The 56,474-nt window shown below is 64.1% G+C and carries 53 protein-coding genes and 1 tRNA gene (2 of these 54 only partly in view); 37 read left to right on the forward strand and 17 right to left on the reverse strand.

Annotation, left to right across the window (positions count from 1 at the left end; genetic code table 11):
* A protein-coding gene (locus ACSFC5_RS03140) for a universal stress protein (RefSeq protein ID WP_440763806.1) crosses the window boundary here: on the reverse strand, window positions 1-315 show its start. 501 nt of this gene lie to the left of the window's left edge; the window shows 315 of its 816 coding nt (coding positions 1-315); the start codon lies at window positions 313-315; the stop codon falls past the left edge of the window.
* 142 nt (window positions 316-457) lie between these two features.
* Between ACSFC5_RS03140 and mutS the strand changes: the two genes are divergently transcribed.
* From mutS to mutL, 8 genes are all read left to right on the forward strand, one after another.
* The gene (gene mutS, locus ACSFC5_RS03145) at window positions 458-3,112 is read left to right on the forward strand and encodes a DNA mismatch repair protein MutS (RefSeq protein WP_440763807.1); all 2,655 of its coding nucleotides are present in this window, start codon (window positions 458-460) and stop codon (window positions 3,110-3,112) included.
* Between the two features lie 181 nt (window positions 3,113-3,293).
* Window positions 3,294-4,091, forward strand: a complete 798-nt coding sequence (locus ACSFC5_RS03150) for an SDR family NAD(P)-dependent oxidoreductase (RefSeq protein ID WP_440763808.1) — start codon at window positions 3,294-3,296, stop codon at window positions 4,089-4,091.
* A 276-nt stretch (window positions 4,092-4,367) separates the two neighbouring features.
* Window positions 4,368-4,760 (forward strand): cupin domain-containing protein, encoded by a 393-nt coding sequence (locus tag ACSFC5_RS03155; RefSeq protein ID WP_440763809.1) that lies wholly within the window; start codon window positions 4,368-4,370, stop codon window positions 4,758-4,760.
* Window positions 4,753-4,950 carry a hypothetical protein gene (locus ACSFC5_RS03160; protein WP_440763810.1) on the forward strand — a complete coding sequence of 66 codons (198 nt, stop codon included), beginning with the start codon at window positions 4,753-4,755 and terminating at the stop codon, window positions 4,948-4,950. The genes ACSFC5_RS03155 and ACSFC5_RS03160 overlap by 8 nt, the downstream gene beginning before the upstream one ends.
* A gap of 73 nt (window positions 4,951-5,023) precedes the next feature.
* Entirely contained in the window at window positions 5,024-5,866 is an 843-nt protein-coding gene (locus ACSFC5_RS03165) for a helix-turn-helix transcriptional regulator (protein ID WP_440763811.1), read from the forward strand.
* 115 nt (window positions 5,867-5,981) lie between these two features.
* Window positions 5,982-6,878, forward strand: a complete 897-nt coding sequence (locus tag ACSFC5_RS03170; RefSeq protein ID WP_440763812.1) for a dihydrodipicolinate synthase family protein — start codon at window positions 5,982-5,984, stop codon at window positions 6,876-6,878.
* 27 nt (window positions 6,879-6,905) lie between these two features.
* Complete coding sequence (locus tag ACSFC5_RS03175; protein WP_440763813.1) at window positions 6,906-7,883, forward strand: hypothetical protein; 978 nt, start codon at window positions 6,906-6,908, stop codon at window positions 7,881-7,883.
* A gap of 111 nt (window positions 7,884-7,994) precedes the next feature.
* Complete coding sequence (gene mutL, locus ACSFC5_RS03180) at window positions 7,995-10,250, forward strand: DNA mismatch repair endonuclease MutL (protein WP_440763814.1); 2,256 nt, start codon at window positions 7,995-7,997, stop codon at window positions 10,248-10,250.
* A 55-nt stretch (window positions 10,251-10,305) separates the two neighbouring features.
* On the opposite strand, the gene ACSFC5_RS03185 is transcribed toward mutL, so the two are convergent.
* Window positions 10,306-10,536, reverse strand: coding sequence for a hypothetical protein (locus ACSFC5_RS03185; protein WP_440763815.1), 231 nt, complete (start codon window positions 10,534-10,536; stop codon window positions 10,306-10,308).
* A 238-nt stretch (window positions 10,537-10,774) separates the two neighbouring features.
* Between ACSFC5_RS03185 and rtcA the strand changes: the two genes are divergently transcribed.
* The 7 genes from rtcA to ACSFC5_RS03220 all read left to right on the forward strand — a co-directional run bounded on the left by rtcA (window position 10,775) and on the right by ACSFC5_RS03220 (window position 16,055).
* A complete protein-coding gene (gene rtcA, locus ACSFC5_RS03190; protein ID WP_440763816.1) occupies window positions 10,775-11,893 on the forward strand; it encodes an RNA 3'-terminal phosphate cyclase in 1,119 nt (372 codons plus the stop codon).
* A 129-nt stretch (window positions 11,894-12,022) separates the two neighbouring features.
* Window positions 12,023-12,976, forward strand: coding sequence for a bifunctional 2-dehydro-3-deoxygluconokinase/2-dehydro-3-deoxygalactonokinase (gene kdgK1, locus ACSFC5_RS03195; RefSeq protein ID WP_440763817.1), 954 nt, complete (start codon window positions 12,023-12,025; stop codon window positions 12,974-12,976).
* A gap of 266 nt (window positions 12,977-13,242) precedes the next feature.
* Entirely contained in the window at window positions 13,243-13,752 is a 510-nt protein-coding gene (locus ACSFC5_RS03200; RefSeq protein WP_440763818.1) for an Hsp20/alpha crystallin family protein, read from the forward strand.
* A gap of 308 nt (window positions 13,753-14,060) precedes the next feature.
* Window positions 14,061-14,606 carry a GNAT family N-acetyltransferase gene (locus tag ACSFC5_RS03205; protein ID WP_440763819.1) on the forward strand — a complete coding sequence of 182 codons (546 nt, stop codon included), beginning with the start codon at window positions 14,061-14,063 and terminating at the stop codon, window positions 14,604-14,606.
* A 58-nt stretch (window positions 14,607-14,664) separates the two neighbouring features.
* Window positions 14,665-14,943 carry a hypothetical protein gene (locus tag ACSFC5_RS03210; RefSeq protein WP_440763820.1) on the forward strand — a complete coding sequence of 93 codons (279 nt, stop codon included), beginning with the start codon at window positions 14,665-14,667 and terminating at the stop codon, window positions 14,941-14,943.
* Between the two features lie 61 nt (window positions 14,944-15,004).
* Entirely contained in the window at window positions 15,005-15,208 is a 204-nt protein-coding gene (locus ACSFC5_RS03215; RefSeq protein WP_440763821.1) for a GNAT family N-acetyltransferase, read from the forward strand.
* A gap of 67 nt (window positions 15,209-15,275) precedes the next feature.
* Window positions 15,276-16,055, forward strand: a complete 780-nt coding sequence (locus ACSFC5_RS03220) for an alpha/beta fold hydrolase (protein WP_440763822.1) — start codon at window positions 15,276-15,278, stop codon at window positions 16,053-16,055.
* 33 nt (window positions 16,056-16,088) lie between these two features.
* On the opposite strand, the gene ACSFC5_RS03225 is transcribed toward ACSFC5_RS03220, so the two are convergent.
* Both ACSFC5_RS03225 and ACSFC5_RS03230 read right to left on the reverse strand, forming a co-directional pair.
* The gene (locus tag ACSFC5_RS03225; RefSeq protein ID WP_440763823.1) at window positions 16,089-17,072 is read right to left on the reverse strand and encodes a S1C family serine protease; all 984 of its coding nucleotides are present in this window, start codon (window positions 17,070-17,072) and stop codon (window positions 16,089-16,091) included.
* 288 nt (window positions 17,073-17,360) lie between these two features.
* Window positions 17,361-18,659: an RNB domain-containing ribonuclease gene (locus ACSFC5_RS03230; protein ID WP_440763824.1), complete on the reverse strand. Its 1,299-nt coding sequence runs from the start codon at window positions 18,657-18,659 to the stop codon at window positions 17,361-17,363.
* A gap of 179 nt (window positions 18,660-18,838) precedes the next feature.
* On the opposite strand from ACSFC5_RS03230, the gene ACSFC5_RS03235 reads away from it, so the two are divergent.
* Window positions 18,839-21,058: a histidine kinase N-terminal 7TM domain-containing protein gene (locus tag ACSFC5_RS03235; RefSeq protein ID WP_440763825.1), complete on the forward strand. Its 2,220-nt coding sequence runs from the start codon at window positions 18,839-18,841 to the stop codon at window positions 21,056-21,058.
* An 87-nt stretch (window positions 21,059-21,145) separates the two neighbouring features.
* Here ACSFC5_RS03235 and ACSFC5_RS03240 read toward each other — a convergent pair whose 3' ends face one another.
* The 3 genes from ACSFC5_RS03240 to ACSFC5_RS03250 form a co-directional block, all read right to left on the reverse strand.
* A complete protein-coding gene (locus ACSFC5_RS03240) occupies window positions 21,146-21,439 on the reverse strand; it encodes a DUF7562 family protein (RefSeq protein ID WP_440763826.1) in 294 nt (97 codons plus the stop codon).
* Between the two features lie 170 nt (window positions 21,440-21,609).
* Window positions 21,610-23,055: a metallophosphoesterase gene (locus ACSFC5_RS03245; protein ID WP_440763827.1), complete on the reverse strand. Its 1,446-nt coding sequence runs from the start codon at window positions 23,053-23,055 to the stop codon at window positions 21,610-21,612.
* A gap of 108 nt (window positions 23,056-23,163) precedes the next feature.
* Window positions 23,164-23,784 carry a TMEM175 family protein gene (locus tag ACSFC5_RS03250; protein WP_440763828.1) on the reverse strand — a complete coding sequence of 207 codons (621 nt, stop codon included), beginning with the start codon at window positions 23,782-23,784 and terminating at the stop codon, window positions 23,164-23,166.
* Between the two features lie 216 nt (window positions 23,785-24,000).
* Here ACSFC5_RS03250 and ACSFC5_RS03255 point away from each other — a divergent pair, with 216 nt between their 5' ends.
* Window positions 24,001-24,480: an RNA-binding protein gene (locus tag ACSFC5_RS03255; protein WP_440763829.1), complete on the forward strand. Its 480-nt coding sequence runs from the start codon at window positions 24,001-24,003 to the stop codon at window positions 24,478-24,480.
* 555 nt (window positions 24,481-25,035) lie between these two features.
* Here the strand turns inward: ACSFC5_RS03255 and ACSFC5_RS03260 are convergent.
* Entirely contained in the window at window positions 25,036-25,800 is a 765-nt protein-coding gene (locus ACSFC5_RS03260) for a DUF1028 domain-containing protein (protein WP_440763830.1), read from the reverse strand.
* 175 nt (window positions 25,801-25,975) lie between these two features.
* Between ACSFC5_RS03260 and ACSFC5_RS03265 the strand changes: the two genes are divergently transcribed.
* Window positions 25,976-26,338: a cell division protein SepF gene (locus tag ACSFC5_RS03265; RefSeq protein WP_440763831.1), complete on the forward strand. Its 363-nt coding sequence runs from the start codon at window positions 25,976-25,978 to the stop codon at window positions 26,336-26,338.
* Window positions 26,339-26,540: 202 nt separating this feature from the next.
* Window positions 26,541-27,194, forward strand: a complete 654-nt coding sequence (locus ACSFC5_RS03270) for a helix-turn-helix domain-containing protein (RefSeq protein ID WP_440763832.1) — start codon at window positions 26,541-26,543, stop codon at window positions 27,192-27,194.
* A gap of 262 nt (window positions 27,195-27,456) precedes the next feature.
* Here ACSFC5_RS03270 and ACSFC5_RS03275 read toward each other — a convergent pair whose 3' ends face one another.
* Both ACSFC5_RS03275 and ACSFC5_RS03280 read right to left on the reverse strand, forming a co-directional pair.
* A complete protein-coding gene (locus tag ACSFC5_RS03275) occupies window positions 27,457-27,894 on the reverse strand; it encodes a universal stress protein (protein ID WP_440763833.1) in 438 nt (145 codons plus the stop codon).
* Window positions 27,895-27,990: 96 nt separating this feature from the next.
* A complete protein-coding gene (locus ACSFC5_RS03280; RefSeq protein WP_440763834.1) occupies window positions 27,991-29,247 on the reverse strand; it encodes an MFS transporter in 1,257 nt (418 codons plus the stop codon).
* 137 nt (window positions 29,248-29,384) lie between these two features.
* Here ACSFC5_RS03280 and ACSFC5_RS03285 point away from each other — a divergent pair, with 137 nt between their 5' ends.
* On the forward strand, window positions 29,385-29,759 hold the full coding sequence (locus ACSFC5_RS03285; protein ID WP_440763835.1) for a VOC family protein: 375 nt from the start codon (window positions 29,385-29,387) through the stop codon (window positions 29,757-29,759).
* A gap of 65 nt (window positions 29,760-29,824) precedes the next feature.
* Here the strand turns inward: ACSFC5_RS03285 and ACSFC5_RS03290 are convergent, their stop codons facing one another.
* On the reverse strand, window positions 29,825-31,024 hold the full coding sequence (locus ACSFC5_RS03290; RefSeq protein WP_440763836.1) for an MFS transporter: 1,200 nt from the start codon (window positions 31,022-31,024) through the stop codon (window positions 29,825-29,827).
* A 308-nt stretch (window positions 31,025-31,332) separates the two neighbouring features.
* On the opposite strand from ACSFC5_RS03290, the gene ACSFC5_RS03295 reads away from it, so the two are divergent.
* From ACSFC5_RS03295 to citZ, 3 genes are all read left to right on the forward strand, one after another.
* The gene (locus tag ACSFC5_RS03295) at window positions 31,333-32,343 is read left to right on the forward strand and encodes a TAXI family TRAP transporter solute-binding subunit (protein WP_440765010.1); all 1,011 of its coding nucleotides are present in this window, start codon (window positions 31,333-31,335) and stop codon (window positions 32,341-32,343) included.
* A gap of 45 nt (window positions 32,344-32,388) precedes the next feature.
* Window positions 32,389-34,458, forward strand: a complete 2,070-nt coding sequence (locus tag ACSFC5_RS03300; protein ID WP_440763837.1) for a TRAP transporter permease — start codon at window positions 32,389-32,391, stop codon at window positions 34,456-34,458.
* Between the two features lie 279 nt (window positions 34,459-34,737).
* Window positions 34,738-35,886, forward strand: a complete 1,149-nt coding sequence (gene citZ, locus ACSFC5_RS03305) for a citrate synthase (protein ID WP_440763838.1) — start codon at window positions 34,738-34,740, stop codon at window positions 35,884-35,886.
* Window positions 35,887-35,972: 86 nt separating this feature from the next.
* Here citZ and ACSFC5_RS03310 read toward each other — a convergent pair whose 3' ends face one another.
* Together ACSFC5_RS03310 and ACSFC5_RS03315 are read right to left on the reverse strand one after the other, a co-directional pair.
* On the reverse strand, window positions 35,973-36,335 hold the full coding sequence (locus ACSFC5_RS03310; protein ID WP_440763839.1) for a DUF8060 family membrane protein: 363 nt from the start codon (window positions 36,333-36,335) through the stop codon (window positions 35,973-35,975).
* A complete protein-coding gene (locus ACSFC5_RS03315) occupies window positions 36,332-37,405 on the reverse strand; it encodes a DUF7490 domain-containing protein (RefSeq protein WP_440763840.1) in 1,074 nt (357 codons plus the stop codon). The genes ACSFC5_RS03310 and ACSFC5_RS03315 overlap by 4 nt, the downstream gene beginning before the upstream one ends.
* A gap of 174 nt (window positions 37,406-37,579) precedes the next feature.
* On the opposite strand from ACSFC5_RS03315, the gene ACSFC5_RS03320 reads away from it, so the two are divergent.
* A complete protein-coding gene (locus tag ACSFC5_RS03320; protein ID WP_440763841.1) occupies window positions 37,580-37,987 on the forward strand; it encodes a gamma-glutamylcyclotransferase family protein in 408 nt (135 codons plus the stop codon).
* 252 nt (window positions 37,988-38,239) lie between these two features.
* Window positions 38,240-39,451 (forward strand): threonine ammonia-lyase, encoded by a 1,212-nt coding sequence (gene ilvA, locus ACSFC5_RS03325; RefSeq protein WP_440763842.1) that lies wholly within the window; start codon window positions 38,240-38,242, stop codon window positions 39,449-39,451.
* Window positions 39,452-39,500: 49 nt separating this feature from the next.
* On the opposite strand, the gene ACSFC5_RS03330 is transcribed toward ilvA, so the two are convergent.
* Entirely contained in the window at window positions 39,501-42,518 is a 3,018-nt protein-coding gene (locus tag ACSFC5_RS03330) for a PAS domain-containing sensor histidine kinase (RefSeq protein ID WP_440763843.1), read from the reverse strand.
* Between the two features lie 236 nt (window positions 42,519-42,754).
* On the opposite strand from ACSFC5_RS03330, the gene ACSFC5_RS03335 reads away from it, so the two are divergent.
* The 9 genes from ACSFC5_RS03335 (at window position 42,755) to ACSFC5_RS03375 (ending at window position 51,616) form a co-directional block, all read left to right on the forward strand.
* Complete coding sequence (locus tag ACSFC5_RS03335) at window positions 42,755-43,135, forward strand: Rid family detoxifying hydrolase (protein WP_090303053.1); 381 nt, start codon at window positions 42,755-42,757, stop codon at window positions 43,133-43,135.
* Between the two features lie 13 nt (window positions 43,136-43,148).
* Complete coding sequence (locus ACSFC5_RS03340; protein WP_502261824.1) at window positions 43,149-43,412, forward strand: DUF7981 family protein; 264 nt, start codon at window positions 43,149-43,151, stop codon at window positions 43,410-43,412.
* Between the two features lie 27 nt (window positions 43,413-43,439).
* A tRNA-Ser gene (locus ACSFC5_RS03345) sits at window positions 43,440-43,520 on the forward strand.
* 397 nt (window positions 43,521-43,917) lie between these two features.
* Window positions 43,918-44,847, forward strand: a complete 930-nt coding sequence (locus ACSFC5_RS03350; RefSeq protein WP_440765012.1) for an RNA-guided endonuclease InsQ/TnpB family protein — start codon at window positions 43,918-43,920, stop codon at window positions 44,845-44,847.
* 466 nt (window positions 44,848-45,313) lie between these two features.
* On the forward strand, window positions 45,314-46,027 hold the full coding sequence (locus ACSFC5_RS03355) for an SOS response-associated peptidase (RefSeq protein ID WP_440763844.1): 714 nt from the start codon (window positions 45,314-45,316) through the stop codon (window positions 46,025-46,027).
* 257 nt (window positions 46,028-46,284) lie between these two features.
* A complete protein-coding gene (gene thsB / locus ACSFC5_RS03360; protein ID WP_440765013.1) occupies window positions 46,285-47,949 on the forward strand; it encodes a thermosome subunit beta in 1,665 nt (554 codons plus the stop codon).
* A gap of 307 nt (window positions 47,950-48,256) precedes the next feature.
* A complete protein-coding gene (locus tag ACSFC5_RS03365) occupies window positions 48,257-48,397 on the forward strand; it encodes a hypothetical protein (RefSeq protein ID WP_440763845.1) in 141 nt (46 codons plus the stop codon).
* 111 nt (window positions 48,398-48,508) lie between these two features.
* Window positions 48,509-49,561, forward strand: coding sequence for a CARDB domain-containing protein (locus tag ACSFC5_RS03370; protein WP_440763846.1), 1,053 nt, complete (start codon window positions 48,509-48,511; stop codon window positions 49,559-49,561).
* 126 nt (window positions 49,562-49,687) lie between these two features.
* Window positions 49,688-51,616 (forward strand): ABC transporter ATP-binding protein, encoded by a 1,929-nt coding sequence (locus ACSFC5_RS03375; protein WP_440763847.1) that lies wholly within the window; start codon window positions 49,688-49,690, stop codon window positions 51,614-51,616.
* 99 nt (window positions 51,617-51,715) lie between these two features.
* Here ACSFC5_RS03375 and lrp read toward each other — a convergent pair whose 3' ends face one another.
* On the reverse strand, window positions 51,716-52,177 hold the full coding sequence (lrp, locus tag ACSFC5_RS03380) for an HTH-type transcriptional regulator Lrp (protein WP_440763848.1): 462 nt from the start codon (window positions 52,175-52,177) through the stop codon (window positions 51,716-51,718).
* A gap of 125 nt (window positions 52,178-52,302) precedes the next feature.
* Between lrp and glnA the strand changes: the two genes are divergently transcribed.
* A complete protein-coding gene (glnA, locus tag ACSFC5_RS03385; RefSeq protein ID WP_440763849.1) occupies window positions 52,303-53,658 on the forward strand; it encodes a type I glutamate--ammonia ligase in 1,356 nt (451 codons plus the stop codon).
* Between the two features lie 166 nt (window positions 53,659-53,824).
* Here the strand turns inward: glnA and ACSFC5_RS03390 are convergent, their stop codons facing one another.
* On the reverse strand, window positions 53,825-54,733 hold the full coding sequence (locus ACSFC5_RS03390; protein WP_440763850.1) for a phosphatase PAP2 family protein: 909 nt from the start codon (window positions 54,731-54,733) through the stop codon (window positions 53,825-53,827).
* A 152-nt stretch (window positions 54,734-54,885) separates the two neighbouring features.
* Between ACSFC5_RS03390 and ACSFC5_RS03395 the strand changes: the two genes are divergently transcribed.
* Window positions 54,886-55,041: a hypothetical protein gene (locus ACSFC5_RS03395; RefSeq protein ID WP_440763851.1), complete on the forward strand. Its 156-nt coding sequence runs from the start codon at window positions 54,886-54,888 to the stop codon at window positions 55,039-55,041.
* Between the two features lie 6 nt (window positions 55,042-55,047).
* Here the strand turns inward: ACSFC5_RS03395 and ACSFC5_RS03400 are convergent, their stop codons facing one another.
* Entirely contained in the window at window positions 55,048-55,863 is an 816-nt protein-coding gene (locus ACSFC5_RS03400; protein ID WP_440765014.1) for a helix-hairpin-helix domain-containing protein, read from the reverse strand.
* Between the two features lie 225 nt (window positions 55,864-56,088).
* Between ACSFC5_RS03400 and ACSFC5_RS03405 the strand changes: the two genes are divergently transcribed.
* Window positions 56,089-56,474 carry the 5' portion of a gamma carbonic anhydrase family protein gene (locus ACSFC5_RS03405; RefSeq protein ID WP_440763852.1) on the forward strand. Its footprint extends 133 nt past the window's final position, so only the first 386 of its 519 coding nucleotides appear in the window; its start codon is at window positions 56,089-56,091; the stop codon falls past the right edge of the window.

Raw genomic sequence — 56,474 nt, forward strand, 5'->3', positions numbered from 1 at the left:
CAACAGGACGGCGTCACACGATTCCTCCACGGTGACGCGTTCGAACGTCTTCAGGCGGTCGTGGGTGAACGCGAGTCGCGTCGAGACGTCGCAGCCGACGTCCTCGAACACCGTTCGGAGTTCCTCGAGTTCGGCACGTACGCGGTCGCCGTACTGGTCACGCGCCTGTTCGGGTGCGGTCTGGTCGGGGATCTCGCGGTAGCCGAGCAGGACGACCGGGATCGACGCGAAGGCGTCGACGACCGTCGACGGAACGGACTCGCCCTCGAGGACGTCGACCGGAACTAGCACGCGATGATCGGGGGGTGAAGACATGACTGGCAGGTGGGTCGTGCTACCACGGTGGGCCACATATAGCCCCACCAGCGGAACGGGTACCGCTCGAGGAAGTCGGGTCGCCGACCGCGTCCACCGCGGAACCCGCAGGATTTTAGCGGTGGCCGAACAGTCACCCACCATGACCGAGGCGACGGGTATCGTCGGGGAGTTCTTCTCGCTTAAGGAGAACACCGACGCCGACGTGCTGGCGATGCAGTGTGGCGACTTCTACGAGTTTTTCGGCGACGACGCCGAACTCGTCAGCGACGAACTCGATCTGAAGGTCTCGCAGAAATCCTCTCACGGCTCGTCGTACCCCATGGCCGGCGTCCCGCTGAAGGATCTCACGCCCTATCTCAAGGCGCTCGTCGAGCGCGGCTACCGGGTCGCCGTCGCCGACCAGTACGAGACCGAGTCGGGCCACGCCCGCGAAGTCGTCCGCGTCGTGACGCCGGGGACGCTGCTCGAGACCAGCGACGCCGACGCCCAGTATCTCGCGGCCATCGTCGACGGCTCGAGTGCAGGCGGCACGGGTGCCGGCTACGGCCTCGCGTTCGCCGACGTGACGACGGGTCGATTCCTCGTGGCCGACGCCGAGGACGCCGACGACGCGCTGACGGAACTGTACCGGTTCGATCCCGTCGAGGTGTTGCCCGGGCCCGACGTACGGTCGGACGACGAGGTGCTGAGCACGGTCCGCGAACGGGTCGACGCCGCGCTGACGCTCCACGACACGGAGTCGTTCGCGCCCAAGCGAGCGGCCCACACCGTTCGCGAACAGTTCGGCCAGGAGACCGTCGACCGCCTGTCCGTCGGCGAGTCGACCCTCGCGGCCGCCGGCGCGATCCTCGCGTACGTCGAGGAGACCGGCACGGGCGTGCTCGCCTCGATGACCCGTATTCAGGCTCACCACGGCGACGATCACGTCACGCTGGACGCGACCACCCAGCGAAACCTCGAGCTAACCGAAACGATGCAAGGCGACCGGGACGGCTCGCTGTTCGACACGATCGACCACACCGAGACCAGCGCCGGCGGTCGGCTGTTAAAGGAGTGGCTCCAGCGGCCGCGGCGGTCCCTCGAGACGCTCGAACGCCGTCAGGAGAGCGTGGCAGCGCTGTCGTCGGCCGCGCTGGCGCGCGACGAGTTACAGGATGCACTCGGCGACGCCTACGACCTGGCGCGGCTGGCCTCGAAGGCGAGCCACGGCAGCGCCGACGCCCGGGATTTGCTCGCCGTCGGGGAGACGCTGGCCGTCCTCCCCGCGTTGGCCGAGACCATCGATTCCGCTCCGGATCTCGCCGACTCGCCGCTTTCCGGGATCGTCAACCGGCCGGACCGGGAGTCGGCCGCAGAACTACGGGAGACGCTCGAGGAGACCATCGCCGACGATCCGCCGTCGACGGTCACCCAGGGCGGACTCCTCCAGCGGGGGTACGACGACGAACTCGACGAGGTGATCGACCGTCACGAGAAGGTCGAGCGGTGGCTCGACGGCCTCGCCGACCGCGAGAAGCGCCAGCACGGACTGAGCCACGTTACCGTCGACCGGAACAAGACCGACGGCTACTACATTCAGGTCGGGAAGTCGGCGGCCGACGGCGTTCCCGACCACTACGAGGAGATCAAGACGCTGAAGAACTCGAAACGGTTCACGACCGACGAGTTGGAGGAAAAAGAGCGGGAAATCCTGCGCTTAGAGGAACGGCGCGGCGACCTCGAGTACGACCTCTTCGAGGAACTACGCGAAGACGTGGCCGGCCACGCGGAGCTGTTGCAGGACGTCGGTCGAACGCTGGCGACCGTCGACGCGCTCTCGAGTCTGGCAACCCACGCCGCCGAAAACCGGTGGGTACAGCCCGACTTACACCGCGAGGATCGCCTCGAAATCGAGCAGGGCCGTCACCCCGTCGTCGAGCAGACGACCGAGTTCGTTCCCAACGACGTCCGACTGGACGAAGATCGCGGATTTCTCGTCGTCACCGGGCCAAACATGTCCGGAAAATCGACCTACATGCGACAGGTCGCCTGCATCGTCCTGCTCGCACAGGTGGGAAGTTTCGTCCCCGCCAAGAACGCGGAGATCGGACTCGTAGACGGCATCTTCACCCGCGTCGGCGCGCTCGACGAACTCGCACAGGGTCGGTCGACGTTCATGGTCGAGATGAGCGAACTTTCGAACATCCTCCACACGGCGACCGAGGAGTCGCTGGTCATCCTGGACGAAGTGGGGCGGGGAACCGCAACCTACGACGGGATCTCGATCGCGTGGGCCGCGACGGAGTATTTACACAACGAGGTCAAGGCGAAGACGCTCTTCGCCACCCACTATCACGAACTGACCGGACTGGCCGAGAACCTTCCTCGGGTCGCCAACGTTCACGTCGCGGCGGACGAACGCGACGGCGACGTCACCTTCCTCCGGACGGTGCGCGACGGTCCCACCAACCGCTCCTACGGGATTCACGTCGCCGACCTCGCGGGCGTTCCGGATCCCGTTGTCGACCGGTCGCGTGACGTGTTAGATCGGCTTCGCGAGGAGAAGGCGATCGAAGCGAAGGGTGGCAGCTCGAGCGATCCCGTCCAGACGGTGTTCGACCTCGGCGACGGCGAGTTCCGCGGGCCGGCCAACGCCGACGGTGGGGAACCGGACTCGGTGCCCGAGGCGGGCGAATCGATCGACCCCGAGGCGAAGGCCGTCCTCGAGGACCTCGAGTGCCTCGACGTCAACACGACGCCGCCGATCGAACTGGTCACGGAGATTCAACAACTTCAGGAGCGACTCGAGGACTGATACCGTCTGCTGTCCCTGTTTTCCGGAGCAATCGGAACGGGTGTGGGCGCTCCGTCACTAACGGACAGCAGTCCGCACGGGTAGTCGTTACCGCTCGCGGTGGCTATTTCGACCCGGGATCACCCGACTGCGGGTCCACATATCGGTACAACTATGCCTCGATGGGTTACGAGTTAACACGATGCACGAACCGGATTTCGACGTCACGGGGAAGACCGCGATCGTCACGGGAGCGAGTCAGGGAATCGGCCAGGCAATCGCGGAGACGCTCGCTGCGAGCGGCGCGAACGTGGCGATCTGTTCGCGATCGATGGACCGCGTCGGCCCCGTCGCCGAGGGGATCAACGAGGCCGAGGACGCAGGTGATGCGCTCGCCGTCGAGTGTAACGTCCGCGAGCGCGACCAGGTCCAGAATCTGGTCGACGAAACCGTCGACGAGTTCGGCGATATCGACGTGCTGGTCAACAACGCCGGCGGCGAGTTCGTCGCGAACTTCGAGGATATCTCGGCCAACGGCTGGGAGACCATCATCGACCTCAACCTCAACAGTACCGTCCACTGCACGCAACTCGCCGGCGAGGTCATGCGCGAGGGGTCGGGTGGGGTCATCATCAACCTCTCGAGCGTGAACGGCCAGCACTCGGCGCCCGGAGAGAGCCACTACGGCGCGTCGAAGGCGGCGATCATCCGCCTGACGGAGACGCTGGCGACGGAGTGGGCCGACGACGGCATCCGCGTCAACTGTATCGCCCCCGGCCTGATCCAGACGCCCGGCGTCGCCGAGACGCTCGGTATCGACAGCGAGGCGATGCCGCCCCGCGAGAAGACCGACCGACGCATCGGCCACCCCGAGGAGATCGCCGACGTCGCCCAGTTCCTCTCGAGTCCCGCCGCCTCGTTCATGAACGGCGAGACGGTGACCGTGAAGGGCGTCCCGCGGGCCGGCAACTCGATGTCGCAGGATCTGGGCCTCGAGTAACGCAATCCGTCGGTCGACGGAAGTACGCGGGGATTCACGGTATTTCGAGTTGTTCGTAAGGATCACGAACGGGAAACCAGATTTCACGCGCTGAAATATACCACCGGGTAACTACTCCTTCGACGGGCGCGTCCGTTCCAGTACTGATCGACGGGGACTGCGGCGACGAACGGTCGGGCGGATGCGGTTACCCGAATCGACCGGCGTCTGGAATCGGTCGTGGTTCCGGACCACTCGGGTTGTCGGGCCGTCTCCCGATCAGATCGGGTGAACGCAATGCAGCAAGCAAAAGAAGACATCCCAACCAAAATCGACACGCCGGATGCGATCGCACGCCAGCAGATGGGCTTCGGTACGGCCCGGGGGTACGGCGAAATCAGCGGCGAGTACTTCACGCTGGCCGCCGGGACGGACATCACGCCGCTCCTCGAGGGCCTCGAAGACGACACCTGCCAGTGTCCCCACTGGGGGTACGTCCTCGAGGGCCGACTCACCGTCCGGTACGCGGACGAGTCAGAAGAGACCGATACGGCCGGCGATCTCTTCTACTGGCCGCCCGGACACACCGTTAGCGCGGAGGCGGATTCGGAGATTATCCTCTTCAGCCCGCAGGACGAACACGCGGCGGTCCTCGACCACATGCTGGAGAAGATGAGCGACGATGCGTAACGAGATCGCATCCTCGACGGATCAGTCCCGAGACGTCGAGATCGCCTGCCCGCACTGTGATCGACCGACGCGGGTCTCGCTTTCGGATACTGAAGCCGAGTACCGCGTACGGCCGTACATTGCGGCCTTCGGCGAGTACAGCACGGCCCGCTGTCCGGACGATCACGAGTTCTGGATCTACTACTGTTGAGGGCAGTCATTCGGTTTGGTTTGTCACCGATTTTCTCGCGAACTGTATTGATCTTCTATGCGTACTAGTACCAATGGACAATGCACTACTCGACATCGAATTCTTGGCCCGGTCGGAGCACCGAGTCGCGGTGCTCGATGCGCTGTCCGAGGACGCCTTCGACCGCCGTGATCTGTGCGACGTGACCGGCGCGTCGAATCCCACGGTCGGACGAATCATCCGCGACCTCGAGGACCGCGGCTGGATCGTTCGCGACGACGGACGCTACGAACCGACGCCGTTGGGCGAGTTCGTCACCGAGCGTTTCGTGGAGTTGTGGTCGGGGATGGCGACGGCTCGAACGCTGCGTGACGTCTGGCGGTGGCTTCCGCGGGAGATGGAGGGGTTTACCGTCGACCTGTTCGCGGACGCGGAGGTCGCGTCCCCCGGACCGGGCTACCCCTACCAACCGATCGAGCGCGTCACGCAGTTGCTCGAATCCACCGACGCGATCCGCGGCTTCGGAACGACGCTGTACAAGTCCGGGAATCTCGAGGTGTTCTGTCGCCGCGTCATCGACGGGATGGACGTCGAGTACATCTACGCGCCCCGGATTCTCCGAACGATCGTCGCGTGGAACCCGGAGCTGACCGCCGAGGCACTCGCATGCGAGAACTGCACGATTCTGCTCCACGACGCGTTACCGGACGACGACCGGTGCGGTCTCAACATTATGGACGACTGCATCGGTATCTGCGGGCACGATCGCGAGTCGGCACAACTCGAGGCGGTGATCGATACGTCCGCGCCAGAGGCGCGCGAGTGGGCGAACGAGGTCTACGAGAAGCAACGGCGAGAAGCGCGCCCGTTCGATCCGGACGACTTCTTCCGGACGGATCGCAGTCGCGACCGCGAATTGAGCGTGGAGCCGCGGTAAGGACCGGATGGCGGTGCACCGACACTCGGTCGGCTAGCGCTACGGTGCACTGCGCTGGCGCCAATCACCGTCGAGAGGAGGTACGTTTTTGCGCTCAGCGAGAAATACTCTCGATATGGATCTCACCGAGGCACTCTCCGGTATCACCACACCCCTCGTGACGCCGTTCGAAGACGACTCGAGCGACGTCGACGAAGCCGCGTTCGCCGACCTGATCGACCACCTCCTCGAGGCCGGCATCGACGGCGTCTTCCCCTGCGGAACGACGGGCGAGTTCGCCAGTCTCGCACGCGAGGAGCGCAACCGCGTCCACGAACTCGCGGTCGAACGCGTCGACGGCGAGGTGCCGGTGCTCGCGGGTGCAGCAGCGACGAGCGTCCACGACGCGGTCGCTCACGCGGAAACGGCAGCCGAACTCGGCGCCGACGCCGCGGTTATCACGCCGCCGTACTTCCACACGGCAAACGCTCCCGAAGGCAACCAGCAGTTCGTAGAGCAGGTCGCCGATCGCGCCCCGCTCCCCATACTGCTCTACAACATCCCGGTCTGTACCGGCCAACGGATGGAGCCAGAGACGCTTGCGGCCGTCGCGACCCACGAGAACGTGATCGGGCTGAAGGACTCGAGCGGTGACCTCGAGTACTTCCTCTCGGTCCTTCGAAACACCCCCGACGAGTTCCTCATGCTGCAGGGGTACGACGCCCTGCTCGTGCCCGCGCTGCGGATGGGGGCCGACGGCGGCGTGAACGCGCTCTCGAACGTCGCTCCCGAGGAGTACACCGAGTTGCACGCGACGTTCGACGACCCGCGCGGCGAGGAACTGCAGGACGCCATCGTCCCGCTGTTCGACGCGTGTGCGAGCTACGGCTTCGGGCCGGCGACGAAGACCGCACTCGAGTACCGCGACGTGATCCCTTCGGACGCGGTTCGGCCGCCGTTAGTCGAAGTACCCGACGAGGGCCGAGAGTCGATCGGCGAGGCTGTCGACGGGCTGCTCGAGTCAGGAGACTAATAGGTCTTCGGATCGAACGATGGGGTGATGACCGTCATCGAAGGCGATGCGGACGGCGGGATAACCCGCGATTCCGATCCCGCTCGTGCTCCCGATCCCGCCTCCGTCGACAGTCCCGAGCCCGAAACTGGCGTCGACTGGCCCGCCGCACTCGCCCTCTACGCTGCGGCCGTCGCGGCTGCGATCGTCGGCGTGATCGGGGTGGCAGCCGGTGGCTCGAGTGACGTGATCCTCGGACTCGTTCCGACGGCGTTCACGGGCGGCGTCCTCTGCGGAGCGATCGTCGCTCGAGCCAACCCCGAACTCGCGCTTCGACTCGGCGCCTGGCGCTGGCGCACCGTCGCGCTCTGTCTTCCGGCGGTGGCCGTCGCAGGCAGCGTCGTCGCCCTCGCGGCGTTCGGTCTCCTCCCTGGGAACTGGCACCTCCCGTTCGCTGCCGCCGCGCTGCTCGGGATCGGACTGTCGGGACGACTCCTCGTACTGGTCGCCCGCGATGCGTATATCGGCGCGGCCATCGACCGCAAGCGAGCGGCGGCCGCAGGCTGGACGTGGCACCACTCGGGGACCCACGTCGGTATGCTCGGACTCGGACTGGGACTGCTGGCGGTCGCGGCGTTTGTCACCGTCAACCGAGGACAGCCTCCGATCCGAATGCTCTTCGCCGCATCCCTTTGCGTCGCGTTCGGCTGGAAGCCGACCGTCTCGATCCCGAAACCCGGCGGTGACGCGGTAATGCTCTCCCCGCTTCCGGGTATGGCATACGAGCGCGGCGAACTCCGCGCCTACGAGGCGGGTCTGGTCTTCGAACCGAAGCTGATCCCGTCCTACCGGCGGTTCGTCCGCTGGGACCGAATCACCGGCGTGGGGCTTACCGAGCAGAAGCTGGTCCTCGAGCGCCGCTTTCGACCCGATATCCGCTGTGACCGGTCGAAAATCAACGATCCCGAGAGCGTTCTGCGGGCGCTCGAGACGTGGGACTGCGCTCCTCGCCAACCCACAGTTTAACCACGCTCGAGCGAGAGCGAACGCCATGAACCGAGCGCGCGGAATCGGTCTCGACCGAGGATGTCGACTGAGACCGGCCACGGACGCCGCCGCTCACTCAGCGCTCGAGCCATGACCGAGACACCACCACAGGACACCGAGATCCGCCAGTTAGACGAGAACACCGTCGCCCGCATCGCCGCCGGCGAGGTCGTCGAACGCCCCGCCAGCGCGGTGAAGGAGCTCCTCGAGAACAGCTTAGATGCCGACGCAGACACCGTCGACGTCACCGTCGCGGAGGGCGGCACCGAACTGATCCGCGTCGCCGACGACGGCCGCGGAATGCGCGAGGCCGACGTTCGCGCGGCCGTCCGCGAGCACACGACGAGCAAGATCGACGGCCTCGAGGATCTCGAGTCGGGTGTCGCCACCCTCGGCTTCCGGGGCGAGGCGCTGCACACGATCGGTTCGGTCTCGCGAGTGACGATCAAATCACGCCCGCGAGACGGAGACGCGGCCGGCGGCGCCGGCACGAAACTCGTCTACGAGGGTGGCGAGGTGAGGACAGTCGAACCGACCGGTTGCCCGGCAGGAACGATCGTCGAGGTCGACGACCTCTTCTACAACACGCCCGCCCGTCGGAAGTTCCTCAAGACGACGGCGACGGAGTTCGCCCACGTCAACCGTATCGTTACGCGCTACGCCCTTGCCAACCCGGACGTTGCGGTCTCCCTGACCCACGACGGCCGCGAGGTGTTCGCGACGACGGGCCAGGGCGACCTGCAGGCCGCCGTGATGTCCGTCTACGGCCGCGAAGTCGCGAGCGCGATGATCGCCCTCGAGGCCGACGCCGACGACCACCCGCCCGGCCCGCTCGAGTCCGTTTCCGGCCTCGTCTCCCACCCCGAAACCAACCGCTCGAGTCGGGAGTACCTCGCCACCTACGTCAACGGGCGCGCGGTCACCGCCGACGCCATCCGCGAGGGGATTATGGGGGCCTACGGCACCCAACTCGGCGGCGACCGCTACCCGTTCGTCACGCTCTTCCTCGAGGTCCCCGGCGACGCCGTCGACGTCAACGTCCACCCGCGAAAACGGGAGGTCCGCTTCGACGACGACGACGCGGTCCGCCGACAGGTCGATGCCGCCGTGGAGTCGGCGCTGCTCGAGCACGGACTGCTCCGATCGCACGCCCCGCGCGGACGGTCGGCGCCGGCGGAGGCTCGAGTCGAGCCCGGCTCGGCGGATGCAACCCAGCGGACGGCGAGCGAGACCGGGGCCACTCCGGGGACCGATGGCGAGTCCGGGTCGTCCGCCGACGACGTGGCCGGTACTGGTGTGTCGAACACCGCGTCGTCCGCCGACGGTGCGGCTGCCGACGATGGGATGAACGTCGAACCGTCCGAACCGACGGCCGCTGGCGCAGGATCCTCCGCCTCATCTTCCGCTGGGGATTCTGCAGGCGCGGGTTCGACGCCCTCCTCGAGTCCGTCGGGTTCCGCTGGCGACTTGAGTGCCGAACCGACGTCCCCCTCCTCGACGTCCGACGTGAACAGCGCACCGTCGGAACCCGACTCGGCGGAGAGCGGGTCGGGTGCAACGGAGAGCGGGTCCGACGTGACGGCCGATTCGTCTAACGTCGCGGCCGCCGAGACCACCGAGCCGTCTACGACAACCCGTACCTCGAGTCCGGACCCCGATCCGGAACGCAAGTTCGCCGCCGCGACCGAACAGCGCACGCTCACCGGCGAGCCGGCGACCGGCGGCGAAACCGAGTTCGACTCGCTGCCCGCGCTGCGCGTCCTCGGCCAGCTCGACGACACCTACCTCGTCTGCGAGACGGGAAACGGGCTCGCCCTGATCGATCAGCACGCCGCCGACGAGCGGGTGAACTACGAACGTCTGCAGCGGGCGTTCGCGGACGACCCCGCCGCACAGGCGCTCGCGTCGCCCGTCGAACTCGAGTTGACCGCCGTCGAGGCCGAGGCGTTCGAGAGCTATCGCGAGGCACTCTCGCGGCTGGGATTCTACGCCGATCGGACCGACGACCGGACGGTGGCCGTGACGACCGTTCCGGCGGTGTTAGAGGAGACGCTCGAGCCCGAGCGCATCCGGGACGTGCTCGCGTCGTTCCTCGAGGGCGACCGCGAGTCGGGCGCGGAGACGGTCGACGCGCTGGCCGACGAGTTCCTCGGCGACCTGGCCTGCTATCCGTCGATCACGGGGAGCACGTCGCTCACTGAGGGCTCAGTAGTCGACCTGCTCGCGGCGTTAGACGACTGCGAGAACCCCTACGCCTGCCCGCACGGACGGCCCGTAATCGTGCAGTTCGACGCACGCGAAATCGAGGACCGGTTCGAGCGCGATTATCCGGGTCATCAGGGCTGAGACGCGTTCGAGCGGCCGTCGGCGTCGGTTTCGAGTGACCGACAGCGCGGTTCGATCAGTCCGGTCGGTCCTGATTCTGCTCTCGATCGCGGTCGATCAGACTGAACTCCATCCAGAACCCGATCAGGACGAGTATCAACAGGAGGAAGAGCCCGCCCATCAGGGCGAACTCCCATCCGATCGGTGCTTCCGCTTCGACGAGGCCACCAGCCCAGCCGGCGATGAGCACGGCGAACCCGGTGGCGGCGATGAGGAGGATGACGAGTCGGTCGCCGAGTTGGCTCATACACGCTCGTTGGCTCCCACTCAGCCTAACGTGCCAGCCTGCAACAGACGACAACGACTCCCGGTAGCGGTTTTACGGTCATCTTCGGAGTGGTTCGAGTCCGATGTACGTCCCTCAGGGTCGGTAGGGACGGTTCGTAAGCGCTCTGCAGGACCGTACCGACGGCGCTACGAACGCCCCCGAACAGCGCACGATCGGCATCGCCACTGGTAGGGCACTCGGGGCCGTTCCGTCGACCATGCCTCCCGGACACGAACTCGACGGATCGGACGCGGGCGGACAGTTCGTCCGAACCGCGCTCACGCTCTCGGTGCTGAAAAACGAGCCCGTTCGCATCGACAACGTTCGCGGCGACCGATCGACGCCCGGACTCCGACACCAGCACCTGGCCGTCCTCGAGACGCTGGCTGCGATCTGCGACGCCGACGTTTCCGGGGTCGAACTCGGCGCGGAGACGGTTGCGTTCGATCCAGGGCTCGAGTCGATCGACGGAGCCACCGACTGGCACGGTCGGGGACCGGGCCGGCTCACGGGAGGCGAGTACGAGGTCGATATCGGTACGGCGGGGAGCGCAACGCTGCTGTTCGACAGTTTGCTACCGCTCGCGACGGTGCTCGACTCCCGGCTCTCGGTGACGGTCACGGGCGGCACCGACGTACCGTTCTCGCCGCCGATCGATTACTCCCGATACGTCAAGCTCCCGCTCTTGGGACAATTCGGACTCACCGCGGCTTACGAGGTCGACCGCCGCGGGTTTTATCCCGACGGCGGCGGGCGGGTAACGCTACAGCTCGCCCCTTCGAGCCTCGAGCCGATCGATCTCGCCGAACGGGGGCCGCTCGAGGGCGTTCGGCTCTACTCCACCGAGTCGGCGTCGCTCGCGGATCGCGACGTGGCGTTCCGGCAGGCCGAAGGCGCCCTCGAGCGACTGACACTCGACGAGTTCGGACTCGAGGTCCTCGAACGCCGGGAGACGACGGTCGCGAGTCCGTCTCCCGGCACGGCGATCGTCCTCCGGATCGATCACGGGAACGGCGTCGCCGGCTTTGCCGCCCTCGGCGAACGAGGGAAGCCGGCCGAACGCGTCGGCGAGGACGCTGCAGATAGCCTGAATCGGTTCCTCGAGGAATCAGGCTCTCGGACGGCTCCCGTCGACCGCCACCTGGCCGACCAGCTGCTCGTCTATCTTGCACTCGAGGGCGGCCGCGTTCGGGTTCCTGCAGTGACCGATCACGTCGTCTCGAGTTGTGAGTTGCTCACCGCGTTCGGCGCGACGGTCGATATCGCGCGCACCGACGAGCGTGCAGATACCGACGGGCCGGCACTTGTCTCCGTCGCGTCTCCCGTCGATCGATAGCATTTGGCGACGGTTCTCGCCCTCGGCGTAACAGGCGTCCAACAGAACGCCACAACTTATGACAGCGCCGTTCGTTGGTCCCCGCATGGTCGACGAACACAGACGTGGTCCGGTCTGGGGGGCCGAGCCGTGAGCGATATCGTTACCTTCGGCGAGACGATGCTCCGGCTGTCGCCGCCTGACAGCCAGCGACTCGAGAGTGCGAACGAGTTCGAGGTTCACGCGGGCGGTGCGGAGAGCAACGTCGCCATCGCGGCGGACCGACTGGGCGCAACGGCGACCTGGCTATCGAAGGTCCCGGAGACGCCGCTGGGCCGGCGCGTCGTGGGAGAGATCCGGCGACACGGGATCGAGACCGACGTCGTCTGGAGCCACCGCGGCCGGCAGGGGACGTACTACCTCGAACAGGCCGGCGAGCCCCGCGGAACGAACGTGATCTACGACCGCGAGAACACCGCCATCTCGACGGCGGAGGCTCGAGAGTTCGATATCGAGCAGATTCAGAATGCTCGCGTCTTCTTTACGACGGGGATCACGCCCGCGCTCTCCTCGACGCTGCGCGAGACGACGGCGAACATGCTCAAGGCGGCCCGACAGGGCGGGACGACGACGGCCTTCGATTTCAACTACCGGAACAAGCTCTGGTCGCCCGACGAGGCTCGCGAGACGCTGACGCGATTGTTCCCGGGCATCGACGTTCTCGTTATCGCCGCTCGCGACGCCCGGACCGTCCTCGGCTTCGAGGGCGATCCGCGCCAACTCGCGCACAAACTCGGCTCGCAGTACGAGTTCACAACCGTCATCGTCACCCGCGGCTCGGAGGGGGCGATCGGCTGGCACGACAGCGTGGTCCACGATCAGGAAGCCTACGCGACCGACACCGTCTCCCCGATCGGCACCGGCGACGCGTTCACCGGCGCGTTCATCGCCCGCCGCCTCCACGGCGAGGACGTTCCCACGGCCCTCGAGTACGCCGCGGCGACGGCAGCGATCAAGCGGACGATCCCCGGCGACGTGGCGCTGCTCTCTAAGGACGAGGTCGACGCCGTCGTCAAGGACGGCGGGACGGCACTGTCGCGATAACGGCCGACTCGATCGGCCGTCGTCGACGCGTCGCTCGTCGCCGCGTTCACGGCTTTCGCGGCTCGGGTCGAACGTTACCTGGGTCCTCGATGTGCCGTTTCACGCCGCCCGCACGCCGGTTGAAGCGTGGTTTGAAAACAGTGCCGTGTTACAGTTCGGTCTCTGGAAACGATACTTTTGTCGGTCGGTATCGGGGCAGAGACACGTGCTATCTACTGTCCAGCAATCTTTATTATTAAACGTGACCTATACCGTGTCGATCATTTATGAGATCCTTCGACGATATGAACCGCCTGTTCCGCGAGATGGACCGCAGCTTCGACCAACTTCGTTCGACCTGGATGCGCGAGTTCCAGACACCCGGGTTCGGTCCCGAACTCGACACCGCCGAGCGGCCCGCACTCGAGTCCGCCGACGAACCCGTAGTCGGCGGCGAGTGGGGCGTCGAATCGACCTTCGGGACCGACCCCGCGGCGACGCTCGAGGAGACGGACGACGGCTACGTCTACGTGATGGACCTCCCGGGCTTCGAGAAGGACGACATCGACCTGACCTTCGACGACGGTCTGCTGTCGATCCAGGCCCACACCGACGTCGAAGCGGGCTCCGACGCCTACCGGTCCGTTCGCTCTCGCCGCGTCGGCCGACGGGCCCCCATACCCAAGGAGATCATCGCCGACGAGATTACCGCGAGCTACCACAACGGCGTCCTCGAAGTGTCTCTCCCTGCCGAGGACGACCACGAAGACGAGGGACACCACATCGAGATCGAGTGATTCGCGAGGGGGATTCCGATACTCATCCGACCGAATCGTCCCGCTCTGGGCCTCTGTCATGCTTTGCGGCCCGTATTCCGTTTCCGAGTGCGAGTAGTCAGCTATCGCTCACCACGATTTTCGTTCGATGCCTCACCGAACGTTTCAGCGTACGGACCTACGTTATCGAAAACTACGTTCGCCTTTGATACGGTCCTCGTCGCTTCAGCGTCACGACTCCGAGAAAGACTCGAAATACGTGTCAGAACCCGTACAACCAATCACCGGCTGGCCGCGTACTTTTCCCCTTCGGCGTGGTAGCAGTACGCGTGACTCGAGTCGTTCGGCAGGCGACCACTGACGACGTCTGGGCCGTCCACGAGACGGCCCGCGAGAGCTGGCACGCCGCCTACGACGAGATCATCGGTTCGGAGACGGTCGACGACGTCGTCGACGACTGGTACGCGATCGGCGACCTCGAGTCGTCGATCACCGATGCGACCGACCGCGACGACGCCGCCTTCATCGTCGTCGAACCGACGCCGGCCGACTGCGAGTCGAAGACCGACTCCGATTTCGAGCGCGACTGCCTGGGCTTTGCCCACGTTGTCCCGTGGCCGGAGGACGCCGATGTCGGCTATCTGGCCCGGCTCTACGTCCGTCCCGAGCGCTGGGGCTCCGGCGCGGGAACCCGACTTCTCGAGCGCCTCGAGGCCGACCTCGAGTCGTCGTTCGACCGAATTCGTCTCTCCGTGCTCGTGGACAACGATATCGGCGTCTCCTTCTACGAGTCGTCGGGATTCGAACGCATCGGGACGCGCGAGACCGACCTGGCGGCGGGGTTAGAGGAGTACGTCTACGAAAAATCGTTGTAACGCGTTCAGGAATGGTTGGGATATGAACGTTTTTGACCGGGTTCGCCGAGCGTGGCGTATGGACTGGGCTGTTCGTGACGCGACGCCGGGAGACGCCGCTTCCGTCCGGGAGGTCGCTCGTGAGAGCTGGCACGCCGCCTACGACGAGTTTCTCGGTGCCGACCGCGTCGAACGGATCACCGACGAGTGGTACGCGGTCGCCGATCTCGAGGGGACGATTACCGACGCGGCCGAGCGGAACGACGTGAGGTTTCTGGTCGCCGCTCCGGAGCCATCCACCGGCGCGACTGACACCGAAATCGGCGGCCTTCGCTCACGCGGGCGTGCGCCCCAATGACTCGACTCCGGCGTCGCCCGCTTGATTCGATTGTACGTCCGTCCGGAGTGGTGGAACGGCCATGCTCGAGCGCCTCGAGACCGATCTGCGATCGACGGCTGACCGATTGCAGCTGTCCGTGTTCGCGGACAACGACGTCGGGATCTCGTTCTACGAGTCCAACGGGTTCGAACTCGTCCGGACGTGTGAGAGCGATCTGGACGACGGACTTGCGGAGGTCGTCTACGAGAAACGGCTGGGGAGGACCGACAGTGTCCGTACCTAAGCTGCTCGCCCTCGCCGAACGGTGTCGGATCCCGAACCATTAGGAGGAGACGAGTGGAGTACAGCGTATGTCGAACGGCCACTCCGTCGACGGCGTCCGAATCGCGTACGACGACCGCATTCCCGAGGGTGAGTCGGCTATCGAGTCACCACCGATCGTTCTCGTCCACGGCTTCGCCTCGAGTCGCACCGACAACTGGCGCGACCGGGACTGGTACGAGACGCTGCTCGAGGCCGATCGCCGCGTCGTCGCGCTCGACTGTCGGGGCCACGGCGAGAGCGGGACGCCGCACGATCCCGCAGCCTACGAAACGGCGACGATGGCGAAAGACGTCGTCGCCGTGCTCGACCACCTCGGGATCGAGACGGCCGATCTGCTCGGCTACTCGATGGGCGGGAGGCTATCGCTTGAGTTGCTTTACACCTATCCCGACCGGTTCAACGCGGGCGTGCTCGCCGGCATCGGTTCGGCAACGCTGTCCGAAAGCGGTGTCGGAGACGTAATCGCCGACGGGCTCACGGCGGACGACCCGTCCGATGTCTCGAACCCGGTCGGGAGGCGATTTCGGACTTTCGCGGAGACGACGGACAACGACCTCGACGCGCTTGCGGCGTGTGCCCGGGCACGAACGCCGCCCGCCGACTGGGAGCAGGTCGGCGAGATCGCCCACTCAGTGATGGTGGTCGCGGGCGAGGACGACGACCTCGTCGGCGACCCCGAGGACCTCGCCGACTGCTTTCCCAACGGCGAGGCAATCGTCGTTCCCGGTGCGGATCATCTAACGACGGTTCCGGACGATCGATTCAGCGAGGGTGCGGTGGACTTTCTCGAGCGCGAAGGGCTGTAACGCCGGAAAACAGTCGTCCGGTCGTATCGGCGGTCACTCGATCCGGACGCGCGTCTCGGCTGGGTCGGTAGCCCGATCCGGACGCTCGGCGAGTACGACCTCCTCCGTCGTTCGCCGCCCCTCCCGGAGCAGCCCGATCTCGATCGTCTCGCCGGGACGCGTCTCGAGCAGCAGGTGACGCAGGAGTTCTTCGTGGGAATCGATCGCCTCGCCGTCGACCCCGACGATCACGTCGCCACCGACGGGAACCTCGCGCGCTCGCAGCCGTCGAATCCTCCGAGACCCTCGCAGTGCGGCGCTCGCGGGACCGAGCGGCGCGTCGACGACGAGGACGCCGCGGGGCTTCTCGAGGTCGTTCGCGTCGGCGACCGTGGGAGAGACGTCCACCGTCCGGACCCGCAGGTACGGGTGACGGAACTGGCCGAACTCGACGAGATCCGGGACGACGCGAGAGACGACAGCGGCGGAGATGGCGAACCCGATGTTGTCGCCGGCCTTCGCTCGATTGACGCCGACCACCTCGCCGGCGAGCGTGACGAGCGGGCCGCCGCTGTTGCCGGGATTGATCGCCGCGTCGGTCTGGACGGTGTCCGGGACGACGAACCCGCCGCCCGTAGGCGACGACCGGTTCACGCCGCTGACGATCCCTGTCGTGATCGTTCCGTCCAGTCCCATCGGGTTCCCCAGCGCCGCGACCGGTTCTCCCGGTGCCGGCGTTCGCTCGGCGATCGAGAGCGGTTCCGCGGCCGCCGGCAGGTCATCGGTCCGGACCACGGCGAGGTCTGTGTGGGCGTCGGTTCCGATAACGCGACCCGTTCCCCAGGAGTCGTCGTCGAATCGGAAGTCGACCTCGTCGGCGTCGCCGACGACGTGCTGGTTCGTAATCGCGTACTCGTCGTCGTAGACGAATCCGGATCCCGTTCCGCCGGACCGCCGGTAGTCCGGATCGACGTAGAGTGACGCGACCGACGGTATCGTCTCGCGGTACAGCTGTTCGAACGTAGATTGCGTGCTCATTCGTTCCCTCCGCGACGAGACGGTTGCAGCTCGGCTCCGTCGACGGATTTACCGCAGGGTAGGGGCCATGATAGCATAAGTCAGTCGCCGTCGCGGAACGGCCGTCTCGAGGGAAAGATGGTGTGGGGAATCCGTCGGCAGTCGAGGGTGCGACTCGAGGCGAGTCTGGGGGTTGTTGCAGCGTCTTCTCGTCCTCGCACTGCCCGCGAGGTTCTGCTTGCCTCACGGGTCACTTCGTTCCCCGTTCGACGTATCGAGGTCTCGTTCTCGTTGGTCACTCGACCTCGCTCACAGCGTCTTCTCGGCCTCGCTCTCGTCGACGACTTCGATCCCGCGGTTGTTGACCGCCGTCGGATCGAGGCCGACCTCCTGGAGGAAGGTCTTGTACTCGCGTTCGGCCTGCTCGGCGTCTTTCTGCTTGTTGCTGGCGCGGTCGCAGAGTTCGATCAGGTTCACCGGCACGTCGTTCTGGTAGACGATCCAGTGGTTGATCAGGTCCGAGAGGCGGCGGATCGGGCTGGTGAAGTGGCCGTATATCTCGAAGTTCAGGGCGTGGTGGCCGCCGAATGGATCGTTCATGTACTTCGCGCGGGGCATGACCTTCATCACGGCCCACTGGATCTTGTCGAGTTGGCGACCCGGAGCGTCCTCGAGCGTCGCGTTGACGGCCTTCCGTGGATCGTCCCAGGTGCTGCCGGGGATCGAGACGCCGTCTAAGTCCTGGATCTCCTGGAGCGCTTTCGACCACTCGTCGGGACTCGGCTGGGGGTGGACGCGGTACATCGCCTCGACGCCGCGATTCCACATCAGTTCGTGCGTGACGGCCTTGTTGGCCTTCAGCATGCACTCCTCGATGATGGTGTGGGCGCGGTCGCGGGCCGGATTCAGGACGAGCGAGCCGTCTTCCTTACGGATCTCGTGCATTCGATCGGCGACCTCGTGGACCAGTTTGTTCTCCTCGTGGAGGGGAGCGTCGGGATCCTCGAGTCGGTTCTCGGCTTGGGAGTAGGTCAGCCGTTCGTCGGACTCGATGACGGACTTGTAGATCTCGATATTGTCGTAGCTCAGGGTCTCCTTGTCGAGGTGCATCTCGACGGTGTGGGCGAGTCGGTCCTCGTTGGGAACCAGCGAGCAGACGGTCTCGGCGAGGACGGGCGGCAGCATGTGGATGGTGTAGCCCGGCAGGTAGACCGTGTTCCCGCGCTCGACGGCCTCCTCCCACATCGCCGTCTCGGGGTTGACGTAGTGGGTCACGTCGGCGATGTGGACCCAGAGGACGTACTCGTCGTCTCGCTCCTCGATCGAGATGGCGTCGTCGAAGTCCTGGGCGTCGATGGGGTCCGTCGTCCACGTCGTCAGATCCCGGAGGTCTTTTCGCTCATCGACCTCGTCGGCGATTTCGGCGTGGACGTCGACGGTTCGCTCTTCGGCTTCCTCGAGGACGGCCGAGGGAAACTCGTCGCGGATCTCGAGTTTCTCGAAGAGTTCCTCGCGCTTGTTCTCCAGATGGCGTGCCAAGTCGTCGCTGATCTCGATGGGGCCCTGCCCTTCGGCCGTGCCGGCTTCGGCCTGTGCGTCGTCACTCATACGGTAGGGTACGGACGAAAGGGTGAAAGTCGTGTCGGGATGGGAACGGCCTCGCGCGACCGACTCGACCGGCGACCGCGGCCGAGAAACGCCCGAAGAGGCGATCGTCCGGTCGCCCTGACGAACGATTGTCGACCTGCCGAACGACTCCGACCGGCCGCGAGTCAGCCAGAACGGGTATGGGGATCCGGGCGAAAGACGGGGACGAATCCGACGACATGTCCTGGCAGTATCCTCCCCATCTCCTCCCGTATCTCGGCGTGCTGTTTCTGGCGATGGCCATCTCCGGTGCGTTGGCCGTCTATACCGTGGTGGCTCGGTCGGACGCGATGGACGACCCGAGCGTCCGTGCGTTCGTCGGTCTGAACGCCGGCTGTGCGCTCTGGTCCGGAGCGTACGCGCTGCAGTTGCTGAGCGTCGAGCTGCCGGCGAAACGGTTCTGGTTGAGCGTCGCCTACGTCAGCTCTATTCTCGTGGTGGTCTCGCTGTTCGCCTTCGCCGTCGCGTACTCGGATCACGAACGGTGGCTCACCCGGCGGACGCTCCTCGCCGTAACGTTCGTCCCCGCAGCTGGGTTCGTTCTGCACGCGACCCAGTACCGAAACCTGTACGAACGTCCCATCGACACCGCGGTCGTCGACGGCTTTGTCGTTCTGGATCGAACGCTGGGATCGGCGGCGATCGTCACCCTTCTGTTCATGTACGGACTCGTCGTCGTCGCCGCGGGACTCTTGCTCAAGACGGTGTACGAATCACAACGCGTCTACCGCCTGCAGTCCGTTGCCGTCCTGATCGCGGTTCTCGTTCCGTTCGGTCCCAATATCGCGTGGGCGCTCGGTCTGGGTCCGGCGGGGAACCTCGATCTGACGCCCGTCGCGTTCACCGTCTCCGGGGTCGTGTTCGCCGTCGCGATCTATCGCCATCACCTGCTGGATATCGCTCCCGTCGCCCGAACCGCCGTCGTCGAAGACATGCGCGACGGCTTCCTCGTGATCGACGAGGCGAATCGCGTTCGGGACAGCAATGCGGCCGCTCGGCGGAGCGTTGCCGGCGACGCACCCTCCTCCATCGTCGGCCGGGACGTGACCACGATCTTCCCCGAGATCGCTCCGGTCGTCCGCGACGAGGCGCCGACGAACCAGATCGAAATCGTCGTCGACGGCGACGACGGCCGCCGATTCTTTGACGTTCAGGTTCAGCGGCTCTTGAGCGCGGACGAGATTCGGCTGCTCCTCCTTCGCGACGTTACCGAGCAACACGCCGTCGAACAGCGGTATCAGTCGTTCATCGAGAACGCGTCCGACCTCATCACGATGGTCGACGACCGCGGAATCATCCGCTACCAGAGTCCCTCTTGTACGACCGTGCTGGGATTCGAACCCGCGGAACTAGTCGGGCGATCGGCGCTCGAGTTGGTGCATCCGGACGATCGAGCGGAACTCGTCGAGCGATTTCGGAGCGGACTCGATTCGAATATCGCCGTCGATCGGGCGGAGTACCGCCTCCGAACCGCCGACGGCGACTGGCGAGACGTCGAGACGATCGGGAGCAACCTGCTCGAGGATCCGTTCGTCGAGGGCGTCGTCTTGAACACGCGGGATATCACCGACCGCAAGCAACGCGAACGCGAGATCAGTCGCTCGAACGAGCAACTCGAGCGGTTCGCGGACGTTGTCAGCCACGACCTGCGTAATCCGCTGAACGTCGCCCAAGGCTACCTCGAGGCGGCCGGCGACGACGTCGACTGTGCGCATCACGACGATATCGAACTCGCTCACGACCGAATGGCGGCGATCATCGAGGACGTGTTACGCCTGGCTCGAGAGGGGCAACCGATCGAGGACACCGAGCCGGTGGATCTCGCTCACGTCGTCGATCGAGCGTGGGCGAACGTCGACACCGGTGGGGCGACGCGGTCGGTCGAGAGCGATCGGCCGACCGTCGCCGACGAGGACCGATTGGTGCGCCTGCTCGAGAACCTGTTTCGGAACAGCGTGGAGCATTGCTCCACGAGTCCTGGCTCGCAGGTTCGCCAGAACAGCGTGGAACACGGTTTCACCGACCGTTCAGCAGCTGGTGGAGCCGAAGCGGCGGGCGATCGCAGCGACGTTTCCGTTCACGTACGAATCGGTACCACCCCCGAGGGATTCTTTGTCGAAGACGACGGGCCGGGAATTCCGGCCGACGAGCGCGAGCGCGTCCTCGAGTACGGTGAGACGTCGTCGCCGTCCGGAACCGGGTTCGGGCTCGCGATCGTCGACGAAATCGCCGACGGCCACGGTTGGACGCTTCGGATTACGGAGAGCGCTGGCGGAGGCGCTCGATTCGAGTTCGACACTGCGGACACGTCCCGAGCACCTGCGGCGACTCGGGACTCGACCGCCGTCGACGACGCGTAATCAGGGTCCCCTCGAGAGCCGTCGGTCTGCGTGACCGCGGGCGGGACAGCGGCGTCGCTCCGCTGGCGGTGTCCGTCGAGGAGCGATTCAATACTCCTCTTCGAGCGCCCCGTATCGATCCTCGACGGTCTCGAGATAGCTCGAGAGAAAGCGCTCCCGTGTCGCTTCGCCCGCTTCGAGTTCGACCAGTAACCCCTCGAGTTCGTCCCGCGGGTAGTGACAGAGATCGTTGTGACAGGATTTACAGAGGTGTTCGAACGACTTCTCGTCACGGTCCCAGCGATCGCCGTGTTTGTCGTATTCGCGTGCCTTCGACCGGGAGACTTGTTCACCACAGGCGAGACACGTCACCGTCTCAGTGTGGGTCCGGGAGGGCCACATATCTCTCTTAATATCGTGCTATTACTTAGCAATCCACATACGATCTCGGTGGGCGGACTGTCCGGGAGATCTATCAATCTTCGAAGCGGACGTTCTCCAGCGGATCGGGTCTCGATCGGTTTGGCGAGTCGCTTTCGTGGTACGTTCTCCCGTCGGTTACGGGCAGTTGGCTACAGTAAATCACGGTTGCCGCCCGTCCCGTCCGGTCGATCGCTGTCGACCATACCCGAATCGCTGTCGCCACCGTCGGACACCGGTTTCCGCTCGGCCTCATCCTCGAGGTCTGTGTCAGCGTCGGGCGCCTCGAGCGCCCCGTCCGGATCGATCACCGTTCGCGCGGGAATCGGTTCTTTCGCCGGCGGACGACGCGCGATCAGTCGCTGGAAGCGGGTAAGGTCCCGCGGTTGGTCGGTCTCGATCTCCTCGTACTCGACGACGACTCGATCCCCTTCGGCGAAGATTCGGACGTAGTTCAGCCTGAACGAGGGCACGTAGACGCCCGGTAGTCGCGAGAACCGCGTCTCGACGTGCTGGAGCTTTTTCAGCCAGGTGCCCGTGTTGACGACGACCCGATCGCCCCACTGCGTGAGTGACGCGCGGTGGGTGTGACCGTAGACGTAGACGCAGACGTCGCGGTTTGTCTCGAGCGTTTCCCGGGCCGCGTGCATGAACGGCTCGTCGCCCTGTCCGACGCGAATCCCCGAGAGCGCGACGCCGAAGCGCTCGAGTGTGTGCTCGAGATCGCGTCTGAAAAACCACAGCGGGACCGCGAGCAACAGGAGGACGGCGATGATCACGAGGTTGATCGTGACGATGATCTCGAGGACGATGTCGGCGATGCCGAGCGCGTGGACGACGGGATTATCGGTGAACAGCCGTGCCGGGAGGATCCCCGCGACCTCGAGAACGGTCCCGAAGAGGTAGACGAGCGTGATGTTGAAGAACAACAACAGCGGGACGACGATCGCCCGCAGGTACGGACTCATCTCCCGGTAGAAGTAGTTCGAGAGGAGCCAACGCGGGATCTCCTCCATCGGGGCCACCGACTGGATGTCGCGCAGCCAGTCGCCGCTGGCCCGTTCCGAGTAGCGGCCGGCCGTATCGACGATTTGCTGGACGACGAAGTAGCCGACCGGGAGCGCGTCGGGGTTGCCCCAGTCGGGCATCCGGTTGTTCGTGTCGTGTTGCTGGCCGTGTTCGATCCAGATTTGCGGGGCCTCGTTGGCCCCGTCGACGTCGACATCGCGAGTGATCGCGATTTCGGGCTCGAGCGCGATATTGAACGCCGCGAGTCGGTCGGCGTGTTCGGGGTAGCAAGCGAGGTCGTAGTCGTGGTTGCCCGGGATAAGCGTGATGTCGATCTCCGCGCCGGTCGCGCGGAGTTGCTCGAACACCCGCGGATGGTCCTCGATCACGCGCTCGAGTTTCGCCGGTCCCGTCACTTCGGCGTACTCCCACAGCCCGAACGCATCGCCGTTGATGATCAGCTCGACGTCGCCGCCGCGCGCTTCGAGATCCGCGAGAAACTCGAGGAGTTCGGCCTCGAAATCGAGCGTTGTGAGCTGCTCGTCGCCGCCCATGTGGAGGTCGCTGATGAAAACGTACTCGGTGGCCATCGATTATGTTCCGACGAGCTACCAGCCGTGGAAAGATAGTGGTTTGCCCGTTCCCGACGATCGGTCGCTCACCGCGAGTAGCCCGATTCTCGCTCGCTCCGATTCCGTCTATGCCTCGTCCGGATCGTCGATCTCCCGCTGGTAGTACCGGACCCACACCATCTGCAGCGGGATGATCAACACCGGGACGAAAAACGCCAGCCGAAGGGCCACGGCGGCGACGGCGATCGAGAGGGCGAAGACGGCCGGGGAGATCAACCCCCGAATCGTGATCAGCGACGCCGCTCGAGTACTGATCTCGTCGCCCGTAAAGCCCGCTCGAGCGGCGTAGGCCCAGACGGCGGTCATCAGTACGCCCACCAGCACGAAGTTGACCGCGTACAGCGTCCAAGCGAACTGCGTCCCGTAGACGCCCAGCAGCTCCGTCGGGTAGGGGAGAAACGAGATCGAGAGCAAGAACAACAGGTTCAGCCACAGCAGAATCCGATCGTGGGCCTCGATGTACAAAAAGAGGTTGTGCTGGATGATCCAGTAGAGTCCGACGACGACGAAACTCAGGAGGTAGCTGACGAGCAGCGTCTCCTGGTCGGCCACTGCGGCCGGTAGCTCCGAGGCGGAGACGTCCGGCACCTCGAACTGCAACACCAACAGCGTGAGTACGATGGCGAACACGCCGTCGCTCAGCGCCTCCATTCGATCCGTGTCCGGGCCCCCGAGCGTCCGTACCATACGGTGGCGTCCACTCGAAGCGACGAATACGCTGTCCCGCTTCGCTCGTAGTGAGGGCTCGGGAGCGCGAGGACTCGGGTTCGGCCGAGACCGACGCTCCGCTGCCGATCGGCGTTTCGCTGCCGATCGACGGCCCGCTCGAGTTTCCCTCGGGCCCTCGTTCGACCTGTGATGCAGAATCTAACCTATTAAATGCACGCGGGCGGAAGGGCGAGTATGCAGGTCAAGTCTCGACACCACCTCCGGAGTGACGCCGTCTCGGACGTAGAGACCACGCTCAAGGAGCAACTCGGCGTCTCGCCCGACGGTGATGCCTACGAACGCGTCGAGTTCGAGGAGACCGACTGGGAGGTCGTCCTCATCGACGGCGAGCCGCAAGTCGCCTACTTCGACGACGAACCGTTTCTGACGGTTCGCGGGGCGAACGTCTACGAGCCCGAGAAACAGCTGGTGACGGTCGATTCCGGCGCGATCTCGTTTGTCAGCGACGGTGCGGACGTGATGCGGCCGGGGATCACGGAGGCCACGGACGACATCGAGCCCGACGATCTGGTCGTCATCGCCGAGGAGTCCCACGGAAAGGTGCTGGCGGTCGGACGGGCCCGAGTCGCGGGCTCGGATATGGTCGGGAGCGAGGGGAAGGTTATCGACTCGCTGCACCACGTCGGCGACGATCTCTACGAGTTCAGCGGCTAGTCATCGACCGCGGATTTCTTCGTAGAGTCGCCGGTCGATCGACTCTCGAAGCTGCCTCGAGGACGAGATATTCGGATTTTGACGGTGGCTCTGTGCCTGTAGTGAGTTCCGTGCTGAACAGTCTGCTCATGCTGGCGGCGGTGATTTCCACGTCACTCACGGGTCACTTCGTTCCCCGTTCGCACCCTCGAGGCTCACTCCGTGTCGCGCGGTTTTACCGCGCGACCAGTTCGCGGGACCTCCGGTCTCGCGCAGTTCACGCCTCGCACACCCCAGCCGATTTCTGCTCACGGGCGCGAAGCGCCGTTTGCACGGTCCGCGGAACCGCAGGTTCCGCGCTACGCTCGTTCGCTCTACTCACTCACTCATCCAAAGGAAGACGCGAAGCGTCTTCCACGCAGTCGCTCGTATTACTCGCGACGACCTCGCACGAAGTCCATGTCACGTCTCGCTCGTCGCTCGCCGTGACACGGCGCGCGCCGCCGCACGTAGTGAAGTCGGCAGGTTGTGAGCCGTTCGGTAATACGCGATCGATACCCCGACTCGAGCGACCGCTCACTCGCCGGCTTCGGCCAGCGAATCCGCCTCGAAGACGTCGCTGTAGCGCTCGAGGATCTCCTCGTAGCCGGTCATCGCGAGGTCGTAGGTCTCGCGCAGGTCGTCGATCGGCGTCTCGGTCGCGTCGACTCGCAGATCGGTGTACGGCGGCTCCCACTCGTGGGATTCCGTCGAGGCGACGACCGCGGCCGCGCTCTGAACCGCCAGCTCCTCGCGTTTATCGCCACCCTCGCGGTGGCCTGCGGCGAGCGCGCCGATCAACCGTTTCGCGAGCGGTTCTGTTTCGGCGTCCGCCACGACGGCACCGGGTCCGGTCGCCCGATCCGTCGTCTCGTGGACGGCGTCAGCCTCGTAGTTCGCTGCCGTGGCCTCGAGGACGTCCTCCCCGGTCAGCATGTTCCCCGCGACGGTGAACGTCTCGCGTTCGAGGTGGCCGAACCAGTCGACGCACTCCTCGCCGGAGAAGGCGAAGGTGCCCTCGCTATCGACGCCGTGGAGTTGTCGCTGCGGTGCGCCGTCGTCGGCGTCGAGCAGCGCCTCGAGCGCGCGGTCGATCGCTAGCCCGTCCTCGACGTACTCGAGCCCCCTCCGACCGAGATCGACGTTGACGAAGCTTTGGGTCGCGATCGCACCGTGTTCGCTGACGAACGGACAGAGCGTGCCGACGCCGGGTAAGCGCGTGGTGACGGCGACGCCGAACCGTCGGTGGGAGTCGCCGTCGTCGGTCTCGTACGTCTCGCGGACGCAGATGCTGAAAGTCATCGGCCGACGGTTGGTCCCGTCGGACGTAAAATCTCCCGTCCGTCGAGCAGTGCACGACCGAATGCGACGAATCCGCGCCCGCTGGCCGCTTCGGTCCGAAACTCGCTGAGTTGCCGACCACTCGAGACCGTGTCTGACGTAAGAACTATACTGGCGGCGGCGGTGGGTTACGCCAATGGGACTTATGAGCAAAATTCTCGGCGGGGGCGGTTCCCGGACGGCCGAGGATTACGTCGAACTGGATCTCGACGATGTATCGGCGGACTCGGCCGACGCAGCGATGCAGGTACACATCGCCGAGGTCAGCGGTCAGGCCGACGCCATCGACATCAAAGATACCGTCTACGACGGCGACATCGTTATCGCGGACATCACGCGTCTGCGAACCAACGACAGTACGGTCGAACACATCGTCGACGAACTCCGGCAGGTCGCCCAGGAGGTCGACGGCGACATCGTTCGGAAGGGTGACGATCAGATGATCATCACGCCGACCGGCGTCCGAATCAGCCGCGAGAAGCTGGGCCAGCGGGCCTGAACGGGGCCGTTCGGTTCTGCGGATTCTCCGCGCCGCGAGCCGCGGGCCAGACTGCCGAGGCTCGAGTCCACCGGTTCGCGGAGTGGGACCGACCGGGATGCAATCGAACGTCGACGGTGAGATCACGCCGTTCGCCGACGCTGTTTTCACCCGGCGGGAATTCCAGTGCCGGGTTATTACGTGCGGGGTGTAACCCGTTCACATGACTGGATTCCGAGCAACGGTCGTCGTCGAGGAGCCCGCGGGGTGTCCGATCGCGGACGTTTCAGCGGCCACCGAGGATCCGATCACGAGCGTCATGCGCTCTCGAGTCGCGACCGACGGGACGGTCGTCGAGGAGTTCGGCGTCGACGCCGACTCGCCCGCGGAGACGGTCGACGCGAACACGCAGGCCGAGTTGACGTCCGTCCAGGCTAACGACCGGGAGGAGATCTACCGATTCGAGCGCGAGTCGGCCGCCGACTGTGCCTGTGAGGTCATCGAACGCACCGGCACGCCGCTCTCGTCGGTCCGGGCCCAGGACGGGGCGTTGCTGTTGACGTTCCGAACCCTCGAACTCGAGGAGATCGCAGACATCGTCGACGGTCTCCGCGCCCGGTTCGACGGCGTCCTCGTGGAGGAACTCACGCAGGACCACGAGGACGACTCCTCGGACCGCGTCATCGTCGATCGAGACCTGCTCACGACGCGCCAGCGAGAGATCCTCGAGACGGCCCACGAACTGGGCTACTTCGAGTACCCGAAAGGGGCGAACGCGACGGAGGTCGCCGAGGAACTCGGCATCGCGCGATCGACGTTCACCGAGCATCTGGCGGCCGCACAGACGAAGGTTCTCGACGCGCTTCTCGAGGGATGACTGACCGCCTCGGGACCGATCGGCGGGCGTCTCCCGGTCGTGTGCCGCCTTCGTCTTGCGACTGTTGAGTCGCCGGACGCTCGATCGTCGCCCTTCGTACGGAACGTTTCGAAATCACGGAATCGACGATCACGGGACGAAATCTTCGGGGTCGGTAACGGGGACAATTCGCCGTCATCCGACCGGGGCCGCGGTCCGTCCTCGCAGTTCGAACGAACACGGGGTCACACGCCGCCGGTAGCGGATCGAGCTTTCTTCGCGCTTAGTTCGCGACGATGACGGGGCGATCAGCCTCGAGGATCACCGACTGCGTCACGCTCCCGAAGACCGCCTTCCCGACGGGTGAGCGCTTCCGGGTTCCGAGCACGATCGCGTCGGCGCCGTCGTCCCCGGCGATTTGACGGATCCCCTCGGCCGGCTGGCCGACCATGACCTGTCTGGTCGTCTCGACACCTGCGTCCTCGAGTCGTCGTTCGACGGTCTCGACCGAGTCGGGAACGTCCTGCAGCTCGGAGAGCGACTCGTTCACGTCGTCGATAACCGCCGCGCCGGCCTCGTCCGGCATCGTGTCGATCTCCTCGATGACGTGGAGGACCGTGACCGACAGCTCGTCGATGTCGCCGGGTAGTGATAGCACCGCGTCAACCTGTTCGTTCGCTCGGTCGTCGTCTTCGTCGACCGGCAGGAGCACCTTGTACATGGCTTACACACTCTCTCGCAGACCGATATACGTGATGGGTGGATAGTCGCTGGGGAGGATGAAGGGTTTTCGAGCGGCCTGGCTAACCGGCCGCGTTCAGCCGCGGTCGACGCGGCGGAGCACGAGCGCGATCGTCGCTCCGATGGCAGCGATCGCCGCGAGGACGACGAACAGCGCCTGCGCGGAGACGTACGTGAGGACGCCGCCCGCGACTCCGGCACCGAGCGCGCCGATGCCGAAGATCGCAAGGAACGTGTAGCCAAAGGAGAGCCCCCGGGTTCCCGGCGGCGAGTGCTTCGCCACCGCGGCCTGCTGGAGCGGCTGAATCGTAAAGAGGACGACCCCGAGCAGGAGCGAGACGGCGACGAACGTTCCGGTCGTCGCGGTGGCGGGGACGAACAGGAGTGCGAGAACGGAGAGCGTGCCGAGGACGTAGCTCAACGCCCGTTCGATCGTCATCCGGTCCGCCAGATAGCCGCCGAGATACTGCCCGAAGACGCCGAAGACGAGGACGCCGACGTAGAAGTACCGCGCGAGGTCGAACTCCTCGGCGTAGGGCCCGTCGGGATCGACCAGTTCGACGCTGACGAGCGGCCCGAGGAAGCTACTCAGCAGATCTGGCAGGAAGGTCAGAAACGCCCGGTAGTAGAGTCCGCTGGTCATCACGATGGCGATGACGAGTCCGAACGTTAGCGTCGCGAGCGTGCGACTGTCGCTGACGATGGATTCGATCGAAACCTGTCCCTTCGTGTCGCTTCCGGGCTCTTCGCCGCCGTCGGCCGCCGCGGGCGCGTCCGCTGGCGCGAGCGCCACGTCGACGAACAGGCCCAGCGCGAACAGGGCGAGAGCCGGCACCGCGAGGGCGACGGCGACGACGCGCCAGTCGAACCAGAGCAGCAGGACGACGGTCGCCAGCGGGCCGAGCGCGATGCCGAGATTGCCGCCGATTCCGTGGTAGCCGAGCGCGATGCCGGTTCGCTCGACGCGGGTCGAGAGCAGTGCCAGTCCAGCGGGGTGATAGACGCTGGCCACGACGCCCCAACTGGCGATCGCGAGCGCCAGCATGAGGATCGAACCCGATAGTCCAACCAGCACGAAGGAGGCGGCCATTCCCGCGAGACACGTCATGATGAGGGGTTTCGATCCGTACCGATCGACGAGGACGCCACCCGGTAACGCGCCGACGCCGAACAGGCCGTAGCCGACCGTGACGATCAGTCCGAGCGTCGCTGCGGTCGTCGAAAACTCCGCGAGCCAGACCGTCATCAGGATCGGGATCGACAGCTCGTATGTGTGTACGAGCCCGTGTGCTGCCGCGGTGAACAGAACGATCCGGCGATCCGATTGTGCCATGTTTTCGAGTCGATTCTCTCCGACCGAGTTAACACGTGTGACTTCGATCCGTCGCGACCGCGACGTCCTGCGGTGAGCCGCCCTCCACCCTCGAGCATTCGGTATCACTTTCATCGATGCCGTTCCCAGTCGACGGTATGGACGTTATTCACACGGCCATCTGGGTATCGGATATCGACCGGACGCGGGAGTACTACGTCGACGGGCTCGGACTGACCGAGAACTGGGCGTTCACCGCGGACGACGGGGTGCAGAACGTCTACATCGGCGGCGAGCACGGCGAGTTCCAGTTCAAGTACGATCCGGACGGCGGGCCGGAGATCGATTCGGGAACGATGGCGCACGTGGCCGTCGGCGTCGACAGCACCGACGAAGTGTTCGACCGATTGGTCGAGTGCGAGGATCCCCCGGTTCGGGAGGCGCCGACGACGATGCACCACATCGATCGCCGGGTCGCGTTCGTCGAGGATCCGGACGGCTACGTCGTCGAACTCGTCGAGCGACTCGAGTAGGTGGACTCGAGACGCGTCGACGGATCGTGCGGATCAGTACGGCTGGCTCCGGGACGCCCCGCACGTCACGCGTCGGTCGCCGCCGGGTTCGCGACCGACGGCGAGGTTCGGACCACCACGACGAGTAGCCCGGCCGCCAGGAAGACGATTCCGGCCAACAGGAGCCACGACGCGCGGTAACTGACGGTATCTGCGAGGTAGCCGAACGCGGGCGGAGCGAGGAGGGCGCCGCTCGTTAGCGAGAGCTGTCCACCGGCGGTTGCGCCGCCCATCTCCTCGGCGCGGACGAGCGTGGCCATCACGGAGTAGTAGATGCCCGTGTAGCCGAGAACGAAGAAGCCGAGCGCGGAGAACGCGATCGTCGCGCCGAGGACGGTCGTCGTCGAGGCGACGACGACGAACATGGCCGCGCCGGCGAGCGTTTGGACGATGAGGATGCCGCCGATCCGGACCTGCGGATCGCCGGGGAGCGTGTCGCTCAACCAGCCCGTCGTGACGCGGCCGACGCTGCCGAACAGTTGGACGAGCGCGAGGACGACGCCGCTGTAGGCGACCGACGCGCCGATCGACTCCTCGACGTACAACACTGTGTAGCCGGTCGTCGTGAACAGCGCGGCGCCGAGAAAGAGGCCGGCGACCGTCAACAGGACGTACGGCCGGTTCGAAAGGAGCGCCCGGAAGTCGGGATAGTCGGCCATCTCGCCCCCGCTGGCCCCCGAATAGGTCACGTAGAACGCCGCCGCGACGAGGAGCGCGAAGCCGACCGCGATGAGGAAGCCGGCCTGCCAGAACAACACGCCGGCGAGGCCGGTTACGAGCAGCGCGCTGATCCCGCTCCCGCCCGTCACGCCGACCTGCTTGATGCCCATCGCGAGGTTCTGCTTGCCGGGTGCGATGTTGTCGAAGACGGCCTTGTTCGTCCCGGGCATCGCGGTCCCGTATAGCGATCCCAGGACGAAGACCGCGACCAGTAGCAGGCCGAACGTGGGAGCTCCCGCCACCAGGGCTGTCCCGGCCGCGAGCCCGACCAGCCCGAGCGTGAGCGTCAGTCGCTCACCGAACCGGTCCACCAGCGCACCGAGCGGGAGCAAGAAGACGGCGTAGCCGAGCGTGAGCGTCGTGACGACGACGCCGACCCAGAACCGGGAGAGTCCGAACGCGTCCCGAAAGAACGGCGTCGCAGCGAAGACGGAATAGTAGCAGATGCTCGCGGATACCTGCCACATCGTGATGAGCAGTACCGTCCGCCAGTACGACTGATCCATTATCTGATGGGTCTTGGAAAACAGCTTAAAAAAGGGTGCCGAATCACGATTCTGACACTACATGTTACGTGGATGTATAATAGAACCGCCACTATCTTCGGATCCAACTGTAAGCCATCTTGCGTTCGTTGTAATAATATTTAGACGGATTAGACACGATTCAGGATATAGTCGTCCCGTGTGACACACTTAATATGTAATCTAAATACCAGCACGGGCTTTTAGCGTTAAACAACAGATTTTTATATTAATGATTGAAATTGGATGCGTAGATGTGTGCGAATAAAGATCACAGTCGGCGAGACGTTCTGAAGGGTGCAACGACGGCCGGCGTTATCGGACTGGCGGGCTGTCTGGGTGGTGACGACGACACGATTTCCGTCACGATCGGCGGAACGTCATCCGGAAGTTCGACGCAAGCAGCGGGACAGGCGCTCGCTCGCGCCGCAAACGAACACAGCGACGTCGTCGACATCTCCGTTCAGGTAACGGACGGGTGGACGGCGAACCTTCGCGAATTCGACGACGGGAACATCCCCGCGATGGGGGTCGACAACAACTCGATCTCGAAGGCGATGAACGACGAAGGGCCGTTCGAGGAGAACCCAGTCGATTCGCTCCCCCATCAGGGGTTCATGTTCACGTCGCTCCAGATTCACATGGTCGGCCTCGAGGGAAGCGGCCTCGAGTCGACTGCGGACTTACAGGACGGCGGCTACACGATCTACCCGATTCAGCCCGGCTTCGGGACCCGCCTGCTGACGGAAGAGGTCCTCAAGGACGCCGGCGTCTGGGAACCGAACGAGATCAACAACGCAGACACCGGCGACATCCCCGGCCAGGTCGAAGAAGGGAACATCGACGCGCTCTGTCTGTACGGCGCGAACGGCGTCGAACTCTCCGGCTGGTGCCAGGAAGTCGACGTCCGAAGTGGTGACGGCCTGTATCTGCTCGAGGTCGACGACGACTTCAGACAGGCCATCGAAGACCACCCCGGCGCGCTGCTCGAGGAGTTCGAGCCCTACGGCTACGAGCAGGACGTGACCGACGTCACCGATACGGTCGTCTCCTGGTCGCTCGCGGCGCAGTGGGCGTTCGGTCCAGACATTCCCGCCGAAGCGACCAAAGAGATCGCCCGCCTCTCGAACGAACATCACGACACCCTCCGCGAGTCGGACTCCACGACGCTCGAGTTCACGCCCGAACTGATGACGGGGACGGTCATGGAGGACCTGGAGGTCCACGAAGGGGTCGCCGAGTTCTTCGAAGAGAACGACGTCTGGGACGACGCCTGGGTGCGCGGCGAGGCTTCCGAGTAGTAACCGGGCCGAATAGACCGATTTCCCTTTCGTAAATCCAGACAAATGGTAAAAAACGACGACGACAAGAGTACTGACGATACCGGAGACGACGAGTTGGATGTTCCGGACCCCGAAGAAGAGAACATTCTCGACACCAGCGGCCCGCTATCTGTTTCTGAGGGACTCCGCGCCAAGTTCGAGTGGGCAGTGATCATCGGCTCGGTCCCGTTCTGGTTGCTGGTTTTCTGGTACTCCAGAACGCAGATGATGGACCGAGGGCGGTACGCAGTTCTCTTTCTCGGCGGCATCCTCCTGCTGTATCTGCTGATCGAACTCCCGGATACGATCGAAGAGAAAAACTGGCTCGAGACGGGGTTACTCACCGCGTCCGGGCTCATCATCACGGTTACGACGGTGTATCTAGCCGTCCTCTATCACGACGTAGTCTACACGCGTGCCGGCCAGGCGTACGACTACGAGCTCGCGCTCGCACTCGCGATCACCCTGGTGCTGATCTACCTGACGTGGCGCTCGTTCGGGATGACCTTCCTGATCGTTGTACTCGGTGGTATCGGATACGGGTTCGCCGGTCCGTACCTCTCGGGAACGCTGAGCCACGGTGGGCTCACCGTCGGGCGAACGCTCCGAATCCTCGCCGTCGGTGGTGACGGGTTCTACGGCTTCTTGACCCAGCTCGTGGCGGCCTGGATCGCCCTGTTCCTGCTGTACGCTGGACTGTTGAAGGCGTACGGTGCGTTCGATCTGATTCTCCGAATCGCCGTTCGATCCGCGAAGTACATCGACTCCGGCATCGCACAGACGGCGGTCCTCGCGAGCGCCGTTATCGGGTCGGTTAACGGAAGCCAGACCGCGAACGCCGGGATGACCGGCTCGTTCACGATCCCGCTCATGAAAAAGAGCGGCATCAAGCCCGAGACCGCCGGCGGGATCGAATCGGTCGCATCGACGTCGGGTCAGGTGCTCCCGCCGGTCATGGGTGCCGGTGCCTTCATCATGGCCTCACTGATCAACGGCGTCACGTACGGAGACGTTATTCTGGCGGGGCTCATCCCCGCAGTGATCCTCGTCGTCTCCATCTTCATCGCGGTCCACTACGTGGCCGCCCCGCAGATCGAAGACCCGTCGATGGGCGGGATATTCGACGATAAATTGGACCAGAAGGATCTGATTCTCGAGTCGATCAAGTACGGCGTGCCGCTGCTCATACTGATCTACCAGCTCGGTATCGTTCAGGTGACGGTGATGACGGCGGCGCTGCAGACGGCAGTCTCCATGATCGCACTCGGAATCCTGGTACCACTCGTCGACGCGCAACTCGAGGGTGACGATCTCGGTGCGGCGCTGACCCACACGCTGAAACAGACGCTCGAGGGCTTCCGTCAGGGCGTCCTCGTGGTCGCGCCGATCGCGATCATCCTGGCGGCGATCAACGGGGTCGTCGACATTCTAATGGCGACCGGCGTACCGACGGCGATCTCGCTCACGCTAATGGATCTCTCCGGGGGCGTCCCCATCATCGCGTTCGTCCTCGCGATGATCATCTGTATCATCCTCGGTCTCGGGATGCCGACGACGGCATCCTACACGGTCGTCGCGTTATTGATCGCCCCGACGCTCATCAGTCAGTTCTTCATCCCGGATCTCGCCGCACACTTCTTCGTCTTCTACGCGGCGATTCTGGCGGGACTGACGCCACCGATCGCGACCTGTGTCGCGGTCGCGACGGGGATCGCCGGCGGTGACTTCTGGCGAACCTGTATCGAAGCCATCAAGATCTCCGCGCCGCTGTTCGTGCTCCCGTTCGCGTTCGTCTACCATCCGGCGATGGTCTCGGGAGAGTTCACCACGGCCGCGTTACTGGCCGGCGGTATCGCCCTCCTCGGATCGATCGCGATCATCCACGGGATCAACTACCAGTTCTCCTTCGGTCGCGGCCCGACGATGGGTCTCAGAGCCGTGTTCGCTCTGGCCGGGGTCGTCGCGATGGTTCACCCCGAACAGATGCTGCAACTCGGGGCGCTCGCCCTCATCCTCGTCCTCTACGCCCTTCAGACGACGCTCGGACGGTCGGAGCCGACCGGAACGGTTTCCGGTACCAGTGGCGGCGAGTAGCCCTGATCTGATTCGTCACACCGGTTCCGTCACCGCCAATTTCCCGTTCGATTCACCCGTTTTTCGCCCGACCGCGATCCGCCGATCTCGATACTCGCGTAACCTCCATGAAAAACGATTACGGTAATCGACGAGCTATCGACTGACTATCTGTTCGTTTATCGTGAAACGAACGTTCGTCTGCAGTCGTACAATCGGCAAAATTCGAACATCCGGAGTGTCGATTAGCGACACCGAACAAACGACAATACTTTTCCAGTGGGGTACGGAAGTTCGACTATGGCTGACGATCTCAAGAAAGGATTGGAGGGAGTCCTTGTTGCAGAGTCCGGACTCAGCTCGATCGACGGCGACGAAGGTCGACTGATCTATCGAGGGTACCCGATCGAGGATCTCGCTCGCGGAGCGAGCTACGAGGAAGTCGTCTACCTCCTCTGGCACGGCGAACTCCCGAACGCGGACGAACTCGAGGAGTTCACCGCGGCGCTCGACGAGGAGCGCGACGTTTCCGAGGACGTTCTCGACACCATGGAGCGTCTCGCCGCCGCCGACGAGCAGCCGATGGCCGCACTCCGGACTGCGGTTTCGATGTTCTCGGCCTCCGAACCCGAAGGCGACGCCGAGCCCGAGGATCTCGAGGCCACGCTCCGAAAGGGTCGTCGCATCACGGCCAAGATCCCGACCGCGCTCGCGGCGTTCGAGCGCTACCGGCTCGACGAGGAGCCGCTCGATCCCCACCCCGATCTGGGACTCGCCGCGAACTTCCTGTACATGCTGACCGGCGAGGAGCCGAGCGACATCCACGCCGAAACGTTCGACCAGGCGCTCATCCTGCACGCGGACCACGGCCTGAACGCCTCGACGTTCACGTCGATGGTGATCGGCTCGACGATGGCCGACATCTACAGCGCCGTGACCGGCGGTGTCAGCGCCCTTTCCGGCCCGCTTCACGGCGGCGCGAATCAGGACGTCATGGAAGTCCTCTTCGAGATCGACGAGAGCGACCTCGACCACCGTGAGTGGGTCGAGCAAGCGAACGAAGAGGGGCGACGCATCCCCGGCTTCGGCCACCGCGTCTACAACGTCAAGGACCCGCGAGCGAAGATCCTGCAGGAACGGAGCAAGGAACTCGCCGAAGACGGCGACGACAAGTGGTACAACTACACGACGACCATCGAACAGTACCTCTCCGAGGAGCAGGGCCTCGCCGAGAAGGGGATCGCCCCGAACGTCGACTTCTACTCCGGCTCCGTCTACTACCAGCTCGGCATCCCGATCGACATGTACACCCCAATCTTCGCGATGAGCCGCGCCGGCGGCTGGATCGCCCACGTCCTCGAGTACCAGGAGGACAACCGACTCATCCGCCCGCTCTCGCGGTACACTGGGCCGGAGGATCAGGAGTTCGTCCCGCTCGAGGACCGATAACGACGCGTCGCCGTTCGATTCGATTTTTGACGCTTTGTGTTCCGGTCACCAGCCGTCGCACCGTTCGTCGCTCGTCGACGGAGGGTTTAGCGCTCGGACAGCTCCGAGACCAGCAGCGAGACGCCGATCAGCGAGGCGAGCAGGACGACGAGGTTGAACGCGGCGCGCATCAGCGGCTGATACTTCGGATCGACCCAGAGATCGATCGCGTCGGTGGCGCTGCCGTAGAACTGGATCAGCGCGAAAACGGCGAGCAGCGAACAGACGCAGAGTGCGCCCCAGGCGAGGTATCGTTTGATTCGCTCTGAATCCGGATCGAGCACCGCATCGGTGCCGGCTGTTGACTCGGGGCCCGGCGTGCGTGCATCCGTCCGCTGGTCCGGCTGGTCCGTCAGCTGTTCGGCGTCCGTCTCGAGTGGCGTCTCGGGTTTCGTTGGTGTATCAGTCATTGGAACCTCCGTGCGAGTGCAATCGTCGCGAGCAGCGCGGCGACGGCGATTGCCGCGCCGAAGCCGGGCGTTCCGTCGTTGTCCTGGTCGCGGTCGTCGTTGTCCCGGTCGTCGTTACCGTCATCTGCGGCGTCCGCGTCGTCCGCTCCGACGCCGGAGCCGCCGGTGAAGTCGCTCACCTCGAGCCCGCTTTCGCCGTCCATCTCGTCGACCGAGAGCGATCCCTCGCCGAGGTTGGCGACGGCGCGGTCCGTTTCGACGATGGTGCCGTCCCGCCAGAGCACCGCGTCGAGGTAGTAGTCGTACTCCGTCGGGACCTCGAGATCGACCGTCGGCGACGCGGTTTCGCCGGGGTCGACCGTCGACAGATCGACGGTCGCGGAGTCGGCGACGACCTCGGAGCCGGACTGGCGGGCTTTCACTTCGAGTTCGAGGTCCTCCTCGGGATCGTCACCGGTGTTCGTGAGGTAGCTCGCGACCTCGAGCGTGGCCCGATCGTCGGTCGTCGACTCGATGGCGTACTCGATCGCGGGCACATCCGCGAGGCTTCCGCCGCTGCCGAAGCGATGGAACTCGACGTCGGTGTCGGCGTAAGCGGGCGGCAGCGCGTCGACGCCCTCGATCGAGTGGCTGGCCGACTCGATTCGCGCGCCTTCGCGGTAGACGAACGTCTCGATCTCGTAGCTACTCTCCCGCGGGACGGCGATCGAATCCGTGACGACGGTTTCGGCCCTGTCACTCGAGTTCTCGCCGAGCGTATCCACCTCGCGTTCGGTCGTGTTCTCGACGAGTCCGCTGTTCGTGTCGGTTACGCGATGAACCACGGTGACGTTCTCGACCGGATCACCGCGGTGCTCGAGGTGGCTGTCGACGGCGAGCGTGGCGGTTCCGCCGGTCACGTGCTCGGAACTGATCGTGATCTCCGCCAGCGATACGTCACCGTCGGTTTCCACCTCGGTAGCCGTCTCGGAGGCGCCCGGATCGGACACTGCGCCGGTAAGAGCGAGCGTCGAGAGCGCTCCGATCACGACCACGAGCGCGGCGATAGCCAACACATACTCGCGGTTCATGACAGCTGGTTTTAATCAATTGTATAAGTGCTTTGTGTAGTCAGCGAGCGAATACTATCGAATTCACTGAACGTGAGACTCCACCCGTTCGGACGATAGTTCCGGGCCGACGAACGGCTTCCGAGCACGGTTTCGAGCGCCACGAACAAGGGTGAAGAGCCCGTCCGTTCGGTCGTGCAGGTCTTCGTCTACGGAACGCTGACCGAACCGACGCGGGTCGAGTCGCTCCTCGGCGACGGCCCCGGGACGTACGAGCGCCTCGGCCCGGCGACCCTCGAGGGGTTCCACCGCGTCGACGGCGCGTACCCGACACTGCTTTCGGGTGGCACCGTCGACGGTGAGTTGCTGGCGGTCGACGACCGCGCGCTCGAGCGACTCGATCGGTACGAGGGCGTCGACCGGGGGCTGTACGTTCGGGTTACGGTACCGAGAGCGGACGGCGGATCGGCCCAACTCTACGTCGGCGACCCGGACACACTCGGCGTCGCAGCCGACGCCGTGTGGGCCGACGACCGTCCGTTCGGCGACGCCGTTCGAGCGTATATTGTGCGAGAAGATACCGTGGTACGAAATGACGAATGACGGTCGGCAGACGAACGTCTGACACTGTGGCTTTCGCCGCTCCGTCTGGCGATTTCACTTTCACTGCGGAGCCATGAGCTTTATATGCACTGCGTTCTCTTCTTTAGTCGCACGTCACACGCCGTGCATTCCCTGTATTCCCTGTCGTGTTGCCAGTACGGCAGCACATTCGTGTCGGGGTCGACGCAAGGCTGGTTCGACCGGCCGACCGATCCCCGACAGTCTTACAACACACGCCGAGTAGTCGAGCGTATGCTCGAACTCGCCGATATTCTCGAGGCACGCGAGCGGGTCCGTGAAACGTCCAGACACACGCCGCTCGAGCACTCACACACCTATTCGTCGATGACCGGTGCCGACGTCCGGCTGAAACTGGAGAACTTCCAGCGGACGGGCGCGTTCAAGATCCGCGGAGCGACGAACCGAATCGCGACGCTCTCTGAGGCACAGAAAGACGCCGGCGTCGTTACCGCGAGCGCCGGCAACCACGCCCAAGGCGTCGCGCTCGCGGCCACGCGGTCGGGCGTCGACGCGAAGATCGTCATGCCCGAACACGCGCCGATCTCGAAGGTCAAGGCGACGAAGAACTACGGTGCGGAGGTCGTCCTCTCCGGTCGAGACTACAACGAAGCCGCCGAGCGCGCCCACGAGATCGAACGCGAGGAGGACCGAACCTACGTCCACGCCTTCGACGACGAGGATATCATGGCGGGTCAGGGCACCATCGGCCTCGAAATTCTGGAGGACTGCCCCGACGTCGAGACCGTCGTCGTCCCCATCGGCGGCGGCGGCCTCATCAGCGGCATCGCGACTGCGATCAAGGAGCAGAAACCCGACACGCGCGTGATCGGCGTGCAGGCCGACGGGGCCTCGAGCGCCGCCGCCTCGCTCGAGAAGGGCGAGCGGATCGCGCTCGACGGCGTCGACACCATCGCGGACGGGATCGCGACCCGCAGCGTCGGCGAGCGGACGTTCCCGCACATCCAGAAGTACGTCGACGAGGTCGTCACCGTCTCGGACCCTGAGATCGCCGTGGCGCTGGTCTACCTGCTCGAGCGCTCGAAAACCCTCGTCGAGGGCGCGGGTGCGGTGCCCCTGGCCGCGGTGCTCTTCGAGAAGTTCGACTACGACGAGGACGAGATCATCGTCCCCGCGCTCTGTGGCGGAAACATCGACCTGAACACGCTGACCAACGTCGTCGTCCGCGGACTCGTCGAGACCGGCCGCTACCTGAAAATTCGAACCGTGCTGAAGGACCGCCCCGGCGCGCTCGAGGACCTGCTCGAGATCTTCACCGCCCACCGCGCGAACATCTACGCGATCCACCACGACCGCACCTCCCGGGATGTCGAAATGAGCGATACGGAAGTCGAGATCGAACTCGAGATGCGCGGTCCCGACCACGTCGACGCCTTCCTCGCCGCGCTGCGGGACGCGGGGTACGAGGTCGACATTTTGGCCTAACTCGAGCGGTTGCGTCACTCGACGTGGAGCGCCGGCGCAGTCTCAGTGGTCACGCGGTCGGCAGCGTAAACGAGAACGTCGTTCCGTCCTCGGGCGTCGACTCCACCCAGATCTCGCCGCCGTGACGTTCGACGATGCGCCGACAGAGCGCGAGGCCGATACCGGTCCCGCTGTGTTCCTCGTAGCTGTGCAGCCGTTGGAACACCTCGAAGATCCGCTCGGTATCGTCCGGATCGATCCCGACGCCCTCGTCGCGAACTGAAACGTTCCAGTCACAGCCCGTTCGCTCCGCGGAGATTTCGATCCGCGGCGGCTCGTCACCGCTGTACTCGATGGCGTTTTGCAGGAGGTTCTGGAAGAGTTGACGCAACTGGCTCGAATCGCCGTCGACACGCGGGAGTTCGTCGGTCGTGATGTCGGCGTCGGTCTCCTCGATTCGCATCTGTAGGTCCTCGCGGACGTCTTCGAGCACGGCGTCCAACTCGACCGGCTCGAACGGATCGCCCTGCGTGTCGACCCGCGAGTACTCGAGGAGCGCGTCGATCATTTCACGCATCCGCTCGGCGCCGTCGATCGCGAACGCGAGGAACTCCTCGCCGTCGTCGTCGAAGGCGTCGCCGTATCGCTTCTCGAGGAGTTGGAGATAGCTCGTGACCATCCGCAGTGGCTCCTGTAGATCGTGGGAGGCGGCGTAGGCGAACTGCTCGAGGCGGTCGTTCGACTCCTCGAGCTTTCGCTGATACGCCCGGCGGTCGGTGATGTCGGTCAGCGTCACCACCGCACGACTCACGTTCCCGCGCTCGTCTCGGACGGGTTTACCGTGCTCCATGATGATTCGGCGTTCACCGTCGAAGGCCTCGATCTCGTAGACGTTCGGTTCCCTGACTTCCTCGCCCTGAAGCACCTGATACATCGTCCAGTCTTTGGGGCCGACCGACTCGCCTGAGTCCGCCCACGTCGCCGAAAACTTGTCGTACTCCTCGACGGAGTCCGAATCGAAGACGTCACCGCCCCAGATCTCCTTGGCCGTATTGTTCGCTCTGCGCAGTGAGCCGTCCGCGTTCGCAACCACCGCACCAACCGGGAGGACCTGAAACAGCGTCTCGAGTTGCCGCGATTGTTTTTCGAGCTCGAGTTCCGCTTGTTTGCGTTCGGTGATATCGGTGAGTGCACCCGGGAATCTGACGGCGTTTCCATCCTCATCGCACTCGACGTGGCCCCTGGCGACGACCCACCGGAGGTCGCCGTCGGCGTTCCAGACGCGATACTCGAGTTTGCACTCGTCGCAGCGGTCGACCGTCTCTTCGATCTCTCTGGCGACCCGGTCGCGGTCGTCCTCGTGGATCGACGACAGGAACCGATCGAGCGGGACGCCCTCCCGAGCGGCGTCGGGATCGACGTCGAACGTGGTGGCGAACGACTCGCCGGTAACGAACTGATCGTCGGGGATGTGCCACTCCCAGGTCCCGATGGCTCCGGCCTCGGTCGCCGCCTCGAGCTGTGTCTTTGCATCCGTCAGGTACTGCTCGCGTGCCTTTTGCTCGGTGATGTCCTGGGCCATCGTCATCCCGGCGAAGATGTCACCCTGTTCGTCAGTGATCGGCACCGCGTGGATAACCCACTCTCGGCCGGCGTACTCGAGTTCCACCGCTGCTTCCTCGCCCGCGAGTGCCGACTGAAACACCGGCTCGAGATCGGCAACGGCGTCGTCGGGCCAGACCTCCTGAAACCGTTTCCCCTCGAGATCCTCGGGGTCGACGGGGATCCGGTCGAATCCCTTCCCGGCCGCCAGCGTGTACTCGAGGTCGTGATCGAACAACGTGACGAGACCGTTCGGGAAGTACTCCGCGAGCGTCCGGTACCGTCGCTCGGACTCCTCGAGCGCCTGTTCGCGCTCCTTGCGTTCGGTGATGTCTCGAACGACCCCCACCGCACGAACCGGCGTTCCGTCGTCGTCGAAGGAGAACTCACCCTGGGCTACGATCCATCGTTTTTCGCCGTCGACTCGAACGATCCGACACTCGAACTCCCAAATTCCGGTCTCCTTGGCGGCTTCGAACCGTTCTCTCACCTCCTCACGGTCGTCCGAATGGACGTGATCGAGAAAGATCTCTAAGCCCCACTCTTCGACCGGGGTCTCGTACCCGAAGATGCGGTCGTGCTGTGGAGACCTAACCGGCGATTCTTCGGTCTGGAGATCGATTTCCCACGTGCCCATGCCGCCGGCCTCGAGTGCGAGTCGGAGTCGCTCCTCGCTCTCGCGTAAGTCCTGCAGTAGTTCGATGCGATCGGATTCGCGCTCCTTGCGTTCGGTGACGTCCCGAAAATAGACCGACACGCCGGTTTCGGAGGGGTAGATGTTCGCCTCGACCCAGAACTCGAGCGTGTCGTAGTAGAGTTCGTAGCTCGTCGCCTCCTGTGCGTCCATCGCCGTCTGGAACGCGTCCCAGACCTCGTCGATCTCCGCGGCGGACGGAAACACGTCCCAGAGACGGTTGCCGAGTAGCTCCGGCTCGGAGCGTTGGAGGAGTTCTTCGGCGCGCTCGTTGACGTGCGTGAAGCGAAACTCCTCGTCGAGCGCGTAGAAGGCGTCGCTCACTCGACCGAGGATCTCCTCGAGTTCGCGTTCGGCCTGCTGTCGCTCGGTCACGCCTTCGAACACGAAGACGCCGCCGTCGATCTCGTCGGTGTCGTCCCGCTGGGGCGCGCCGTCGACCGACAGCCACACGCGCTCGCCGGAGGGACGGCGAAGCCCGATAATCCGGTCGGAGAGTTCCTCACCACGTTCGATAACGCAATCGAACGGCGTCTCGTCCGTCTCGAGCGGGTCTCCAGCGCCGTCGACGAGGTCCCAAGAAGAGCCATCGGCAGAGCGTCCGGCGAGGTCGTCGAGCGACCGTCCGAGGAGTTCCGCGGCACGTTCGTTTGCAAACGTCAGTTCGCCGTCGGCGTTTACGACCGCAATCCCGTCGCCAACCGCAGTTATCAGTGCCCGACACCGCTGGTGGGCCTCGGTATCGTCCCCTTCCCAGAACGTCCAGGTGTGTTCCCCGACTCGCTCGCTCATACAGCCGAAAAAGCCATCGAGTTGCATAAGCTCCCCGCCAGTTGCAGTATCGTGGCCACTGAACGTCACTGATAGCTGATCGCACGACTGCTGTGTGAGCAGCGTGTCATTCGTTTCGATCGTCCCTATCGTTTTTCGAGTTCGAAAATCGGGTAGATCAGTCCGTCGTGCGCCGTCGTCTCTGCCAGGCACCGATTTCACCTTCTTTTAAGCCCACCCGCAGAGAGTACTACCGTATGAAACGCATCATCAAAACCGACGACGCACCCGCCGCGGTCGGCGCGTACAGTCAGGCGACCAGTAACGGCTCGCTGCTGTTTACCGCCGGCCAGATCCCGCTGACAACCGAGGGAGAACTGCTCGCGGACGAGTCCATCGAGGCCCAGACCGAGCAGGCCCTCTACAACCTCGACGGCGTCCTCGACGAGGCCGGGGCGACGTCCGCGGACGTCCTCAAAGTCACTGTCTTCCTCGACGACATCGACGACTTCGAGGCGATGAACGAGACCTACGCCGACTACTTCGACGACGAGCCGCCGGCCCGCAGCGCCGTCGAGGTCGCCGCCCTGCCCAAGGGCGTCGGCGTCGAAATCGAAGCCGTGGCGAGCCTCGAGTGAGCTGACTCGAGGCGTGTTCGGACTCGATCGCCGCGTCGTCTCAGCCCTGCTCTGGGGTGCCGTCGGCTTCATGGCCTTCCTGGTGCTCGTCCAGGGCTACGCCCTGTTCGTCGAGTCGCTGGTCTCGATCACGGAGGGCATGTTCGTGGCGATGATCGTCGGCGCCGGTACAGCGATCAGTGCGTACCTGCTCGAACACCGGATCGCCGCGTGGTCGGCGCGTCGCGTGTCGGGTGAAACCGAGTCACACGGCGGCGACGGTAAAAGTAAGAGTTAAACGACGGACCCGGTTAGGTTGACTCGAGCCAGGATGGCCGAACGGTAAGGCGCACGCCTGGAAAGCGTGTTCCCTTTGGGATTCTGGGTTCAAATCCCAGTCCTGGCGTTTTCGTCGACTTTAGACGCTTAGCGTGGGAAATAGTGTTTTTCGAATCTCGCTGACTTGCTTTGAGAGCATCATCGTTGATGACAACAAATCAAAACAACTAACACGCCGTAACGTCAATGATCTAACTATAGTGGCATCGAACGATGCGTACTACCGTCGTACCGCTATCACCCGATTAGCAGGTCTCACTCGAGAGGAGGGCCGGCTACTACTCGAGACGCTCGACGAGTGGCGCGACGGCTGTAATCTCGCCGCGAATCTTGCGTGGCAATCGTGTCAATCGAAATCTGCCGTGCAAGATCTCGCGTACGAACGAATTCGTGACGAAACTGCACTCGGCGGACAACATGCAGTACTCGCTTGCCACGAAGCCGCATGTGCCATCAAATCCTGCATGGAGAGACGACGAAACGGGAAGGAAGCGAGTAAGCCACGATTCACGTCACCGTCAATTACGTACGACACGCGTTCGATGACCGTATTCTCCGAGCGCGAAACGGTCTCTCTAACTACGCTCGGTGACCACCCTCGTGTCCAGGCTAACCTGTGTCTTCCAGACGCGGATGAGGGCTATCAGTACGAATTCCTGAATAGCGAGGAGTGGGTGTACACGGAGAGTACGCTCCATTACCGTGGGGGCGACTGGTACCTGCATCTCGGATTCCGCAAGGCGAAACCCGTGGATACTGGATCGACGACCACGAACGGAACGGTTCTTGGTGTCGATCTCGGTGTGAACCAGATCGCCGTTACTAGTACTGCTCGCTTTTTCAGCGCTGGTGAACTCAATCATACCCGCCGCGAGTTCGAGAAAACACGCAGTGGATTACAGCGAACGGGAACGCAGTCCGCTCATCGAACGCTCGAAGAGCGAAGGGGATGTGAGCGTCGGCACGCGCGTCACGTACTCCACACTGTTGCGAACGGAATCGTCGAGGAAGCGCTGAAATACGACTGTGCTGGTATCATCTTTGAAGATCTCGAAGCGATTCGAACACAGTTACCGGAGGCTGATTGGCATTCACAGTGGGCGTTTCGGACGTTGAAGAACTATGTCGAGTACAAAGCCGATATCGAAGACATATTTGTGGAGACGACAAGTCCACGGAACACCTCGAGACGGTGCGCTGACTGTGGATTCACAGACGAGTCGAATCGTACGACAAACGATTTCGAGTGCCAGGCCTGTGGCAATCGAAATCACGCGGATTACAACGCAGCCAAGAACGTTGCTGAACTGTATCTCCGTCGCGGCCAACAGTCGTCACGACGGAGGGGCGTCAGTCAATACGCCCTGAAGTCAGGATCGAGGACGCCGAGTTAGCACGGTACGCTACTCCCGATTCGGGACCGAGGTCGAGGTCACTGACAAGCACCATCCGTTCGGATGGAGCAGTTGATATCCCTGTTCTGGTGCTTTGTGGGTCAACCGGAGTCGAACCGCTGGCGACCAATCTGCGGGAGTGAATCTCCAGCTGCCAAAGTACGATCACGCCATACCGAGGAGCCGATTCGGCTACCGCCTGAGCTCCGCCGGCGAGTCGGTCGTGATCCACCGGTCCTCGTTCTCCGGGTTTCGAATCTCTAGCAGGCCGTCTTTGCAGATCAGCATCTCGTATCGATCCGTCATTGTACTCTTGTGGAGAGCTCCGACGGAACCGTGTATGGTAACACGCCACCTACTGCCTTACCCGCCACGGGTACGCCCTCGATACCGCTCGAGTAGCCGCTGAATACCAACCGATCGACGACCGGACAACCATATATCCGCCGCGGTCGACTACGCTAGTATGTGCGGTCGCTACACACTGATGATCGAGCGGGCGGCCCTCGAGGAGCGATTTGACGCCCGATTCGCGGACTCGAGCGAGGAGTTCACGCCGCGGTACAACATGTCCCCGGGCCAACGGCTCCCGGTGATCACGAACGACGCGCCCGAGACGATCCAGCGCCTCGAGTGGGGACTGGTGCCGTCGTGGGCCGACGACGACAAAAACGGACTCATCAACGCCCGCGCGGAGACGGTCGACGAGAAGCCGAGCTTTCGGGCGGCGTACGAACGACGACGATGCATCGTTCCCGCGGACGGCTTCTACGAGTGGGCCGAGACCGAGAACGGAAAGCAGCCGTACAGAGTCGCCTTCGATGACGACCGCGTCTTCGCGATGGCCGGGCTCTGGGAGCGCTGGGAGCCCGACGACGAGACGACGCAGGCGGGTCTCGACGCCTTCGGCGGCGGCGTCGCGGACGACGGCGATGCGGACGGCCCGCTCGAGACGTTTACCATCGTCACGACGGAGCCGAACGACCTCGTTTCGGAGCTTCACCACCGAATGGCGGTCATCCTCGAGCCCGGTCGCGAACGCGAGTGGCTGACGAGTGACGATCCGAAATCGCTTCTCGAGCCCTATCCGGCCGACGAACTTCGCGCGTATCCGGTCTCGCGCGCGGTCAACGATCCGTCGACGGACGAGGCGTCGCTGGTCGAACCGATCGAGTCCTAAGTATCGACGCTCTCGAGCGGCGGCAGGGCTCCCTCCGATTGCGACCGATCCTCGATACGGTATAAATGTGGCGGATACGGTCGTCGTCTCGTGCGACGAGTTGTTTGGTAACGCATGACAAATATGGATGTATAACCCGTCGCTATCCGGTGGTTTTACCGACTCGCGTTCGGCGATCGCTGACCATCACGAATGGCGAAAAACGCTAACCTTATATAGAAGGACAAACAATGAATCAGCTGACTATGAGCCAGCGAATGCAGCAAGGGCAGCCGATGATCGTGATGAGCGAGGATTCCCAGCGCGTCAAGGACAAGGACGCGCAGGACTACAACATCAGCGCGGCCCGTGCAGTCGCCGAGGCCGTCCGCTCGACGCTCGGTCCGAAAGGGATGGACAAGATGCTCGTCGACTCGATGGGATCGGTAACGATCACCAACGACGGCGTCACCATCCTCCAGGAGATGGACATCGACAACCCGACGGCCGAGATGATCATCGAGGTCGCCGAGACACAGGAGGACGAGGCCGGCGACGGCACCACGACGGCCGTCGCGATCGCGGGCGAACTCCTCAAGAACGCCGAGGACCTCCTCGAGCAGGACATTCACCCGACGGCGATCATCAAGGGCTTCCACATGGCCGCAGAGCAGGCCCGCGACGAGATCGACGACATCGCGACCGAGATCGACACGACCGACGAGGAGCTCCTCCGGAAGACCGCCGAAACCTCGATGACCGGCAAGGGCACCGAGGTCAACAAGGAGCACCTCGCCCAGCTGATCGTCGACGCCGTCCGTCAGGTCACCGTCGAAACTGAGGACGGCGAGCGCGTCGTCGACCTCGAGTTCCTCAACATCGAGACCCAGACCGGCCGCGCCGTCGGCGAATCCGACCTCCTCGTCGGTGGCATCATCGACAAGGACCCCGTCCACGATAACATGCCTACCGAGGCGACGGACGCCGATATTCTGCTGCTGAACGAGCCGATCGAGGTCGAGGAGACCGACGTCGACACCGAAGTCTCCGTCACCGACCCGGACCAGCTCCAGAAGTTCCTCGACCGCGAGGAGAAACAGCTCAAGGACAAGGTCCAGCGCATCGTCGACACCGGCGCCGACGTCGTCTTCTGCCAGAAGGGCATCGACGACCTCGCCCAGCACTATCTCGCCAAAGAAGGCATCCTCGCTGTCCGCCGCGCCAAGAAGTCCGACCTCGAGTTCCTCTCGGAAGTCGTCAACGCGAACGTCGTCTCCGACCTCGAGAGCGTCACCGAGGACGACCTCGGCTTCGGTGACGTTACCCGCGACGACGATGACGAACTGTTCTACGTCACCGGCGACGACGCACACGGCGTCACCCTCCTGCTTCGCGGCTCGACCGACCACGTCGTCGACGAACTCGAGCGCGGCGTCAACGACGCGCTCGACGTCGTCGCACAGACAGTCTCCGACGGCCGCGTGCTGGCCGGCGGCGGTGCGACCGAAGTCGAACTCGCCTCGCGACTGCGCGACTACGCCGACTCCGTCTCCGGCCGCGAACAGCTCGCCGTCGAGGCCTTCGCCGACTCGCTCGAACTCGTCCCGCGCGTGCTCGCCGAGAACGCCGGTCTCGACTCCATCGACACGCTCGTCGACCTGCGTGCAGCCCACGACGAGGGCGACGTTACGGCGGGACTGAACGTCTTCTCGGGCGACGTCGAGGACACCTTCGAGGCAGGCGTCGTCGAACCGGCCCACGCCAAGGAGCAGGCCGTCACCTCCGCCTCCGAAGCGGCCAACCTCGTGCTCAAAATCGACGACATCATCTCCGCTGGTGACCTGTCGACCGACAAGGGCGGCGACGAGGAAGGCGCACCCGGCGGTGCCGGCGGCATGGGCGGCATGGGCGGCATGGGCGGCGGTATGGGCGGCATGATGTGAAGCTAAAGTTTGCTCTGCAGGCCGGCTTCGCCGGCCCTCGGCAAAATTTAGTATAAAAGCACTCCTCGCTCCCGGTGGTTGCTCGTCGGCCCGAGCGCTTCGCGCTCGGTGAACGGCGTCACTCGGGTTCTTCGAACCGCTCGTTCGCCGATAATGGGGTAGGGGGTTTAGCTATTGGTCGTCGGCCTTACTTGCGGTATCGTAGTCTTTGACTTTCGGGCGACTGTTCACCCACTGTCTGCTCGCCAACACAGTGCTCTATCTTGACAACCCGGCGACCTATTGTGCTGGACCTCGAACGGCTCCCATGACCTATCAAACGACTATCGGCTGGTCGCTGTTCTCCTCCGGCATCGTCACGCTCATTCTGAAGCTCATGCCCGGCGATTCGCTCTGGTGGGGGCTCTTGCTCCTCGCGCTCGGTGCGATAATTCTGTACATTCGGTAGGTGTCAGGCGAGCCAGTTCCATTCGAGGCCACCGAACTCGCTCGCGGGAACGCCGATTTTCAACTAGTTAGTAACGCGAACATTCTTTAGACCGCAATATGAATCCCGAGTATGAAACGGGTCTGGATCGGGGTTGCGCTGGTCGTTGCGGTCGTGTTACTCGGAGGGTGTGCGGCGTCCGAGGAGACGGCCGCGTTCTCCGTGTCGATCGACGATAGTGCCGACGAAACGCTCGTAAATACGTCCTACGAGGCGACGGCGACCGTCTCCAACGACGGTGACGGGACGGGTGAGCACTCCATCGACTTCGCGGTGGACGGCGAGACGATCGCGACGGAAAACGTGAGCCTCGAGTCCGACGAGTCGGAACTCGTCACCTTCGAGCACACGTTCGAGGAGTCAGGCGAGTACGAGGTGGCGATCGGCGAGGCCGAAACGTCCGTGACCGTCCTCGAGAGTCCGCTGTCGGACGTCGCCGAGGCGATGGCCGACCTCGAGACGTACGAGACCCGCGAGCGGACGGTGATGGATCTGACGACGCAGTCGGAGTACGGACAGGACGCCGAGTTACTGATGGACGGAACGGCGACCGGACGGTACGACCTGACGAGCGAAACGGCCGCCGTCGACCGGAAAACCGACACGGAGTACCTCGGGTTCGAGTTCTACACGGTCGAAGCGGAGTGGTACGAGGACGGGACGCTCTACACGAGAGAGCGGGACCGACCCGACGCCGAGTACGAGTACGAGACGGAGTCTACGACGTTCGACGATGTCGCCGTCGACTACGCGTTCCCGCTGGCGGCAGTGGACGACGACCCCGTCGAGGTGAACAACGGAACGGTCGTCTACAACGGAACGATCGAGGATTTCGACCGACTCGAGGAGTTCCTCGACGACGATGACGTGACGCCGGGCGAGCAGGACGAGGAGTCAGACGAGATGGAAGACGCCATCGAACAGGTCACCATCGAACTCGGAATCGATCTCTCGAGCGCGCGCATCGACTACGTGTCCGCGATCTACGACGTCGACGGACTGCAGTTCGACGACGATACGAGCGGCGACGGCGAGATCTCCTTCGACGTCGAGTTCGTCGCGTTCGACGAGTCCGTCGACACGACGGTCCCGCCCGAGGTCGTCGACGCGACTGCGGATCGATAATCGAGCGTCGGTTTCCCGATCCGGTAATCGAATCCTGAATGCGTCGGCCAGCAGGTGCGGAGTGGCTCGTATCCCGCTCTCTAAAACCGAGGCAGATTTCCGTTTCGAACCGAAACTCACCCAGCAGTGAGTTCCCACGACGACGTGACTCCGTTCGACGTCTACCGCGAGGACGTCGACCGCCCGCTCTCGAGACTCTTTCGCGAGTACGCACCCGGTCGATTAGGCTGGTTTTCGGCCGGCATGCTCGCGAACTTCGTCGCTCGAATGGCGAGTCTCGTGCCGCCGCTGTTGCTCGGTGTTGCGATCGACGCCGTCTTTATCGGCGAAAGCGCCTACGAGTTGCCGCTCGTGCCCAACGCCTGGCTGCCGATCGAGACGATGGAGCAGTTCTGGTTCACCATCACCGCGATCGCGATCTCGTTTCTCGTCGTCGCTTGCTTCACCTGGATCTACGGCGTCACCGCCAACCTGTTCGCCCACGACGTGATGCACGCGGTGCGAGTCGACTGTTTCCAGAAGATGCAACGGCTGGATACGGCCTTCTTCGACGAGAAACAGACCGGCGAGGTCATGGCCGTCCTCAACAACGACACGCAGAACCTCGAGATGTTCCTCGACAACGCGCTGATGAACTCGGCGCGGCTGTTGGTGATGGTCGGGGGGATTACGGCCGTGCTCTTCTACCTCAACTGGCAGCTAGCGTTCGTGACGCTCTTTGCCGTGCCGGCGATGGTCCTCTTTACCGTCTGGTTTATGCGGGTCGTCGAACCGCGGTACGTCCGCCAGCGCTCCGCCGTCGGTCGGATGAACACCCGCCTCGAGAACGCCATCTCGGGCATTGGGCTCACCAAGACGACCTCGAGTGAGTCCTACGAGACCGAGCGCGTCCGTGACTCCTCGCGGAACCTCTTCGAGAAGACGATGGCCATCCTGAAACTGAGCTACCTCTACCGACCGGGGATGGAACTGCTCGCCGGCCTGGCCTTCGCCGCAACCTTCCTCGTCGGCGGGCTCTGGCTCGCGACCGACGCTGCGCCGGGGCCGCTCACCGGCACCCTCTCGGTCGGCGACTTCGTCGTCTTCCTGATGCTCACCCAGCGGATCGTCGACCCGCTCGCGGAGGTCTCGAACATCGTCGACCAGTACCAGAACGCCAAGGCCTCGAGCGAGCGCGTCTTCGGGCTGATGGACATCCCCGTCCACGTCGACGATCCGGCGGATCCCGTCGACATCGTCCCCGTTGAGGGTCGCGTCACCTACGACGACGTGACGTTTAGCTACGACGACACCGCGGCCCGCCGGAACGCGGCGGCCACCGAGACGGCGTTCGAGGAGACCGTCCTCGAGGACATTTCCTTTGAAGCCGCCCCGGGCGAGACGGTCGCGTTCGTCGGCCCGACCGGCGCCGGAAAATCGACGGTTCTCAAGTTACTGCTCCGACTGTACGACGCCCAGGAGGGGTCGGTCCGGATCGACGGCCACGACGTCCGGGAAGTCGCGCTCGCGGATCTCCGATCGGCCGTCGGCTACGTCAGCCAGGACACGTTCCTCTTCGACGGCACCATCGCGGACAACGTCCGCTACGGGCACTTCGAAGCCGACGACGAAACGGTCCGCGAGGCCGCCGAAGCGGCGCAGGCCCACGAGTTCATCGTCGACCTGCCCGAGGGGTACGACACCCGCGTCGGCGAACGCGGCGTCAAGCTCTCGGGCGGCCAGCGCCAGCGGATCGCGCTCGCTCGAGCGGTGCTCGCGGACCCCGAGATCCTCATTTTAGACGAGGCGACCAGCGCCGTGGACACGAAGACGGAGCTCCAGATTCAGCGCTCGATCGATCGCCTCACCGCAGACCGCACGACGCTGACGATCGCCCACCGACTCTCGACGGTCAAAGACGCGGAGACGATCCTCGTCCTCGAGGACGGAGAGATCGTCGAGCGAGGCACGCACGAGGACCTCCTAGCGGCGAACGATCGGTATGCGACGCTATGGGCGGCACAGGCCGGCGATCGAGAGACGGCCGCCGAGACGCTCATCGACGGCGACGACTGATCGAGGCGCTCGTCGGTCCGTCTGGTTATTCCCTCGCGGCGATCGTCACTGGCGGGGGGACGCCGTAGAAAACGGTCGGCTACCGGGTGGCGAACGCAATCAGGTATCGTCGACGTCGAGTTCGAACTGCTCGTTCTCGGAGACGGCGTTCAGGACGACGCTCGTGTTCGAGGCCTTGATATCGGGGTCGGTGAGCAGTGTCTTGATCTGTTCGTTCATGCCGTCGGTGTCTTTGAACTTGCCGATGGCGATCACGTCGTAGTCGCCGGTAACCTCGTAGACGCTGGTCATCTGACGGTGGTCTCGCAGGGTGTCGGTGACGTCGGGCAGCGCGTTTCCTTCGACCTGCAACTGGATGACGGCCGTCACGTCGTAGCCGACTGCGTCGTAGTTGACCCGCGGTGTGTAGCCTTCGATGACTCCCTCCTCCTCGAGATCGGAGAGGTGGTTCGAAACGGTAGTGACGGAGACGTCGAGATCCTCGGCGAGACTCCGGAGACTCGCTCGGCCGTCACCGAGAAGTGCATTCACTAGTTTTGCATCGAGATTTTCGTACGTCATCACGTCCACCCTCTCACTGAAGCCTTTAGAACTTTACGAATATGCAGTTTCCTGCGAAGGAGAGAAGATTTGCTTGGAGCAGTAGGGTTTTAGTAGCAGAGTTACTTGAGTAGGACGACGAGAAGATGACAAGCGGAAACATCACTGAATCCGAACAGGCCGTATTAGACGAGATCGAAGCGGAAGACGTCGACTTCCTTCGACTCCAATTTACTGACATTCTCGGCACCGTAAAGAACGTCTCCGTCCCGGCACGCCAGGCTGAGAAGGCGTTTACCGACGGAATCTACTTCGACGGTTCCTCGATCGAGGGCTTCGTCCGCATCCAGGAATCGGACATGCGTCTGGTTCCGGACCCCGATACGTTCGCCATCCTTCCGTGGCGCCAGAAGGAAGAAAGCGCCGCCGCCCGAATGATCTGTGACGTGTATAACACGTCGACGGGCGACCCCTTCGAGGGCGACCCGCGGCGCGTGCTCAAGAACGCGCTCGACCGCGCCGACGAGATGGGCTACGAGGTCAACGCCGCGCCGGAACCGGAGTTCTTCCTCTTCGAGGAGGACGAGGACGGCCGCGCAACGACCAAAACCGGCGACCAGGGCGGCTACTTCGACCTCGCCCCGAAAGACCTCGCGAGCGACGTTCGCCGTGACATCATCTACGGCCTCGAGAGCATGGGCTTCGAAATCGAAGCCAGCCACCACGAAGTCGCCAAGGGACAACACGAGATCAACTTCGAGTACGACGACGCGCTGACGACGGCGGACAACGTCGGCACCTTCCGCACCGTCGTCCGTGCGATCGCCGCCCAACACGGTCAGCACGCGACGTTCATGCCGAAGCCGATCCCGCGAATCAACGGCTCGGGAATGCACACGCACCTTTCGCTGTTCACCGAGGACGGCGAGAACGCGTTCCACGACGACGACGACGAGTTCAACCTGAGCGACACCGCTCACTCGTTCCTCGCCGGCGTCCTCGAGCACGCGCCCGCAATTACGGCCATCGCGAACCCGACGGTCAACAGCTACAAACGCCTGGTTCCGGGCTACGAAGCGCCCGTCTACGTCGCCTGGTCCGACCGCAACCGCTCGGCTCTGATCCGCAAACCGGCCGCCCGCGTTCCGGCGGCATCGCGCGTCGAACTGCGCTCGCCAGACCCCTCGTGTAACCCCTACCTCGCCATCGCCGTCATGATCCACGCCGGTCTCGACGGCATCGAGCAGGGTCTCGAAGCGCCCGACCCGGTTCGGGAGAACATCTACGAGTTCGACGAGGAAAAGCGCGAAGAGTACGGCATCGACACCCTCCCGGCGAACCTCGGCGAAGCCGTCGACGCACTCGAGGAAGACGAGGCGATCTACAACGCACTCGGCGAACACATCGCGTCGAAGTTCGTCGAAGCCAAGCGTCAGGAGTTTGAGGACTACCTCGTCGACGTCTCCGACTGGGAACTCGACCGCTACCTCGAGACGTTCTAAGCGCCCACAATCGCGGCGCTTGGCGACCGCTGACGCACTCACTGGTGGTTTTTCGCTTCGTCATTCTCTTTCTTTCGTTCGCTTCGTCGCTCGCTGTGCTCGCTGACCGTCGAGGGTCCAGACGAGGAGGCGGCTCGAGTGGTGACTTCAGGCTCGCTGTGGACTGCTAGCTGACGACGTTTGATCCCCTCGCTGCGACGGCCGTTCGGTCGACGAATCGGGGAAAACCGACGACGATCAGGCCGGCCGTGAACCCGACGGCCAGCCAGACGAGAGCGCCGTCGGATACGATGGGCATGAGTGCACTGAGTACGAGTACGGCGATCGCCAGCGCCGCGTGAACGACGGTCTGGAGAGTCACCGGCCACGGCTCCCGGGCCGGCGTTGCGTACTGCCAGGCGAGCAAGGCGCCAATACAGCCGCCGAACAGGGCCATTCTGTCCGGTTGCCGGGTGATCCAGACGGTCGCGAGTCCGAGCACGGCAGCGACCGCAAACGTCGCACTCGTCGCGAACTGCTCGCCTCGAACCCGTGCATAGCTTCGAACCGTCAGGGCGATCGACAGGTAGCAGACGCCGGCGATCACCCCGACGATCACGTCGATCGGAAAGTGAACGCCGGCCCCGACTCGGGCGACTCCCACGAGGACGATCATCGCGGCGGCTCCGAGGAGTCGCGTTCGCTTCGTGGCGACGTCCGATTCGAGAGCGACCATCGTCCAGATGATCGTGGCAGCGATCACGTGGCCGCTCGGAAAACTGGTCGTGCTGACCTCGACGGCCGGCGCGTACAACACGGCGACGACCGTCGGCAGGGATTCGGGGTCGATTGCGGGGCCGACGCCCGGTCGCGGCGTCGTGAACGTCCCCTTTAGCCCGAACATGAGGGCGTAACCGCCGATGACGATCCCCAGCCACGGGGCGAATCGGTGACGGTCACCGAACCAGTAGGCCAGAACGACGGCCGGCACGACGAACCAGACGCTCCCGAGATAGGAGAGGAGGGCGAACAGAAACGCCATCCACTCCGGAAACGCGTCTCGGACGAGTTCGACCTGTGCCGACTCGAACCACATCTATGGTGTCATTCTACGAACCGGATATTATAGTCACCGACTCTGAAAGGCATCAGACGGATCCTCCGACGCGAATCGGCCTCGAGCGTGTAGTATCGCTCCCAGGCTGGTGCGAGACTCACGACGGTCGTTCCCGCGGTCTCGGCCTCGCGGTGACGCCTGAGATCGCCGACCTGGAGGACGTAATCGGGCTCGAGGGCTCGGTACAGTTCGAGAAGAGTCCCGCGACGGTCCGGATCTCCTGCGTGGGCGTCGCCGAGGACGAGTCTGGCGAACGGACGGTCTCGACGGATAAATGGTCTTACTAACTATGGTTATGCTTCGGCCTGCTCGATCCACTCCTCGGCGTCGCTGGTCGAGACCTCGGCAGCCTCTGAAACGGATTCGGCATCGGCGCGCACGAGGTCGTCGATCGTCGAAATTCCGGCGTCGGAGAGCTGTTCGCGAGTCTCCGCGTCGATACCCTCGATCGACTCGAGCGTGTGCGTCGCATCGGTATCGATCTTCGTCCGTGACTCGACGTGGTCCTGGCTCTGGAGCTGCTGGGTGACGTCTTCGGCCTGCTCCTCGAGTTGCTGCTGGAACCGCTCGACCTGTTCGGCCTGCCGTTCGAGCAGGTCCGCGACGTCGCCGGTCTGGCGCTCGAGCTGGTCTTCGAGTTCGTCCTGGAGCTGCTGGGTCTGCTCGAGTTGGTCGCGGAGCTGACCCGAGAGTTCGTCGACGTTCTCGACCGTCTGGTCTTCGATCGAGTGGGACATCTCGAGGAGCTGCTCGGTTTGGTCGTCGAGGGCGTCGACGAACTCACTGGAGAGCTCGGTGGCGGAATCGACGTCTCGCTCGAGTTCCTGCTCGATGGCGTCGTAAAACTCGGCGTGGGTCGTTTTCAGCTGTGCGAACGTCTCATCGATGGTTCGGTGTGCGTCCGAGGGCTCGTCGCTGGGGAACAGTGCGGCCGTCGTGTTGACGTAGCCGTGGGTGGCCGCCTGGGCGAGTTCGAGCTGCTGACGCTGGAGGGATTCCTGACCTTTGAGGCCGGTGAGCGCCATCGTATCGACGGTGCGCTGGGTGGCCAGACTCTGCTTGAACAGCTGTTGACTCTGTTTAACTGCGGTTCGCTGCATGTCGAACATCGCTCGAATCGGGGATTGTGACTGACTCATGTTCTCGAGTGGAAATGGGATCCGACGGGAGATAAGTTGCGGGCTTGCAAACCCTCAAATGTCTCTGAATGGTATTGGATGGGGGATCTGAACCATCGGCGAGCCCTGGTTCCTCCCGAACCGAGCCTCACTCGAGACTGACTGTCAGGACAACCATGATTCGGTATTATGATCGGAATCGTGGTTCGACCACCTATGGTCGATAGCCGAACCTACGAGTTCGAGGGTGAACGACCGACCATCGACGACGACGCGTCCGTGAGTCGGGACGCGGTCCTGGTCGGCGACATCCGAATCGAGGCCGAAGCAAGTGTCTGGCCCGGCGTCGTCCTCCGCGGCGATATCGGTCCCGTTCGCGTCGGTCACCAGGCACACGTTGGCGATAACGCCACGATCCACGCGTCGATGATCGAGCAGTACGTCATGGTCGGACACGGCGCCGTCCTCAACGAAGCGACCGTCGAGGAGCGAGCGCTGGTCGGCTTCAACGCGACGGTCAACACCGGGGCGACGATCGGGGCAGGCAGCGTCGTTGCCGCCGGCACGGTGATCCCCGACGAGTACGACATCCCGCCGGAGTC

It is taken from the genome of Natronorubrum marinum (genome assembly GCF_052040125.1).
GTDB lineage: Archaea > Halobacteriota > Halobacteria > Halobacteriales > Natrialbaceae > Natronorubrum.

What these genes read in the sequence shown, in the direction of transcription:
- mutS (WP_440763807.1), top strand. Translation starts at nt 458, where the DNA reads ATGACCGAGGCGACGGGTATCGTCGGGGAGTTCTTCTCGCTTAAGGAG.
- ACSFC5_RS03150 (WP_440763808.1), top strand. Translation starts at nt 3,294, where the DNA reads ATGCACGAACCGGATTTCGACGTCACGGGGAAGACCGCGATCGTCACG.
- ACSFC5_RS03155 (WP_440763809.1), top strand. Translation starts at nt 4,368, where the DNA reads ATGCAGCAAGCAAAAGAAGACATCCCAACCAAAATCGACACGCCGGAT.
- ACSFC5_RS03160 (WP_440763810.1), top strand. Translation starts at nt 4,753, where the DNA reads ATGCGTAACGAGATCGCATCCTCGACGGATCAGTCCCGAGACGTCGAG.
- ACSFC5_RS03165 (WP_440763811.1), top strand. Translation starts at nt 5,024, where the DNA reads ATGGACAATGCACTACTCGACATCGAATTCTTGGCCCGGTCGGAGCAC.
- ACSFC5_RS03170 (WP_440763812.1), top strand. Translation starts at nt 5,982, where the DNA reads ATGGATCTCACCGAGGCACTCTCCGGTATCACCACACCCCTCGTGACG.
- ACSFC5_RS03175 (WP_440763813.1), top strand. Translation starts at nt 6,906, where the DNA reads ATGACCGTCATCGAAGGCGATGCGGACGGCGGGATAACCCGCGATTCC.
- mutL (WP_440763814.1), top strand. Translation starts at nt 7,995, where the DNA reads ATGACCGAGACACCACCACAGGACACCGAGATCCGCCAGTTAGACGAG.
- ACSFC5_RS03185 (WP_440763815.1), bottom strand. Translation starts at nt 10,536, where the DNA reads ATGAGCCAACTCGGCGACCGACTCGTCATCCTCCTCATCGCCGCCACC.
- rtcA (WP_440763816.1), top strand. Translation starts at nt 10,775, where the DNA reads ATGCCTCCCGGACACGAACTCGACGGATCGGACGCGGGCGGACAGTTC.
- ACSFC5_RS03200 (WP_440763818.1), top strand. Translation starts at nt 13,243, where the DNA reads ATGAGATCCTTCGACGATATGAACCGCCTGTTCCGCGAGATGGACCGC.
- ACSFC5_RS03210 (WP_440763820.1), top strand. Translation starts at nt 14,665, where the DNA reads ATGGACTGGGCTGTTCGTGACGCGACGCCGGGAGACGCCGCTTCCGTC.
- ACSFC5_RS03215 (WP_440763821.1), top strand. Translation starts at nt 15,005, where the DNA reads ATGCTCGAGCGCCTCGAGACCGATCTGCGATCGACGGCTGACCGATTG.
- ACSFC5_RS03220 (WP_440763822.1), top strand. Translation starts at nt 15,276, where the DNA reads ATGTCGAACGGCCACTCCGTCGACGGCGTCCGAATCGCGTACGACGAC.
- ACSFC5_RS03225 (WP_440763823.1), bottom strand. Translation starts at nt 17,072, where the DNA reads ATGAGCACGCAATCTACGTTCGAACAGCTGTACCGCGAGACGATACCG.
- ACSFC5_RS03230 (WP_440763824.1), bottom strand. Translation starts at nt 18,659, where the DNA reads ATGAGTGACGACGCACAGGCCGAAGCCGGCACGGCCGAAGGGCAGGGC.
- ACSFC5_RS03235 (WP_440763825.1), top strand. Translation starts at nt 18,839, where the DNA reads ATGGGGATCCGGGCGAAAGACGGGGACGAATCCGACGACATGTCCTGG.
- ACSFC5_RS03240 (WP_440763826.1), bottom strand. Translation starts at nt 21,439, where the DNA reads ATGTGGCCCTCCCGGACCCACACTGAGACGGTGACGTGTCTCGCCTGT.
- ACSFC5_RS03245 (WP_440763827.1), bottom strand. Translation starts at nt 23,055, where the DNA reads ATGGCCACCGAGTACGTTTTCATCAGCGACCTCCACATGGGCGGCGAC.
- ACSFC5_RS03250 (WP_440763828.1), bottom strand. Translation starts at nt 23,784, where the DNA reads ATGGTACGGACGCTCGGGGGCCCGGACACGGATCGAATGGAGGCGCTG.
- ACSFC5_RS03255 (WP_440763829.1), top strand. Translation starts at nt 24,001, where the DNA reads ATGCAGGTCAAGTCTCGACACCACCTCCGGAGTGACGCCGTCTCGGAC.
- ACSFC5_RS03260 (WP_440763830.1), bottom strand. Translation starts at nt 25,800, where the DNA reads ATGACTTTCAGCATCTGCGTCCGCGAGACGTACGAGACCGACGACGGC.
- ACSFC5_RS03265 (WP_440763831.1), top strand. Translation starts at nt 25,976, where the DNA reads ATGGGACTTATGAGCAAAATTCTCGGCGGGGGCGGTTCCCGGACGGCC.
- ACSFC5_RS03270 (WP_440763832.1), top strand. Translation starts at nt 26,541, where the DNA reads ATGACTGGATTCCGAGCAACGGTCGTCGTCGAGGAGCCCGCGGGGTGT.
- ACSFC5_RS03275 (WP_440763833.1), bottom strand. Translation starts at nt 27,894, where the DNA reads ATGTACAAGGTGCTCCTGCCGGTCGACGAAGACGACGACCGAGCGAAC.
- ACSFC5_RS03280 (WP_440763834.1), bottom strand. Translation starts at nt 29,247, where the DNA reads ATGGCACAATCGGATCGCCGGATCGTTCTGTTCACCGCGGCAGCACAC.
- ACSFC5_RS03285 (WP_440763835.1), top strand. Translation starts at nt 29,385, where the DNA reads ATGGACGTTATTCACACGGCCATCTGGGTATCGGATATCGACCGGACG.
- ACSFC5_RS03290 (WP_440763836.1), bottom strand. Translation starts at nt 31,024, where the DNA reads ATGGATCAGTCGTACTGGCGGACGGTACTGCTCATCACGATGTGGCAG.
- ACSFC5_RS03300 (WP_440763837.1), top strand. Translation starts at nt 32,389, where the DNA reads ATGGTAAAAAACGACGACGACAAGAGTACTGACGATACCGGAGACGAC.
- citZ (WP_440763838.1), top strand. Translation starts at nt 34,738, where the DNA reads ATGGCTGACGATCTCAAGAAAGGATTGGAGGGAGTCCTTGTTGCAGAG.
- ACSFC5_RS03310 (WP_440763839.1), bottom strand. Translation starts at nt 36,335, where the DNA reads ATGACTGATACACCAACGAAACCCGAGACGCCACTCGAGACGGACGCC.
- ACSFC5_RS03315 (WP_440763840.1), bottom strand. Translation starts at nt 37,405, where the DNA reads ATGAACCGCGAGTATGTGTTGGCTATCGCCGCGCTCGTGGTCGTGATC.
- ilvA (WP_440763842.1), top strand. Translation starts at nt 38,240, where the DNA reads ATGCTCGAACTCGCCGATATTCTCGAGGCACGCGAGCGGGTCCGTGAA.
- ACSFC5_RS03330 (WP_440763843.1), bottom strand. Translation starts at nt 42,518, where the DNA reads ATGAGCGAGCGAGTCGGGGAACACACCTGGACGTTCTGGGAAGGGGAC.
- ACSFC5_RS03335 (WP_090303053.1), top strand. Translation starts at nt 42,755, where the DNA reads ATGAAACGCATCATCAAAACCGACGACGCACCCGCCGCGGTCGGCGCG.
- ACSFC5_RS03350 (WP_440765012.1), top strand. Translation starts at nt 43,918, where the DNA reads ATGGAGAGACGACGAAACGGGAAGGAAGCGAGTAAGCCACGATTCACG.
- ACSFC5_RS03355 (WP_440763844.1), top strand. Translation starts at nt 45,314, where the DNA reads ATGTGCGGTCGCTACACACTGATGATCGAGCGGGCGGCCCTCGAGGAG.
- thsB (WP_440765013.1), top strand. Translation starts at nt 46,285, where the DNA reads ATGCAGCAAGGGCAGCCGATGATCGTGATGAGCGAGGATTCCCAGCGC.
- ACSFC5_RS03365 (WP_440763845.1), top strand. Translation starts at nt 48,257, where the DNA reads ATGACCTATCAAACGACTATCGGCTGGTCGCTGTTCTCCTCCGGCATC.
- ACSFC5_RS03370 (WP_440763846.1), top strand. Translation starts at nt 48,509, where the DNA reads ATGAAACGGGTCTGGATCGGGGTTGCGCTGGTCGTTGCGGTCGTGTTA.
- lrp (WP_440763848.1), bottom strand. Translation starts at nt 52,177, where the DNA reads ATGACGTACGAAAATCTCGATGCAAAACTAGTGAATGCACTTCTCGGT.
- glnA (WP_440763849.1), top strand. Translation starts at nt 52,303, where the DNA reads ATGACAAGCGGAAACATCACTGAATCCGAACAGGCCGTATTAGACGAG.
- ACSFC5_RS03390 (WP_440763850.1), bottom strand. Translation starts at nt 54,733, where the DNA reads ATGTGGTTCGAGTCGGCACAGGTCGAACTCGTCCGAGACGCGTTTCCG.
- ACSFC5_RS03400 (WP_440765014.1), bottom strand. Translation starts at nt 55,863, where the DNA reads ATGTTCGACATGCAGCGAACCGCAGTTAAACAGAGTCAACAGCTGTTC.